49 protein-coding genes and 3 pseudogenes (2 of these 52 running past the window's edge) are annotated in these 57,671 nt (G+C 70.2%); 32 read left to right on the top strand and 20 right to left on the bottom strand.

Annotated elements, in window-relative coordinates; all coding sequences use genetic code 11:
* Positions 1-89: the 3' portion of an SRPBCC family protein gene (locus PV796_RS39670; RefSeq protein WP_274918723.1), read on the top strand. The gene continues 424 nt to the left of window position 1, outside the view; only the last 89 of its 513 coding nucleotides appear in the window; its start codon lies beyond the left edge, outside the window; the stop codon is at positions 87-89.
* On the top strand, positions 89-1,132 hold the full coding sequence (locus tag PV796_RS39665) for an LLM class flavin-dependent oxidoreductase (RefSeq protein ID WP_274918722.1): 1,044 nt from the start codon (positions 89-91) through the stop codon (positions 1,130-1,132). Before PV796_RS39670 ends, PV796_RS39665 begins: the two co-directional genes overlap by 1 nt.
* A gap of 134 nt (positions 1,133-1,266) precedes the next feature.
* On the opposite strand, the gene PV796_RS39660 is transcribed toward PV796_RS39665, so the two are convergent.
* Positions 1,267-2,253 (bottom strand): helix-turn-helix domain-containing protein, encoded by a 987-nt coding sequence (locus PV796_RS39660; RefSeq protein ID WP_274918721.1) that lies wholly within the window; start codon positions 2,251-2,253, stop codon positions 1,267-1,269.
* A gap of 99 nt (positions 2,254-2,352) precedes the next feature.
* Between PV796_RS39660 and PV796_RS39655 the strand changes: the two genes are divergently transcribed.
* A complete protein-coding gene (locus PV796_RS39655; protein ID WP_274918720.1) occupies positions 2,353-3,153 on the top strand; it encodes an alpha/beta fold hydrolase in 801 nt (266 codons plus the stop codon).
* A gap of 27 nt (positions 3,154-3,180) precedes the next feature.
* Here the strand turns inward: PV796_RS39655 and PV796_RS39650 are convergent.
* Positions 3,181-3,501 (bottom strand): annotated as a pseudogene (locus tag PV796_RS39650) (alcohol dehydrogenase catalytic domain-containing protein); the annotation flags it as partial.
* A 277-nt stretch (positions 3,502-3,778) separates the two neighbouring features.
* Positions 3,779-4,900, bottom strand: a complete 1,122-nt coding sequence (locus PV796_RS39645) for a lipid II:glycine glycyltransferase FemX (protein ID WP_274919394.1) — start codon at positions 4,898-4,900, stop codon at positions 3,779-3,781.
* Positions 4,901-5,307: 407 nt separating this feature from the next.
* Here PV796_RS39645 and PV796_RS39640 point away from each other — a divergent pair, with 407 nt between their 5' ends.
* Entirely contained in the window at positions 5,308-5,670 is a 363-nt protein-coding gene (locus PV796_RS39640; protein ID WP_274918719.1) for a VOC family protein, read from the top strand.
* Positions 5,671-6,265: 595 nt separating this feature from the next.
* A complete protein-coding gene (locus PV796_RS39630) occupies positions 6,266-7,096 on the top strand; it encodes an ATP nucleotide 3'-pyrophosphokinase (RefSeq protein WP_274918718.1) in 831 nt (276 codons plus the stop codon).
* Between the two features lie 219 nt (positions 7,097-7,315).
* Here PV796_RS39630 and PV796_RS39625 read toward each other — a convergent pair whose 3' ends face one another.
* On the bottom strand, positions 7,316-8,134 hold the full coding sequence (locus PV796_RS39625) for a GNAT family N-acetyltransferase (RefSeq protein ID WP_274918716.1): 819 nt from the start codon (positions 8,132-8,134) through the stop codon (positions 7,316-7,318).
* 172 nt (positions 8,135-8,306) lie between these two features.
* On the opposite strand from PV796_RS39625, the gene PV796_RS39620 reads away from it, so the two are divergent.
* The 6 genes and pseudogenes from PV796_RS39620 to PV796_RS39595 all read left to right on the top strand — a co-directional run.
* A complete protein-coding gene (locus PV796_RS39620; RefSeq protein ID WP_274918715.1) occupies positions 8,307-9,068 on the top strand; it encodes a phosphotransferase in 762 nt (253 codons plus the stop codon).
* Between the two features lie 271 nt (positions 9,069-9,339).
* Positions 9,340-10,470, top strand: a complete 1,131-nt coding sequence (locus tag PV796_RS39615; protein ID WP_274918714.1) for an FAD-dependent oxidoreductase — start codon at positions 9,340-9,342, stop codon at positions 10,468-10,470.
* A 242-nt stretch (positions 10,471-10,712) separates the two neighbouring features.
* Entirely contained in the window at positions 10,713-11,357 is a 645-nt protein-coding gene (locus PV796_RS39610) for a helix-turn-helix transcriptional regulator (protein WP_274918713.1), read from the top strand.
* A 32-nt stretch (positions 11,358-11,389) separates the two neighbouring features.
* Complete coding sequence (locus tag PV796_RS39605) at positions 11,390-11,863, top strand: DUF3291 domain-containing protein (protein WP_274918712.1); 474 nt, start codon at positions 11,390-11,392, stop codon at positions 11,861-11,863.
* Between the two features lie 184 nt (positions 11,864-12,047).
* Positions 12,048-12,842, top strand: coding sequence for a VC0807 family protein (locus tag PV796_RS39600; protein ID WP_274918711.1), 795 nt, complete (start codon positions 12,048-12,050; stop codon positions 12,840-12,842).
* 284 nt (positions 12,843-13,126) lie between these two features.
* Positions 13,127-14,116, top strand: a pseudogene (locus PV796_RS39595) (PLP-dependent cysteine synthase family protein); the annotation flags it as partial.
* Between the two features lie 265 nt (positions 14,117-14,381).
* On the opposite strand, the pseudogene PV796_RS39590 reads toward PV796_RS39595, so the two are convergent.
* Positions 14,382-14,579 (bottom strand): annotated as a pseudogene (locus tag PV796_RS39590) (hypothetical protein); the annotation flags it as partial.
* A gap of 251 nt (positions 14,580-14,830) precedes the next feature.
* Positions 14,831-15,409, bottom strand: a complete 579-nt coding sequence (locus PV796_RS39585; protein ID WP_446750661.1) for a DUF488 domain-containing protein — start codon at positions 15,407-15,409, stop codon at positions 14,831-14,833.
* 419 nt (positions 15,410-15,828) lie between these two features.
* Between PV796_RS39585 and PV796_RS39580 the strand changes: the two genes are divergently transcribed.
* From PV796_RS39580 to narI, 4 genes are read left to right on the top strand one after another with little or no spacing between them, the layout of a single operon-like run.
* The gene (locus PV796_RS39580) at positions 15,829-19,527 is read left to right on the top strand and encodes a nitrate reductase subunit alpha (protein WP_446750714.1); all 3,699 of its coding nucleotides are present in this window, start codon (positions 15,829-15,831) and stop codon (positions 19,525-19,527) included.
* A gap of 3 nt (positions 19,528-19,530) precedes the next feature.
* Positions 19,531-21,174: a nitrate reductase subunit beta gene (narH, locus tag PV796_RS39575; protein WP_274918708.1), complete on the top strand. Its 1,644-nt coding sequence runs from the start codon at positions 19,531-19,533 to the stop codon at positions 21,172-21,174.
* Complete coding sequence (narJ, locus tag PV796_RS39570; protein ID WP_274918706.1) at positions 21,174-21,767, top strand: nitrate reductase molybdenum cofactor assembly chaperone; 594 nt, start codon at positions 21,174-21,176, stop codon at positions 21,765-21,767. Before narH ends, narJ begins: the two co-directional genes overlap by 1 nt.
* The gene (gene narI / locus PV796_RS39565; protein WP_274918705.1) at positions 21,764-22,513 is read left to right on the top strand and encodes a respiratory nitrate reductase subunit gamma; all 750 of its coding nucleotides are present in this window, start codon (positions 21,764-21,766) and stop codon (positions 22,511-22,513) included. Before narJ ends, narI begins: the two co-directional genes overlap by 4 nt.
* Positions 22,514-22,561: 48 nt before the next feature.
* Here narI and PV796_RS39560 read toward each other — a convergent pair whose 3' ends face one another.
* The 5 genes from PV796_RS39560 to PV796_RS39540 form a co-directional block, all read right to left on the bottom strand.
* Positions 22,562-23,161 carry a MarR family winged helix-turn-helix transcriptional regulator gene (locus PV796_RS39560; RefSeq protein ID WP_376566689.1) on the bottom strand — a complete coding sequence of 200 codons (600 nt, stop codon included), beginning with the start codon at positions 23,159-23,161 and terminating at the stop codon, positions 22,562-22,564.
* A 60-nt stretch (positions 23,162-23,221) separates the two neighbouring features.
* A complete protein-coding gene (locus tag PV796_RS39555; RefSeq protein WP_274918704.1) occupies positions 23,222-23,584 on the bottom strand; it encodes a DUF488 domain-containing protein in 363 nt (120 codons plus the stop codon).
* A 274-nt stretch (positions 23,585-23,858) separates the two neighbouring features.
* Positions 23,859-24,095, bottom strand: a complete 237-nt coding sequence (locus PV796_RS39550) for a DUF2180 family protein (RefSeq protein WP_274918703.1) — start codon at positions 24,093-24,095, stop codon at positions 23,859-23,861.
* Positions 24,096-24,118: 23 nt separating this feature from the next.
* Positions 24,119-24,472: a DUF3040 domain-containing protein gene (locus PV796_RS39545; RefSeq protein ID WP_274918702.1), complete on the bottom strand. Its 354-nt coding sequence runs from the start codon at positions 24,470-24,472 to the stop codon at positions 24,119-24,121.
* Positions 24,473-24,514: 42 nt separating this feature from the next.
* Entirely contained in the window at positions 24,515-24,973 is a 459-nt protein-coding gene (locus PV796_RS39540; RefSeq protein ID WP_274918701.1) for an SPW repeat protein, read from the bottom strand.
* Between the two features lie 171 nt (positions 24,974-25,144).
* Between PV796_RS39540 and PV796_RS39535 the strand changes: the two genes are divergently transcribed.
* Together PV796_RS39535 and PV796_RS39530 are read left to right on the top strand one after the other, a co-directional pair.
* On the top strand, positions 25,145-25,672 hold the full coding sequence (locus PV796_RS39535) for a MarR family winged helix-turn-helix transcriptional regulator (protein WP_274918700.1): 528 nt from the start codon (positions 25,145-25,147) through the stop codon (positions 25,670-25,672).
* Positions 25,673-25,853: 181 nt separating this feature from the next.
* Positions 25,854-26,345 (top strand): DinB family protein, encoded by a 492-nt coding sequence (locus PV796_RS39530; protein ID WP_274918699.1) that lies wholly within the window; start codon positions 25,854-25,856, stop codon positions 26,343-26,345.
* Between the two features lie 54 nt (positions 26,346-26,399).
* On the opposite strand, the gene PV796_RS39525 is transcribed toward PV796_RS39530, so the two are convergent.
* The 3 genes from PV796_RS39525 to PV796_RS39515 form a co-directional block, all read right to left on the bottom strand.
* A complete protein-coding gene (locus tag PV796_RS39525; RefSeq protein WP_446750713.1) occupies positions 26,400-27,233 on the bottom strand; it encodes a heme ABC transporter ATP-binding protein in 834 nt (277 codons plus the stop codon).
* 143 nt (positions 27,234-27,376) lie between these two features.
* Positions 27,377-28,492: a FecCD family ABC transporter permease gene (locus PV796_RS39520; protein ID WP_274918695.1), complete on the bottom strand. Its 1,116-nt coding sequence runs from the start codon at positions 28,490-28,492 to the stop codon at positions 27,377-27,379.
* 1 nt (position 28,493) lies between these two features.
* Positions 28,494-29,567, bottom strand: coding sequence for a heme/hemin ABC transporter substrate-binding protein (locus PV796_RS39515; RefSeq protein WP_274918694.1), 1,074 nt, complete (start codon positions 29,565-29,567; stop codon positions 28,494-28,496).
* 143 nt (positions 29,568-29,710) lie between these two features.
* Here PV796_RS39515 and PV796_RS39510 point away from each other — a divergent pair, with 143 nt between their 5' ends.
* The gene (locus PV796_RS39510; RefSeq protein ID WP_446750712.1) at positions 29,711-31,198 is read left to right on the top strand and encodes an HtaA domain-containing protein; all 1,488 of its coding nucleotides are present in this window, start codon (positions 29,711-29,713) and stop codon (positions 31,196-31,198) included.
* A gap of 60 nt (positions 31,199-31,258) precedes the next feature.
* Positions 31,259-32,872 (top strand): HtaA domain-containing protein, encoded by a 1,614-nt coding sequence (locus PV796_RS39505; protein WP_274918692.1) that lies wholly within the window; start codon positions 31,259-31,261, stop codon positions 32,870-32,872.
* A gap of 57 nt (positions 32,873-32,929) precedes the next feature.
* Here the strand turns inward: PV796_RS39505 and PV796_RS39500 are convergent, their stop codons facing one another.
* From PV796_RS39500 to PV796_RS39490, 3 genes are all read right to left on the bottom strand, one after another.
* Positions 32,930-33,436 (bottom strand): GNAT family N-acetyltransferase, encoded by a 507-nt coding sequence (locus PV796_RS39500; protein ID WP_274918691.1) that lies wholly within the window; start codon positions 33,434-33,436, stop codon positions 32,930-32,932.
* A gap of 150 nt (positions 33,437-33,586) precedes the next feature.
* Complete coding sequence (locus tag PV796_RS39495; protein WP_274918690.1) at positions 33,587-34,552, bottom strand: nitrilase-related carbon-nitrogen hydrolase; 966 nt, start codon at positions 34,550-34,552, stop codon at positions 33,587-33,589.
* 794 nt (positions 34,553-35,346) lie between these two features.
* Positions 35,347-35,889 (bottom strand): DUF2231 domain-containing protein, encoded by a 543-nt coding sequence (locus PV796_RS39490; protein WP_274918688.1) that lies wholly within the window; start codon positions 35,887-35,889, stop codon positions 35,347-35,349.
* 338 nt (positions 35,890-36,227) lie between these two features.
* Here PV796_RS39490 and PV796_RS39485 point away from each other — a divergent pair, with 338 nt between their 5' ends.
* The 3 genes from PV796_RS39485 to PV796_RS39475 all read left to right on the top strand — a co-directional run bounded on the left by PV796_RS39485 (position 36,228) and on the right by PV796_RS39475 (position 39,822).
* Positions 36,228-37,232: a hypothetical protein gene (locus PV796_RS39485; RefSeq protein ID WP_274918687.1), complete on the top strand. Its 1,005-nt coding sequence runs from the start codon at positions 36,228-36,230 to the stop codon at positions 37,230-37,232.
* A gap of 120 nt (positions 37,233-37,352) precedes the next feature.
* Positions 37,353-39,017, top strand: coding sequence for an aklavinone 12-hydroxylase RdmE (gene rdmE, locus PV796_RS39480; RefSeq protein ID WP_274918686.1), 1,665 nt, complete (start codon positions 37,353-37,355; stop codon positions 39,015-39,017).
* 181 nt (positions 39,018-39,198) lie between these two features.
* On the top strand, positions 39,199-39,822 hold the full coding sequence (locus tag PV796_RS39475; protein WP_274918685.1) for a hypothetical protein: 624 nt from the start codon (positions 39,199-39,201) through the stop codon (positions 39,820-39,822).
* A 183-nt stretch (positions 39,823-40,005) separates the two neighbouring features.
* On the opposite strand, the gene PV796_RS39470 is transcribed toward PV796_RS39475, so the two are convergent.
* Complete coding sequence (locus tag PV796_RS39470) at positions 40,006-40,569, bottom strand: RICIN domain-containing protein (RefSeq protein ID WP_274918684.1); 564 nt, start codon at positions 40,567-40,569, stop codon at positions 40,006-40,008.
* A gap of 367 nt (positions 40,570-40,936) precedes the next feature.
* On the opposite strand from PV796_RS39470, the gene PV796_RS39465 reads away from it, so the two are divergent.
* Positions 40,937-41,341, top strand: coding sequence for a VOC family protein (locus PV796_RS39465; RefSeq protein ID WP_274918682.1), 405 nt, complete (start codon positions 40,937-40,939; stop codon positions 41,339-41,341).
* Between the two features lie 186 nt (positions 41,342-41,527).
* Here PV796_RS39465 and PV796_RS39460 read toward each other — a convergent pair whose 3' ends face one another.
* On the bottom strand, positions 41,528-42,520 hold the full coding sequence (locus tag PV796_RS39460) for an Acg family FMN-binding oxidoreductase (RefSeq protein WP_274918680.1): 993 nt from the start codon (positions 42,518-42,520) through the stop codon (positions 41,528-41,530).
* A 349-nt stretch (positions 42,521-42,869) separates the two neighbouring features.
* Here PV796_RS39460 and htpG point away from each other — a divergent pair, with 349 nt between their 5' ends.
* Together htpG and PV796_RS39450 are read left to right on the top strand one after the other, a co-directional pair.
* Entirely contained in the window at positions 42,870-44,807 is a 1,938-nt protein-coding gene (gene htpG / locus PV796_RS39455; protein ID WP_274918679.1) for a molecular chaperone HtpG, read from the top strand.
* Positions 44,808-45,085: 278 nt separating this feature from the next.
* Positions 45,086-45,619, top strand: a complete 534-nt coding sequence (locus PV796_RS39450; protein ID WP_274918678.1) for a hypothetical protein — start codon at positions 45,086-45,088, stop codon at positions 45,617-45,619.
* A 221-nt stretch (positions 45,620-45,840) separates the two neighbouring features.
* Here the strand turns inward: PV796_RS39450 and PV796_RS39445 are convergent, their stop codons facing one another.
* Positions 45,841-47,127 (bottom strand): hypothetical protein, encoded by a 1,287-nt coding sequence (locus PV796_RS39445; protein ID WP_274918677.1) that lies wholly within the window; start codon positions 47,125-47,127, stop codon positions 45,841-45,843.
* A gap of 528 nt (positions 47,128-47,655) precedes the next feature.
* On the opposite strand from PV796_RS39445, the gene PV796_RS39440 reads away from it, so the two are divergent.
* The 7 genes from PV796_RS39440 to PV796_RS39410 all read left to right on the top strand — a co-directional run.
* Positions 47,656-48,585 (top strand): hypothetical protein, encoded by a 930-nt coding sequence (locus tag PV796_RS39440; protein WP_274918676.1) that lies wholly within the window; start codon positions 47,656-47,658, stop codon positions 48,583-48,585.
* Between the two features lie 166 nt (positions 48,586-48,751).
* Positions 48,752-49,120 carry a hypothetical protein gene (locus tag PV796_RS39435; RefSeq protein ID WP_274918675.1) on the top strand — a complete coding sequence of 123 codons (369 nt, stop codon included), beginning with the start codon at positions 48,752-48,754 and terminating at the stop codon, positions 49,118-49,120.
* A 45-nt stretch (positions 49,121-49,165) separates the two neighbouring features.
* The gene (locus PV796_RS39430; protein WP_274918674.1) at positions 49,166-50,488 is read left to right on the top strand and encodes a hypothetical protein; all 1,323 of its coding nucleotides are present in this window, start codon (positions 49,166-49,168) and stop codon (positions 50,486-50,488) included.
* 3 nt (positions 50,489-50,491) lie between these two features.
* Positions 50,492-51,520 carry a polyprenyl synthetase family protein gene (locus PV796_RS39425; protein ID WP_274918673.1) on the top strand — a complete coding sequence of 343 codons (1,029 nt, stop codon included), beginning with the start codon at positions 50,492-50,494 and terminating at the stop codon, positions 51,518-51,520.
* A gap of 71 nt (positions 51,521-51,591) precedes the next feature.
* Positions 51,592-53,256, top strand: a complete 1,665-nt coding sequence (locus PV796_RS39420) for a hypothetical protein (protein ID WP_274918672.1) — start codon at positions 51,592-51,594, stop codon at positions 53,254-53,256.
* Between the two features lie 103 nt (positions 53,257-53,359).
* Positions 53,360-57,016: a hypothetical protein gene (locus PV796_RS39415; protein ID WP_274918671.1), complete on the top strand. Its 3,657-nt coding sequence runs from the start codon at positions 53,360-53,362 to the stop codon at positions 57,014-57,016.
* Positions 57,017-57,111: 95 nt separating this feature from the next.
* Positions 57,112-57,671 carry the 5' portion of a flavin reductase family protein gene (locus PV796_RS39410; RefSeq protein WP_274918670.1) on the top strand. The gene runs 94 nt beyond the window's last position, so the window shows 560 of its 654 coding nt (coding positions 1-560); its start codon is at positions 57,112-57,114; its stop codon lies off the right edge, out of view.

Genomic DNA, 57,671 nt, shown 5'->3' with positions numbered 1-57,671 from the left:
AGATCGTTTTCGTGCGACTGCGGGAGTTCGAGAGCGGAATCAAGGCCAACCTCGCCGCCATCAAGGACCTGGCGGAGGCGGGGAGTTGATGCGTACCGCGACCACCATCGAGGCGTCCAGCGACCCCTGGCGGCAGACCAGCGACTTCGTCGTCGAAGCGGAACGCCTGGGGCTCGACGTCTGTTGGGTGGCCGAGGCGTGGGGAAGCGACGCGCCCTCCCCACTGGGCTACCTCGCGGCCCGCACCAGCACGATCCTGCTCGGCTCGGGCGTGATCCAGCTCGGCACCCGCTCTCCGGTCACCGTCGCGCAGACCGCCATGACGCTCGCCGACATCTCCGAGGGCCGTTTCCTACTGGGGTTGGGAGCATCGGGGCCCCAGGTGATGGAGGGTCTTCACGGGATCCCCTTCGCGCGGCCGCTGGCCAGGATGCGGGAGACCGTCGACGTCCTCCGCGCCGCCTTCACCGGCGAGAAGATCACCTACCACGGCAGCCAGTACCGCATCCCCCTGCCCGACGGCGAGGGGCGTCCCATGCGGCTCAGTGCCCCGGCCGGGTCGGTACCGATCTATCTGGCCGCCCTGTCGCCCAAGATGCTGGAACTGACCGGCGCGGTCGCCGACGGCTGGTTGGGCACCAGCTTCCTGCCCGAAGGCGCCGACGCCTACTTCACCCACCTGGACACCGGACTGGCCCGAGCCGGCCGCCAACGAGCCGACCTGGACATCTGCCAGGGCGCGGAGATCAACATCCTCTCCGAGGGGGAACTGTCGGCCACCCTCGCCACCCGGAAGAAGGAACTCGCCTTCTCCCTGGGCGGCATGGGCTCGGGCACCACCAACTTCTACAACCGCGCCTACAGCCGCCAAGGCTGGGCCGAGACCGCAGCCGAGGTCCTCGCACGGTGGCAGGCCGGAGACCGCGACGGTGCCACGGCCCTGATCACCGACGAGATGGTCCTGGCCACCACGCTGATCGGGACCGAGGAGATGGTCCGCGACCGGCTCAAGGTCTGGCGGGACAGCGGCGTCGACACCATCCGTCTGTACCCTGCGGGCGACACCCTCGAAGCCCGCCTGACCAACCTCGGCCAGGGCATCGCGCTCGTCCGCGCCGTCGACCCGCGCTAACGGTCGAGCTGCCCCCCGTGCGCGATCCACGTCCCCGCCTCGGGCGCGACCTTCGTCTTCGCGACGGACGAGGGGAAGCGCCCGTACTCCGCGCCGTGTCGGTGCACGAGCACCGCCCCCACGCCTACGGCTGGCTAGGCGAGTTGGGTGTCCAGTGCGGTGCGGAGCCAGTCGTCGCAGGCGCCGATGGTGGGTTTCGGGGAGGGGGTGGGGACTTCGGCGGCGAGTTGCCAGTAGCGGTCGATCAGCGGATGGGCGATGTGTGCCAACTGGGTGCTGAGTTGGCGGCGGAAGGCCGGGGTGTCCGGGGTGTTGCGGAGACCGGCGTGGGCGGCGACGAAGCAGTCGAGGGCTTCCCCGGCATGCGGGGCCTGTTGGGTTTGTACGTCTGTTGCGGCCAGTTCGTATGCCTCGCGCAGACCTTCGTAGAGGACGGCCGGGCGGCAGGGGCCGCTTGGAGGGCGGGGGGCGGGGCCGCAGATGTTGATGTCCAGGACATGTGGGTTGGTGACAACGGCGTGGAGACTGGCGAAGGTCAGGACCTGTGGCGGGGTCGGGTCGGCGGGGGGTTGTGGGATGGCCTCGTCGAGGATCGTGGACAGCAGTCGGGCCGGCAGGCGTGGGGGGAGGATGTGGCGCCAAAAACGGGCCAGGGCAGTGGTGTTGGGCGGAGTGGCCATGGCGCCTATCAGTCGAAGACGGTCGGCGCGTTCCGCGGTCGTGCAGTCGTGAAGGAGGTGGAGGGCGGCCTCGCGCCAACGCAGGGCGGTCAATTGCGAGCCCAGTGCGTTCAGTTGGTCGGCGAGGGCGTCCTGAAGCGCAGTGTCGGGATCCGTGCCGGGGTCGTCGCGGGCGAGGACGCGGTCCACTTGTGGAAGGGGGAGGTCGAGGGCGCGCAGCGAGCGGATGAGGCGGAGGCGGTCCAGGGCCTCGGGGCCGTAGCGGCGGTGGCCGCCGGTGCTGCGGGTGGCTTCGGGCAACAGGCCGCGGTCCGAGTAGAAGCGGACGGTCTTGACGGTGACGCCTGCCTGTTGGGCGAGTTCGCCGATGCTCCACGTGCCCTCGGAAGGCACGGAAATGGGCTCGGAGAAGGACGCGGAAGCGGATGCGGGTGCTGTCATGCCTTGAACCTCCCTTAGGGGGAGTTCCTACCGTAACGGCAAGCGCGGCCGGACCAACGGGGGCCGGCCGCGCGAACCGAGGCGTGCGAGGAGGCGTTGATGACGGCGTATGTGCTGGTGCCGGGCGGACATATGGGTGGCTGGCTGTGGAGCGAAGTCGCGGAACGGCTGGGAGGCTTGGGGGAACGGGCGTACGCGGCGACGCTCACGGGGCTGGGAGAGCGTCGTCACCTGGCGGGTCCGGAAACGGACTTGGAGACCCATATCGAGGACCTGGTACAGCTCATCGATCACCTGGAGGAGCCGCAGGTGGTGCTCGTTGCGCACTGTCACGGCAGCTTCCCGGTGTTGGGGGCCGCTGACCGGCGGCCGGAACGGGTTTCCCGGCTGGTGTATGTCAACGCGCCCATGCCCATGGACGGTTACTCGGTACACGGCCTGGTCCGGGACTTCGAGCCCGACCCGGTGGTCCGCGACGGTTGGCGGCGACGGGCCGAGCAGGCCGAGGACGGATGGCGGATTCCCACACCCGTGCTCGACGGCTCCGACCCACAGGCCCAGAACAGGCTCGCCGGCGTCCCCGCGAGCGCGCTGGCCCGACTCGCCCGCCTGGCCGCACCGCAACCACTGGGCCCCCTCACCCAACCACTACGACTGTCAGGAGCCGCCGCGAAACTGCCCATGACCGGCATCTTCGGCACCAGGACCGGAATGAGCGTGGCCACGGTCGAATCCCTGGTACGGAGCGGAGATCCGCGTTTCGCGGTGCTCGCGGAGCCACAGGTGCGGTTCTTCGAACTCGACACCGGGCACTGGCCGATGCTCTCCGTCCCCGACGAACTCGCCGGGATGCTGACCCGGGCTGCTGCGGGCGAGGGGCGGCGGGTGACGGCTGCGTAACGTCGCTCGGCGACCGAGCTGGAGGTACGGGCTTCCCGCGGCGCACACCGCGGGAAGCGTCGCGCCGGTGACGCCGCCCAGCCCGAAGACGCGGTCGCCGATGCTCACCCCCTGCACACCCGCACCGATCTCGTCGACCAGGCCGACGGCCTCACGCCCGGGAATCGCGGGCAGGTCCACGGGCAGCGCCTCCTGTACCACCCCGGAACGCACCTTCCAGTCAACGGGGTTGACACCGGCCGCCGCGACGCGGACGCGGATCTCGCCCGGCCCGGGATGGGGGTCCGGCACCCGCTCGACCACAAGGGTCTCCACACCGCCGTACTCGTGATAGCGAACTGCGCGCATGACGTTCTGCCTTTCCACGCGGCCGGGACCGGCCGTCTCATGGGATCGGTGGGGTGAGTGTTCGGCGAGCACCGACGCCCACTACGCTAGAACCTGACGTTGACGTCAGGTGCAAGTCGGGCGGGCCGCCCGAGCAGAGGAGGACCGGTGCGCATCGGTGAGGTCGCCGACGATGCAAGGGAGTTGGACGCGGCGAGCACATTCACGTACGACTGCGGCGCCAGGGACCGTGCTCGACCAGTAACTCCACTGGGACAGTGCCTGCGCTCTGTCGCAGTCAGCGGCGGGACATGTAAAGGCCAAGAGCCTTGTACAGGATCCTGTTGAGTGGAAAGTCCCACTCACCCAGGTACTCCACGGCCTGGCCTCCGGTGCCGACTTTGAAGCGGAGCAGGCCCAGGAGATGGTTGTTCTCCTCCAAGGTATCGGTGATGCCACGGAAGTCGTAGATGCTCGCGCCCAGTGCGTGAGCATCGGACATCATCCGCCACTGGATCGCGTTGTTCGGCTGGACTTCGCGTTTCCGGCTGGTTGAGGCCCCGTAGGAGTACCAGGCATGCTCGCCAACGGTCAGCATCGTTGCTGCTGCGAGCACTTCACCCTCGTGTTGGGCGAGGTAGAGGCGCATGCGGTTGGGGTCCTCGGACGTCAGCGCTGTCCACATACGCTCGAAGTAGGCCAGGGGGCGGGGAATGAACCGGTCCCGTTCAGCAGTCTCGACGTAGAGGCCGTAGAAGGCGGGCAGGTCCTCGTAGCCGCCCTCGACAACCTTGACGCCGGCCTTCTCGGCCTTCTTGATGTTGCGGCGCCACTGCTGGTTCAGACCACGCTGGATCTCCTCCAACGACCGGCCAACGAACGGGACTTGAAACACATAGCGCGGCTGACCCGCGGCGAACCCACCTTCGCGGTCAGGCTCCGCCTGCCGCCAACCCATCCGGCGCAGCCGATCAGCGACGTCGACAGCCTGCGGCTCGTACGTGGTGGCCTCGACATCGCGCAGCCGCACGGCCTGAGGATCGGCGATCGCGTCCTTGACCGCTTCGGCACTCCAGCGGCGAGCGACGACGGGTGGCCCCATCTTCACCGAGAAGGCCCCCTGCCCTTTGAGATAGGCGAGCATCGGCTCCAGCCATGACCGAAGGTCCCGTGCGTCCCAGTCGATGACCGGCCCTTCGGGCAGATAGGCAAGGTACCGCTTGAGCTTTGGCAATGACCGGAACAACACCAGCCCCGCACCAACGAGGCGGTCATCGCCGTCGAACCAACCCAGGCTCTCCGCCCGCCAGTCGGGCTTCACATCTCCCCAGGCGGGAATCTGCAGGTGACTCACCGAGGGCAGGGCCGTGACGAAGGCCAGATGCTCCTCGCGGGTGATCGCGTTCAGGCGGAATCTCATGTGCAGCGCCTCCTTGTTCGACATAGCACCCTACTGACACCGCCTCGCATGCGCGCTGTGCGCCTAGCCCATCGGACAGACGGACACAGCCACCATTCATTCGCGCAGCAGGCTGCCCCCGGATCCCGCTGCCGCCAAGACCTGTGGTTTCCATGGGCGTTCACCACAGGGCAAGGAATTGCCGACTCGCGCGAGCCGGGGCAACACCAACATCATGGTGCCGGCCGTGGCGAGGAGAGCCCGGTGACGACAGGATGGGCAGGGGTGCCGCTCCGTGCGGGGCGGTTCGTGGTGCACGTCCTGAGAACTCACGTGGCCGGCCCATGCCACGGACGACCGCACCTCACCTCCTGCACGCGCTCCACAGCCATGCATGCCATGACCGTCTACCGACGAGAAGGAGAGTCATGCTCATTGCCGTCGACCACATCCAACTCGCCGCCCCTCCCGGCAGCGAGGACCAATTGCGGAGGTATTACGGGGAGGTGCTCGGCATGGCGGAGATACCCAAACCGCCGGCCCTCGCGGTTCGGGGCGGTTGCTGGTTCCAGGCCGGACCAGTCCAACTCCACCTAGGCATCGAGGCCGACTTCCGGCCCGCGAAGAAGGCCCACCCGGGGCTGCGCGTCACCGGGATCGAGGGATACGCCGCCCACCTGAAGGAACACGGCGCTCAGGTCGTCTGGGACGACAATCTGCCAGGCCACAAGCGCTTCTACTCCGAAGACCCGGTAGGCAACCGGCTCGAATTCCTGGAGCCAGTGCAGTAGGAGGCCACCGGCGCCAGGTGCCGGCAGGCGTTTGCCGGGCAGGGAAGGCGGGCCCGGCACTCGCGGCCGGGCCCGCGCCCCGGATCGCCTTGGCTCAGCCCCGCGCGACCATCAGAGCGGTGGCACAGGTATCCAGCCGGTTCTCCACGGCGCGCGTCGTCAGCGCTGTCCGCCCTGCCTCCCGTCATGGCTGCGCCACCAACTGCTCTTCTTCGGAGAACGCCACCACATCCCGAACCTGCCAGTACAGCCCCGTTGCCGAGGTGGAAGTCCCGGTGCAGGAATCGCCCTTCACAGGGCGGCGCGGGCATGCGGATCACATTGATCGCCGCGGTCCATGCCTCCGCGTCGACGTCCTTAGCCGCTCCCCCCGGAACCGTCCGGGCCTGTTGTGCGGTTGCGCGACGTCCGATTCGGGCCTTCCTGCGCAGCGTTCCGGCCAGGTACTGCCCAATAGCCGTGCAGACGGCTACCGATGCGCCCGTCGCCCGTTGCACTTCTTGTCATACGGCCGCACCGAGCCCGGCGAGCACCCGGCGGGCTGAGTGCGGCAGCCGTAGCGATACGGCCCGGCAGAGAGGAACGTCGCACGCCAATGTCCCACCACCACCCCACCGGCCGCTCCATCACCCGGGCTGCGCTGGCCACCGCCCTCGCCGCCGCCCTGGGAACGGGCGCGGTGCAGACCGCCACCGCCGCCCCGGTCACCCCGTCCCATGCCACCGCGATCGCCCCGTCCGCGCAGGCCCGCGTCACCGCGCCCGACGGCGGCTGGAGTCAGGACGGGCTGCACCTCAACGCCCGTGACAACAAGGAAGTGGACGCCTACCTCGCCCGGGCACGGCGGGCGGAACGGTCCATCAGTCCTCAGGTCCGCACCGTCGCGCTGCTCACCCACGCACAGCTCGTCGGATTCGACCAGCGGCTGAAGTCCCCGGACTCGCTCAAGCGGAAGGTCGCCACCAAGATGAAGGAGGTCCCGGGGCAGAGCGTGGGGACCTCACTCGCCACGCTCAACGACTCGGTCCGTTACACCCTCCAGTGGCCGACCGGGCAGTACACCCATGGCGTCACCGTAGCCGCCGGGCTGCTCTCCTCCTGGGGCAACGACACCAAACGCTGGTCCAACACCTGGGGCCGCCCCCAGGGCTACAAGGCCGTCAACTCCGCCTGGCGTGCGCCACGTTCGGGCCAGGTCTTCGAGGTCCAGTTCCACACCCCGGAAAGCAAGGCCGCCCAGCTCGAAACCCACGAGATCTACGAGGAGCAGCGGCTGCCGGGGACCCCGCCCGAGCGTCGCCGCGAACTCCAGGCGCAGCAGGACGCGATCTTCGCTGCGGTGCCGGTGCCAGCCGGCGCCGTACGCCTCACCGCCCCAACCCAGCGGCACCCCGAACCGCTTCCCCTCCACCCGGCAACCGCATAACCCTCCACCCCGTGGCCCGACGCCGCCCGCCAAGTGGTCCGCCCGGCCTCATGGTTGCGGCGTCCCGGGCAAGGGTCGAGACCGCTCCCCAGAGCAGAGCAACGAACATCCGGTGCGCACCGTCCCGCCGCCTTGCAGCTCCCGCCAGGGGTTGCCGAGGCGGAGCCTCCACGTTCCCGCGTTGAGGTGGCTGCACAGGATCGGCCAACGCTTCTGGTCTCAGGGCCGGTAGACGCACTCCGCCAGCGTCGCGTGCTTCTTCCAGCCCAGCGTTTCGTACAGCGCACGTCCGGCATCGGTCGCGCCAAGAACGCCGAGGACCGCGCCCTGGTCCACGGCGTGGTCGGCGAGCGTACGCATCACGAAGTTGCCCAGCCCGCGCCGCCGATGGGCCTCCTCGGTCACCACCCGGTCCACAACCGTGGCCTCCCCGAGGAGCGCCATCTGCCCCTGAGCCGCCGGCTCGCCCGTCGCGTCCCACACCCGGACGTAGGCGACAGCACCGATGGCCTCCACAGTCACGGTGTACCCCTCAGGTGCGACCGGGTTCGAGGCGACCAGGTCAACCGCCATCAGATGCCCGCTCTCCTCCCAGGCCCACCCTTGCGGTAGCCAGGGCTCGATCTCGGCAGGCTCCGCTGGGATCTTCATCCAGGTGCGCGGCGCCTCCACCGAGGCAGCGGCGCTGCGGACCAACGCCTCGTCAACCTCCGGCAGGACATGGCGTCCCCTTTCAGCGGGGTTGTCGGCCACCTCGATGTAGAAACCCCAGGGCATGTCGACCGGCGGAGGAGTCCGCCGTGAGACAGCCCATCCCGCCACCCAGGTCCTGACTATGTCCGCAACCATCGAACCCTCCCGAAACAGTGGCCGCATCACCAGCCGAGTAAGAGACACTGCCAAGGAGCGCACATTACGCGCGCTTGCGGTGCACGGCATCTGCTTTTGGATGCGGCCTTCGTGCCGCACCTCCCTGAAGGGCGAACACCCTGATCGAGAACCGAACTCGTAGAACTCGTCGTCGTCCTCCTCGAACACGTCGGCTGGGACTTCCCTCAGGAACACGGTTGCCGACACGATCTTCTGCCCGCCCAGCAGCGGTCGTCCGCCGCGAGCCGGAACGCTTCCTCGCTCTCGCGCACCCCGCTGTGTCGGCGCAGCGATGCGACCAGGTCAAGCGGGAAGGCGAAGGCTTCCCGCTCCTGTCGACGTGACGATCGTGCACGATGGAGGAATGTCGGAGTCTTCGTTGTCTGGTGGGTCGGTCAATCGCGTTGTGCGCGTTGGCGGCACCGTGCGCCGGCCCGTGTCGGCGAGCACTGGCTTCGTCGGTGACTTGCTGCGGATGTTTGAGGCCGCGGGGTGGGGTGGGGCGCCGCGATACCACGGTATCGACGAGGAAGGACGCGAGGTTCTGACCTATCTCGAAGGGCATGTGGCCTGGGGTCCGCAGCAGCCTCCGGCCGTGCACTCCGACGAAAGTCTGGTGCGGGTTGCCGAACTCGTGCGGGAGTTCCATGACCTCACGGCAGGCACGGGACTGGCCGGCTCGCATGAGGTCGTGTGTCACAACGACCTTGCGCCCAAGAACACCGTCTATCGGCCTGTTCACGGTGCCTTGCGCCCCGTGGCCTTTATCGACTGGGACTTGGCCGCGCCGGGTGCGCGCATTCATGACGTCGCCCATGCGTGTTGGCAGTATCTCGGACTCGGGCCGGGCGTCGAAGACGCCTCCGAAGCTGCGCGACGGTTGAGGTTGATCGCTGACTCTTATGGGCTGGCCGAACGACGCGCTCTCGTGTCCGTGGTTTTGTGGTGGCAGGACAGGTGTTGGCGCGGTATTGAGGCGGCTGCGGACTCCGGAAACCTCGCGATGGTCCGCCTCAGAGCAGCTGGGGCGGTGGGTGAGGTACAGGCGGCGTATGAATGGGTCAGTGAACACCGGGCCGAGCTGGATCACGCCCTGCGTTGACCGTGAGGCAGACAGCGTCTGCCTCATCCCCGTTTGACGCGCCCCCGGACGCCCCGGCACCCCACCGAGTCGTCCTCATGCGCCCCCGCACCACCGTGGGGCCAGTCAGGTCAGAGGGAAAGGAACAGCGGCAAGAAGTTGCAGGCACGGATCGGAGGGCTGTCGGTCGGGCGTCGGTCCGATGTCGGTGGGGTGTCGGCGGGGGCTGGCACGTTGTCAGGGTTCCTGCCGGGTGCCCGCTCGGTAGGCGTGCGATCTGCAAGGAATCACCATGACCACTCACGTCACGATCATCGGCGCCGGACTCGGCGGACTCACGCTCGCCCGCGTCCTGCACCTCCACGGCATACCGACCACCGTCTACGAGGCGGAGTCCTCCCCCACGGCACGCGCGCAGGGCGGACTGCTCGACATCCATGACTACAACGGTCAACTGGCGCTTCAGGACGCGGATTTGATGGACGAGTTCCGCGGCCTCATCCTGGAGGGCCGCCAGCAGTGCCGGGTCCTCGACCGGGACGGGACCGTGCTGCTCGACGTGGCCGACGACGGCACGGGCGGGCGCCCCGAGGTGCAGCGCGGCGAGCTGCGGCAGATGCTGCTCGACTCGCTCCCGGCCGGCACCGTCCGGTGGGGGCACAAGGTCAGCGGCGTCCGGGCCCTGGGCGGGGGTCGTCACGAGGTGACCTTCGCCGACGGCAGCACCGTCGCCACGAGCCTGCTGGTCGGCGCGGACGGTGCGTGGTCGCGGGTCCGGCCGCTGCTGTCCGATGCGGTACCCGAGTACGTTGGTGTGTCGATCGTCGAGGCCTATCTGTTCGACGGCGACACCCGCCACCCCGCTACCGCCAAGGCAGTTGGCGGCGGGGCCATGTTCGCCCCCGCGTCGGGGAAGTTGCTCGGGGCGCACCGGGAGAGCGGCGAGACGCTCCACTGCTATGTGATGCTCTTCAAGCCACTGGAGTGGTTCGCCGGCATCGACTTCAACGATCCCGCCTCCGCGGCCGCGCGGATTGCGCAGGAGTTCGACGGTTGGGCGCCGGAGCTCACCGCGCTGATCACCAATGGCGACACCGCACCGGTCCTGCGCCCCGCCAACGCCCTGCCGAACGAGCATCGTTGGGATCGGGTGCCGGGGGTGACCCTGCTCGGCGACGCGGCCCATCTCACGGCGTCGAACGGCGAGGGCGCCAACCTCGCCATGCTCGACGGTGCCGAGCTCGGCAAGGCCCTCGCCGCGCACCCCGACGACGTCGAGGCCGCGCTCGGCGAGTACGAGCGGGCCATGTTCCCGCGTAGTGCCGCGGCCGCCACCGAGGGCGCTCTCTTCTACGAGACCGTCTTCGACGACGACGCGCCCCAGCGGCTGATCGAGATGTTCGGCGAGCTCAAGGAGAGGTGACGGGCCGCTCGTCGTGAGGGGCGCCTGCGGGCAGCGGTGCGCCGGCCGGGGTTCTCTGGTACAGGCCGGGCCCGGCGCCGCCTACTGGGGGGCGCGGCGCAGCGGGGCTCTGTTGCCGCGCGTACCGGGCCGAGCCCCGCCAACGGCCCTCCCCACGGCCTTCGTTAGGGGGCCGTGCGGGGAGCCGTGCGGCGAGGGCTCGGCGCTGTTTTGCGTACTCCCATTGGTCATAGACTCGGCGCGTGACCGCTGAAGATTCCGATTCCGCATTCGCGGTGCTGGGTGTGTTGGGTGACCCCGTGCGCCGCCGGCTCTATCGACACGTTGTCGCCGCCGCGGAGGAGGTGGGACGCGAGGCGGCCGCGGAAGCGGTGGGGATTACCCGGTCGTTGGCCGCTTTCCATCTGGACAAGTTGGTCGAGGCGGGGTTGCTGGCCGTGTCGTTCCGGCGGCTGTCCGGGCGCACGGGGCCGGGGGCGGGACGGCCGGCGAAGCTGTATCGGCGTGCCGAGGGTGAGCACGCCGTGTCCGTTCCGCCCCGGTCGTACGACGCGGCCAGCCGACTGCTCGCCGAGGTGGTGGAGAACGCGGGCCTGGACCGGGAGTTGCAGGCGGCGGCGAGGGTGGCGGGCGCGGCGCATCCGGATGCGGCCGCCGATGACCTGGTCGAGGTGTTGCGGGCCCGCGGCTATCAACCCTTCTGGGACGGGGAGACGTTGCGGCTGCGCAACTGCCCCTTCCACGCGCTGGCCGAGGAGTTCCCGGCCTTGGTCTGCGGGATGAATCTCGCGCTGCTGGAGGGCCTGGCGCCGGAGCGGTGGTCGCCGTCGATGGACCCGTGTCCCGGCGGGTGTTGCGTGGCACTTTCTAAAAACAAAAACCATTGACGATAGAAGTCGGGCCGGGCCATGCTGAGCTCATGACTGTCTTTCACCTCGCGCAGGTCAACATCGGCCGGATCGTCGGCCCGCTGGACGGACCGGAGTTGGCCGGCTTCGTCGCTCAACTCCCCGAGATCAACGCACTCGCCGAGTCCAGCCCGGGGTTCGTCTGGCGCATGGTCGACGACGCGGGCGAGGACGCGACCGGGGTCCGCCCCGACGAGGGCGACGACATGCTCCTGATCAACTGCTCGGTCTGGGAGTCGGTCGAAGCCCTGCGGAACTTCACCTACCACACCGACCACCTGCGCGTACTGAGCCGTCGTCGTGAGTGGTTCCACCGCATGACCGACGCGCACCAGGCCCTGTGGTGGATTCCGGTCGGCCACCGCCCGAGCATCGCCGAGGCGATGGAACGGGTCGCGCGGGTGCGCGAACACGGCCCCGGGCCAACGGCGTTCACCTTCCGCGATCCCCACCCGGCACCGGGCGTCGGGGCCGCGCAGCTCTAGCCGAGAGGTCCGACGGGCACTCAGCCGCGCCTCCTCCCCTCGGCGTCAGGCCCGGGCCCGGAACGCCCCTCACGCCTTCGCACGGCTCTGACCAGCAGGTTTCCGTGATAACTCTAGGTAATGACTGCGCATTCCGGATATGCCGCAGCCTGATACCGGAAACACTCATCAAGGGAGCCATCGCGTGAAGACCTCGGCAGCCAAGTCCCCGGGCCCGACACAGAAGTTCCGGGCCCTCGCCCCGATGGCGCTCGATCTGGTCATCCCCATCGCGGGCTTCTACGTCCTGCACCAGTTGGTCGGCCTCGACCAGGTCTGGGCACTGACCCTCGCCGGCGCGGCGGGCGGCCTGTGGGCGCTGATCCACACCATTCGGCGGCGCAAGCTGGACGTCATCGGCCTGCTCGTCGTCCTCGAAATGGCGCTGACCGTCGCCCTGTTGTTCCTCTCCGACGACCCGCGCCTGGTAGCCGCCAAGCCCTCCTTCTACACCCTGCTCGCGGCCGTCTACCTGCTGCTCACCTGCGTCGCCGGACGGCCCCTGGTCTATGTGGCGGCCACCCCGATGGCCACCGACGGCGACCCCGACCGCACCGTCGCCTACGAGCAGGCGTGGGAGCGCTCCCAGCCGTTCCGGACCCGTGAGCGCATGGTGACGGCGGCGTTCGGACTCGCCGCGCTGGTCGATTCCGTACTGCGGGTGTTCGTCGTCTACAGCTTCGATGTCGACAAGTTCAACGAGTCGTTCCTGCTGTCCCAGTTGCCGGGCATCGTGCTGATCGTGGCGGTGCTGCTGTTCACCAAGTCCCAGATCAAGGTACTGCACGGGCTCGTCGACGAGGTCCACGACCAACTGGCCGCCGAGGGCGCCATCGGCCCGCGCCCCGACGCCGACCAGCCCGCCACCGTGGCCGACGAGACGCGCGGGACGAACAAGGCACGCGAGGCGGACGAGGCGTTGAACGGTGCGACGCGATGAGGGGGGCTACCGCTACCACTGGGCCCCGCCTGTCGCCGCGGACCGCCGCACCGACGGTGCGTTCGCTCCTGACTCGCGGTCAACACCGCTCCAGGGCGCGCTACTTGTCATGGGCGCGTAGCCGTACGGGTACGCGATTCAGATGCGGCACGCCGTAACGACGTAGCCGCGTCGCCGCAACCGCGTCGCCGTACCGCGCTGTCGACGCGGCGCGGTTGACGCGTTTCGGGTCCGAGGCCCGGGAGGCCACTCCCGGACCTCGATCTTTCCGGCAGACTGCTGCGATGGACGTCTACGAATCCCTTGTCGACGTGGTCGGCAACACCCCGCTGGTCCGGCTCAACCGGATCACCGCGGGCCTTTCGACCCCGATCTACGCGAAGTTGGAGTACGTCAACCCGGGCGGCAGCGTCAAGGACCGCATCGCGCTGTCCATGGTGCGGGCCGCCGAGGACGCCGGGCTGTTGCGGCCGGGCGGCACCATCGTGGAGACCACCTCGGGCAACACCGGGGTGGGCCTGGCCATGGTGGCGGCACAACGCGGCTACCGCTGCGTCTTCACCCTGCCGAACAAGAGCAGCGCGGAGAAGGTGGCGGTGCTGCGCGCCTACGGTGCCGAAGTGGTGATCTGCCCCGGCGACGTGCCCCGCGAACACCCCGAGCACCCGAGGGCGGCGGCGGAACGGATCGCCCGGACCACTCCCGGCGCGTGGCTGGCCGACCAGTACAACAACCCCGCCAACCCCCGTGCGCATCGGGGCAGTACCGGTCCGGAGCTGTGGCGGCAGACCGAGGGCCGGATCACGCATCTGGTGGCGGGCGTCGGCACCGGCGGCACGATCAGCGGCACCGGTGGCTACCTCAAGGAGGTCAGCGGCGGCCGGGTGCGGGTGATCGGCGCCGACCCGGAGGCATCCGTCTACTCGGGCGGGCCCGGCACCGCGTACGCGGTGGAGAGCATCGGGATGTTCCGCCACCCCGAGACGGTGGACGACTCCTGGCCGCAGTCGTTCCACACCGATGCGGTGGACCACTTCGAACGGATCAGCGACCGCGACTCGCTGCTGACCGCCCGCCGACTGGGCTGCGAGGAGGGGCTGTTGGTGGGCGCCTCGGCGGGCACCGCGGTGGCCGGAGCGCTACGCGTCGCCGCCGAGCTCGGTCCGGACGACCTGGTGGTCGTGGTCATTCCGGACTCCGGCCGCAACTACCTGAGCAAGGTGTTCGACGACGAGTGGCTGCGCGAGCAGGTCGGCGACCATCTTCCGGCCGGCGGAGCGCAATAGGCCGATACGGCAACGACCCAACCGCTACGGCCACTTGGGGCCGTCGGGGACGAAGACCGCACGGCTCCGGGCAGGTCCAACGCGCCGTGGTTCAGCGCCTCGCGGCACACCCCGGCCGCCGGGCCGGAGCGGGAGCGACGGCCGACGAACACCACGGCGCCGGCCGGACGCGCTGAGTGCCTGGCGGAGTTCGGTGACGCTCGGGGCGCCGACCGTGGGCATGCCTTCCAGTGCGAGCGAGGGTCCGGCCGAATCACCGTTGCCGGTGGGCGGAGGACTCCAACAGGTCCCTGAGCCGGGTCAGGTCGGCGGCGACCGTGCCGGCGTCCCGCTCGAAGTCGGCGTCGCTCATGCCCGGTTGGCGTCGGAGGGTGAACACCACCTCGCTGCCGCTCCCGGTGCCGTCGGCGATCGCGCGGAGCGGGCTGTGGACGGTCTCCCCGGTGGACAGTGCCGCTCTTGTTGTCGTTGTCACTCTGACAGTCGTTGTCACTGTCGCTGGTATCGTTCATGGTGAGGACCGTAACGACGTTGCGTCTCCGGCGTCTTGAAGAAATGGGACACGGAACGGCCACCGGTGGACGGGGACTTCGCGCCCGGTTGCCGGCCAATGCGGCCAACGCGCTTGGCCTCGTGCCCCGATCGTCGCCAACACCTATGCCAGTGGGCTGAAAGTGACGGCGACGGTTCCGGCGACGATCATTACCCCTCCCCCGGACCCGGTAGCGGCATCCCGCAGGACGGGCACGCGCTCATCGGCTGGTCCGGGATCCGGTCGCAGTGCGGGCAGACCGTCCTCAGCCAACAGGCGGCGTCGCCGGCGTCCTCGGGTGGGCGGCCTGGGGCGTCGGTCGCCAACTGGTGGGCCAGGACTCTGGCGTGGCTGAGGTGGAGCGGCGTCGCCGCGGTCTGGAGGATCAGCGGTCCGGTGCGGGCGAGTTGGTGGAGGCGGCGCAGGGCGTCGGCGCGCGGCGGGTCCTCGGCGAGTTCCTGGGCGTAACGACGGGCGAAGGCCCGGTAGTTGACCTCGTTGAGGGCGTACCAGCGCCAGAGAGTGGCGGAGGGCGCGACCCTGGCCAGCCAGATGTCGGGGCGCACGATCAGGGGCAGGCGTGCCAGCGTCAGCCTTCGGTCGACCAGTACGCGGGTGCCGGGCCAGGGGCGAGCGGGCCCGTACACCGATTCCGTCCGGACTCCGCGCGGTGTCGCGGCGGCCGTCTGGTCCGCCGATCCCGCTGGCGACGTTCGTGGCGCCCGTGATTCCCGTTCCGTTCCGCTCATCGAACCGCTTCCTCCCCACGCATCGGGCAGCTTCCGCTTCCCTCGCCGAAGGGCTCTCGCCCCGCTCGCCGATCGGCGTCCGTTTCGCGGCCGTTCCGCGGCCGTTCCGGGCACCGAGCGGCCTCCGTTCCCCTCATGGAACACCTCCCCCGCTCCCCGTCGTGTGGGGTACTACGCCTCGTCAGGCCGGTGTTTGTCCGGGGTGACCGGCGAGGCGTCACTCACAGCGAAGTGCATGCCATTGGCAAGTATTGCAAAGCGCAAGAAAAACTACGTATAACTCTCATCAAGCCTGTCGTGATGGCGTGTCAGCAGGGACTCCGCATGGTGAAGCTGGTCCCGGTGGAACGCGACCGCCCGGGTACGGGGCCCCGAGAGGTCGGTGCCGCTCCCCGCATGTGGTGAAAGGAGCGACGGTGGTGGTACGAAGCGGCGCCCGGAAAGAAGCCGAGCGCGTTGCGGCGAAGGCTGCAGATCAGTTGTTGCAAGTGGGTACGGCTCTACGGCGGGCCCCCACCACACCGGACTTGAGGGCGGTGTTCCGGACCGACCAAGGTGTGAACGACGCGCCGTACCGGGAGCGTTGGGCCCACGACCGGGTGGTGCGCTCGACTCACGGGGTGAACTGCACGGGCTCGTGCTCGTGGAAGGTGTACGTCAAGGACGGCGTGATCACCTGGGAGACGCAGGAGACCGACTATCCGTCGGTGGGACCCGACCGTCCGGAGTACGAGCCGCGCGGGTGTCCGCGCGGGGCCTCGTTCTCTTGGTATATCTACTCGCCGACCCGGGTGCGCTACCCGCATGTGCGCGGGGTCCTGTTGGAGCTCTACCGGGAGGCGCGTCAGCGCCTGGGGGACCCGGTGGCGGCCTGGGCGGAGATCACCACCGATCCGGTCAAGCGGCGGCGGTACCAGTCGGCGCGCGGCAAGGGCGGTCTGGTGCGCATCGGTTGGGACGAGGCGCTGGAGCTCGCGGCGGCGGCCCATGTCCACACCATCGCGGCCCACGGGCCGGATCGGATCGCCGGCTTCTCGCCGATCCCGGCGATGTCGATGGCCTCGCATGCGGTCGGTGCGCGGTTCATGTCGTTGATCGGCGCGCCGATGGTGTCGTTCTACGACTGGTACGCGGACCTGCCGATCGCCTCGCCGCAGGTCTTCGGGGACCAGACGGACGTGCCGGAGTCGGGTGACTGGTGGGATGCCGCCTACCTGATGCTGTGGGGTTCGAACGTGCCGGTGACCCGGACCCCGGACGCGCACTGGATGGCCGAGGCGCGCTACCGGGGGCAGAAGGTGGTCGTGGTCTCGCCGGACTACGCGGACGCGACGAAGTTCGCGGACGAGTGGCTGCATCCGCATCCGGGGACGGACGGTGCGCTGGCGATGGCCATGGGGCACGTGGTGCTGCGGGAGTGCTTCGTCGAGCGCCAGGTCCCGTATTTCACCGACTACGTCAGGCAGTTCACGGATCTGCCGTTCCTGGTTGTGCTGGAGGAGCGGGAAGAGGGGTTCGTTCCGGGGAAGTTCCTGACGGCCGCGGATCTGGGGTTGGAGTCGGAGGAGGAGGCGACCGCGGCGTGGAAGCCGGTGTTGCTCGATGCGGTGTCCGACCGGCCGGTGGTGCCGAACGGCACGCTGGGCGACCGCTGGTCCAAGAGCGGCACCGGGCGTTGGAACCTGGATCTGGCCGGGATCGAGCCCGCGTTGACCTTCCACCGGGAGCACGGCACCGGGGTCACGGTGTTGCTGCCGCGGTTCGATGCGCCGGGCACCGTGCGGCGTGGTGTGCCGGTGCGGGAGATCGGCGGGCGTCGGGTGACCACCGTCTTCGATCTGCTGCTGGCCCAGTACGGCGTGGGACGGTCGGGGCTGCCGGGTGACTGGGCGGAGGACTACGAGGACGCCTCCCTCCCCTACACCCCGGCGTGGCAGGAGACGGTCACCTCGGTGCCGGCGCGCGCGGTGGTGCGTGCGGCGCGGGAGTTCGCGCACACGGCGGAGAAGACCCGCGGCCGTTGCATGATCGTCATGGGGGCGGGCACCAACCACTGGTTCCACTCCGACACCATCTACCGCTCGTTCCTCACCCTGCTGCTGCTCACCGGCTGTCAGGGCGTCAATGGCGGTGGTTGGGCGCACTACGTCGGCCAGGAGAAGGTCCGCCCGTATACCGGTTGGCAGCAGTTGCAGTCGGCTGCGGACTGGGTGCGTCCCTCCCGGCAGGTGCCCGGTACGCCGTACTGGTATCTGCACACCGATCAGTGGCGGTACGACGCGCAGGACGCTGACGCGTTGACGGCTCCGACCGGGAAGGGTGCGTTTGCCGGGCGGCACACCGCGGATCTGGTGGCGCAGTCGATGCGGTTGGGTTGGATGCCCTCCGCTCCGGCGTTCACCGCCAATCCGTTGGAGCTCGGTCGGCAGGCGCACGAGTCGGGGCGCGAGCCGGGTGACTGGGCGGCGTCCGAACTCGCGGCCGGGCGGCTGCAGTTCGCCTGTGAGGATCCGGACGATCCGGCGAACTGGCCGCGGGTGGTCACCGTGTGGCGGGCCAATCTGATCGGGTCCTCGGCCAAGGGCAACGAGTTCTTCCTGCGCCACCTGTTGGGGGCGAGCGACAACGCCCGCGCGGAGGAGGCCCCGCCCGGGAGTCGGCCGCGCGACCTTGCCTGGCACGAGGGCGGGCCGCGCGGCAAGGTGGACCTGCTGTTGGCCTTGGACTTCCGGATGACCTCGACCACGTTGATGGCCGATCTCGTCCTGCCGGCGGCGACCTGGTACGAGAAGCACGACCTGTCCAGCACGGACATGCACCCCTATGTGCACGCCTTCTCGCCGGCGATCAACCCGCCCTGGCAGGCCCGCACCGACTTCGAGATCTTCCAGGGACTGGCAGCGAGGTTCAGCGAGTTGGCGGCGGGACGCCTGGACACCGCCTACGACCTGGTGGCCACCGTGCCGCAGCACGACACGCCTGGGGAGACGGCGCAGCCCGGCGGCACGGTGCGTGACTGGCGGGCGCCCGGCGTCCGGCCGGAGCCGGGCCGCAACATGCCCCTGTTCAGCCTGGTCGAGCGGGACTACACCGCGGTCGCGGCCAAGTTGGCGGCGTTCGGTCCACTCGCCGAGCAGCAGGGCATGACGGTCAAGGGGCTCACCGTCCACCCCGGTCCGGAGTCCCGTTGGCTGGCCGAGCGCTGCGGGACCGCCCTGTCCGGCCCGGCGCGCGGTCGGCCGTTGTTGGACACCGACGTGAAGTTCTGCGAGGCGATCCTGGCGCTGTCCGGCACCACCAACGGGCGCCTGGCCGCCGAGGGTTTCGATCAGCTCTCCGAGCGCTGCGGGCCGGTCACCGCGTTCACCGGGCTGGCCGCCTCCGTCCGCGAGCGCCGGGTGGTGTTCTCCGACACCCAGAACCGGCCGGTCCAGGTCGGCACCAGTTTCGAGTGGTCCGGCAAGGAGGCCCCCGACCGGCGCTACGCCCCCTTCACCGTCAACACCGAACACCGCAAGCCCTGGCACACCCTCACCGGGCGGCAGCACTTCTACCTCGACCATGACTGGATGGCCGAGTACGGTGAGCAACTCCCGGTCTACCGGCCCCCGTTGGACCGGGCCGTGGTCCACGGCGGCGATCCGGTCGACGACGACTCCCGCTCGGTGACCGTCCGCTATGTCACTCCGCACTCGAAGTGGTCGATCCACTCCGAGTACCAGGAGAACCTCCTGATGCAGACCCTGGCCCGTGGTGGGCCGGTGATCTGGATGAGCCTGGCCGATGCCGAGGCCATCGGTGCGGCGGACAACGACTGGATCGAGGCGGTCAACCCCAACGGCGTGGTGACCGCGCGGGCGGTGGTCTCGCACCGCATGCCGCCCGGCACGGTCTTCATGTACCACGTGCAGGAGCGCCTGGTGAACGTCCCCCGTTCCCAGGCAACCGGGCGCCGCGGCGGGGTGCACAACGCCCTCACCCGCCTCCTGATCAAGCCCACCCACCTCATCGGCGGCTACGGGCAGTTGTCGTTCGCGCCCAACTACTACGGTCCCACCGGCAACCAGCGGGACGCGGTCACCGTCATCCGTCGTCGCGATCAGCACGTGGAGTACTGAGAGATGCCCCGTCGCAAAGCCACCTCCATCGGACGCTGCATGGCACAGGTCGCGATGGTCATGAACCTCGACAAGTGCATCGGCTGCCACACCTGTTCGGTCACCTGCAAACAGACCTGGACCAATCGGCAGGGCACCGAGTACGCCTGGTTCAACAACGTCGAGACCCGTCCCGGCCAGGGATACCCCCGCGGCCACGAGGACCAGGACAAGTGGAAGGGCGGCTGGCGCCTGGACGGCCGCGGCCGCCTGGTCCCGCGCACCGGCGGCCGCGCCCGTCGCCTGGCCCGCCTGTTCGCCAACCCCGAACTCCCCACCCTCAGCGACTACTACGAGCCCTGGACCTACGACTACGAGACGCTGATCTCGGCGCCGTTGGGCGACGACCTGCCCACCGCCCGGCCCCGCTCGCTGATCGACGGGCGGCCCACCGAGGTGACCTGGGGCCCCAACTGGGACGACGACCTCGGCGGTGGCCCCGACCACCTGGCCGGGGACCCCGTGCTACGCCGGATGAACGAGCAGGTGCAGTGGGAGTACGAGCAGGCGTTCATGTTCTACCTGCCGCGGATCTGCGAGCACTGCCTGAATCCGACGTGCGTGGCGGTCTGCCCCTCCGGCGCGCTCTACAAGCGCATCGAGGACGGCATCGTCCTGGTCGACCAGGACCGGTGCCGCGGCTGGCGGATGTGCGTCAGCGGCTGCCCGTACAAGAAGGTGTACTTCAACCACTCCACCGGCAAGGCGGAGAAGTGCACCCTGTGTTACCCGCGCATCGAGGCCGGTGAGCCGACCGTCTGCTCGGAGACCTGCGTGGGTCGGCTGCGGTATCTCGGCGTCATGCTCTACGACGCCGACAAGGCGGGCGAGGCCGCGGCCGTCCCGGACGAGAAGGACCTGTACGCGGCCCAACTCGACTGCTTCCTCGATCCCGACGACCCAGAAGTGGTCCGCGCCGCCGAGGAGTCGGGCATCCCGCACGACTGGATCCTCGCGGCCCGCCGCTCCCCCGTCCGCGACCTGATCACCCGTTACCGGGTGGCCCTACCGCTGCACCCGGAGTACCGGACGCTGCCCATGGTCTGGTACGTCCCGCCGCTCTCCCCGGTCGTCGAGGCCCTGACCCGCGGCGGTCACGACGGCGAGGACCCGGCGAATCTCTTCGGTGCCATCGACACCCTGCGCATCCCCCTGGACTATCTGGCCGGCCTGTTCACCGCCGGGGACCGGGCACCGGTGGAGGACGCGCTGTGCCGGCTGGCCGCGATGCGCGCGCACATGCGGCGGATCAACCTCGGCGAGGAGCAGGACCCGGCGATCGCGCGCGGCGTCGGCCTGGACGAGCACTCGATCGAGGCGATGTACCGGCTGCTGGCCGTTGCCAAGTACGAGGACCGCTACGTCATTCCCACCAGCTACGCCGTCGGCCGGGACCGGGAGGACGACGCGACCGCGCACGGGTGCAGCCTGGAGGGCCAGGGCGGGCCGGGCATGTACGACCCGGAGGCGTTCCACGCGCCTCCCCTGGCCGGCACCGCGGCGTCCACCGGTCGGCTCCGGGACCGGGTCAACCTGTTCAACTGGAACGGGCGCGGCAGGCCGCAGGGCCTCTTCCCGCCGCGTCAGCAGGGGGAGGGCGGTAGCTGATGAACCGTCACCGCGCCGTCCACCAGGCGACCGCCCTGCTGCTGTCCTATCCCGACCCGGTCTGGGCCGAGCGGCTCCCCCAGGTTGCGGCCGCACTCACCCAACTCAAGGGTTCGGACGTCGAGTTACTGCTCGGCTTCTGCGGCGAGGCGGCGAGCGCCCCGCTGTTGGACCTGGCCTCGCGCTATGTGATCACCTTTGACCGCAGTCGGCGCCGGACCCTGCACCTGTCCCACTACACCGACGGCGACACCCGTCGCCGCGGCGCGTCCCTGGCGGCGCTCAAGTCGCGGTACCGCGCGCACGGTTGGGAACCCGACGACGGCGAGCTGCCCGACTTCCTCCCCGTCGTGTTGGAGTTCGCCGCCCGCTGTCCCCAGGCGGGCATCCCCGTGCTCCATCACTACCGCGGCGCCGTGGACCTGCTCGCCCGGGCCCTGGCGGACTACCGCAGCCCCTACGCCGACGTGCTGCGCGCCCTGCAACACACCCTGCCCGCCGCCGGACCGCAGCCGGCACCCGTACCCAACGAGGCGACCCCCGTGCCTTTCCCGATCCGCGCCACCCCGGGCGACGAAGGAGTCCGCCGGTGACCACCCACCTCCGCATCGCCCTGTGGGGCGTGCTGCCCTACCTCTCCCTGACCATCCTGGTGGCCGGCACCGTCTGGCGCTACCACCACAACCGCTTCGGCTTCACCACCCGCTCCAGTCAACTCCACGAGGCCCGGCTGCTGCGCATCGGCGGTCCGATGTTCCACTACGCGCTGCTCTTCGTCGCCGGCGGACATGTGATGGGGCTCCTGGTGCCCGAATCGCTCACCCAACGGTTTCAGGTGAGCGAGGAGATGTACCACTCGGTGGCCCTCACCATGGGCGGCGCGGCCGGCGTCGGGGCCGCGTGCGGTCTGGGCATCCTGCTGTGGCGGCGGCTGCGGGTGCCGGCGGTGCGCCAGGCGACCAGCCGCAGTGACCGCCTGGTCTACCCACTGCTGACCCTGGTCCTGGTGGCCGGGCTCACCGCCACCGCGTCCTCGGTGGCCAACCCCTACGACTACCGGCTGGGCGTCGCCGTCTGGTTCCGCAGCCTGTTCGAGCTGGCCCCGGACGTCCCGGCGATGGCGCACGCCCCGCTCGTGTACCAGTGCCACGCCCTACTCGCCATGGTCCTGTTCGCCCTGTGGCCGTTCAGTCGGCTCGTGCACGCCTTCACCGCACCCGTCGGCTATCTGATCCGGCCGTACGTCGTCTACCGCTCCCGCGCCCGCACCACCCCCTACCGGCACCCCGCCACCACCCGCCCCGCCGCGCGGCAGGGGCGGGCCGGCGCCCCGCGCTGACCGATACGACGGCCGGCCCCGCCCATCGGCGGGGCCGGTTCGCGCCTCTCACACCAGACCGTCGCGGCCACCCGGGGCGAGCGGGTCCGCCACGATCCCGCCTATCCGCCGTACCTCGTCGAAGGGGTCGACGGCCAACTCGCCGGCGGCCTCGATGAGCGCCCGCAACGCCGGTACCAGCTCGGCCCGTTGCTGGTCCGGCAGCCGGCCGACCAGTGTGCGGACCTCGGCCCTGCGGTGTGCGAGGACCCGTTCGACCATGGTTCGACCCTCCGCGGTGAGCCGCAGCACGACCTCGCGGCGGTTTTCCGGGTTGGGCTTGCGGTCGACCAGTCCGACGGCTTCCAGCTTGTCGACCATCCGCATGGCGGTCGAGGGATTGACGCCCAATGTGGCGGCCATGGCCGCGAGTTTGAGGGGCTCGCAGCTCTCCAGCACGACCAGGGCCCGCAGTTGCGGCAGCGTCATGGCGTCGTCTATCGAGGCCAGGGCGCGCGCCGAGACGGCCATGAGCAGGCGGGACGCCGCCATGACGGCGACCGTGACCTCCTCCGCCTCCTCGTCGAGGCGACCCGTCACGGCCGGCTCGGCGGACGGGTCGACGGGCGGATCGGCGGGCTCGGGTGATGCGGGTGGGTGCGGAGACATGGGGACCGTTATACCGTCCGATGCTCCGCGGTGATCCGCTTTGCAGGGGTTCTCGCTACATCACCGCTTCCCGGCCAGCCATTCTGCGAGCACCGCGGCTTGACTGTGCTCGATGTCCTTGGTGGCGGTCAGCAGCGTGACGGTGTGGTGGGTCGCGAGGTCGCGGAGGTGCACAGCGGCCTGGCGGTGTTGGGAATCGCGCAGTTCGCTGAGGTAGCGGCGGCGGAACTCGGCGAAGCGGTCCGGGTCGTGGCCATACCACTTGCGCAGTTCGGTGGAGGGGGCCACCTCGCGCAGCCACTCGTCGAGGTGCAGGTCCTCCTTGCGCATCCCGCGCGGCCAGACACGGTCGACCAGCACGCGCTTGCCGTCCCGCGCCGTGGTCTCCTCGTAGACCCTGCGGCAGGTGATCTGTGTGGCCATCGGTGTCCTTCCCGGCCGGCCGCCACGGGCCTACCCCCGAAAGGCCAGCGGTGCCTTGCTCTGCGCTGCGACGGCAACTACCGGTGCGAGTTCGGTTGCAACAGCTACGCGGTCTCATTTTATCGGGGATCATCGGGGCCAGCCGGCCCGGCGCCAACCCCCGAACCGTTGCCCGCGCGTGCGCCTGTCTGGCCTGTCGACGCCCGGACGGGGACGCCGGGGGTGACTGGCGTTCGCGACCGGGTGCTTCCGCTCGCCAGTCCCCTCCGCAGCGTCACCGCGCGTTTCTCTTGGTAGCGACCCGAGCGGGGAGCGACTGGGAGGCATGGCAGGTCAGGCAGGTGACTTCGCGGGCCGGTCGGGAGAGCGTCGACTGACCGACGCCGGCCAGCCGGTGACCGGGCTCCAGGGCGACATGGCAGTGTTGCAGACAGACCCCGGCGCCGCAGTGGTGGCAGACGCCGACAGCGTCGGCGAACTCACCGGCCTGCGCGCAGTCGTAGCACTTCATGGAATCACCACTTTCCAGCCGGTTCATCGGGTCGCGTGCCCGCCGCGACGGAGGTCCGGCTCAGCCGGGCGTTCCGCCCTGCGTCGGAACCGGGCGCAGACCCACGGGAGTCCGGAGACCAACACCATGGCCCCGCTCGCCATCAGCAGCCCCGCGTCCCGGGCCACGGCCCCGGCGACGAACAGCGCGCCGCTCACGATGACCGCCAGGTAGGCGATCACCACACCTGTCCGGAGCCGCCGCACGAGTCCGGTGCGCCGTCCCCCGGTCCCGGCACCACCGAAGGTGCCCAGCAGCAGCGCGAGCTCGGGGTCGTCCTCCAGGAAATGCTGCTCGATCTCGGCGAGAGCCCGCCGGTCACGCATGGGTAGAGTCATGGCCACCTCCTTCCGGAGCGGTCGCCATGCGCTGCGCGCCGGCTACTTAGCGGTCGTTGGCCGCTGTTCCGCCGACATCGCCAACCGGGTTGCGGCCAACCCGAGGACGAGCGTCACGGCGCCGAGCAGGACGTTGTTCCAGATCATTCCGGCGGTCGCGTGGTGGCCGGCGGTCACGACCCACGGCGAGATGATCAGCCAGACGCCGATCGCCGCGCAGGTCCATGTCAGCCGGTACATGCGCTCGGGCGCCCGGGTGATCCCCAGGCCGATCACGGCCAGGACGAGGCCGATGATGAGGTTGTTCACGGTCAGTTCCGGGCTTGTCACGCGGAAGTGCACCACCCACGGGGAGATCGCCGCGTAGATACCGGTGAGGAGGACCAGGCCGTCGAGGGCGACTGCCTGGCGTCCGCCGACCAGCTTGGCGTAACGCTCGCGCATCTCGGGGACGTCGGGGTGACTGGTGATGTCCGGGGCGTGATGAGAGAGGTCCGACATTCGAATCGCTTCCCCTCAGATATTTCGAATGACCTCACCATCAGAGTATCATTGCTCAGTGCAATAAAGCGGCCAAAAACGGATAAATAGGCACCCACGACGGCACCCTCCGGCGCCTGTCCACTGCCGGGAAAACTCCGGCACACCCCCACCTGACCATGGCGAAAGACCATGAAGCAGTACACCCCCCGGGACGGCGGAGCGGCGGCCCCGAAGCGCGATGTGCACGAGACCGTCGAAGAGGTCACCGCTGCACTGATGGAAACCTCCCGGCTCTTCGTCGCGATCTCCGCCCGCTCGCTCGCCGCCACCGATCCCACACTCACCCTCCCCCAACTCCGCACCCTGGTCGTCCTGCACAGCCACGGAGCGGGCAAACTGGCCGCGCTGGCGGCCGCGTTGGAGGTCAACGCCTCCACGGCGCTGCGCATGGTCGACAGGCTGCAGGCCGTCGGCCTCGTCGACCGGCAGATCAATCCCGCCAACCGCCGCGAGGTCGTCCTCCGCCTCACCCCGGCCGGCCGGCATCTGGTCGAGAACGTCCTGGCCCACCGCTCGGAGGAGATCGGCACGATCGTCGCCCGCCTCCCCACCGACCAACGCACCGGCCTGATCAAGGCCCTGCGGGCACTGATCGAGGCCGCGGACGAACTGATCTCGGACGCGCAACGCAACGCCCCACTGGTCGTGACGCCCTGACGTGATGACGTGGTGCGATGCCTGGCACTGGGAAACACGGTTGGGCCCGCCCCTCTTGGCTTCTCGCAGCGAAGGTTGCGCATTCTCAGCGACGACCCGTGGCAGCTCGGTACGCTCAGCGAAGCGAAGGTTGGAGGGCGGCCGCGGCCTGGCTGTCCGGGGGAAACGAGGGATGCACACCATGAAAGACCCGACTCGCACCACCGACGGCCCCGAGCGTCAGCTTCTCGAATACCTGCTTGACCATGTTCGGGCCGAACTGATCGACACGGTGCGCGGCCTCTCCGAAGCGGAGGCACGCCGCCGTCGCGTCCCGTCCATGACGACGTCGATCGGGCTGCTCAAACACGCCGCGTTCGCCGAACGGAACTGGTTTCAGCGCGTCTTGGCGGGATTGCCGGACGCTGAATGTGACGGTGCGATGGTGGGCGAGGACAGTTTCGTGGTCGGTGACGACGAGACGGTGGCCGACGTCATCGCCGAGTTCGAGCGCGCCAGCGACCGCGCACGAACGATCGCCGCGGGCATCGACCTCGACGCCACCCGACAGCACCCGGTCGTCGGCACGGTCAGCCTGCGATGGATCTATCTGCTCATGATCCAAGAATTCGCCCGCCACGCCGGCCACAGCGACATCCTGCGTGAGCAGACCGACGCCGCCAGCCGGACGTGAGCCAGGCCGCCAGAGCGACGGCACCACGCGCCGCTCGAAGTTCGCTGAGGATCCCTAACCTTCGCGGCGAGCGGTCATCGATTCCGCGGTACGGCGCTCGCGTACGGGGATGACCAGTGGTTGGCCGGTCCTGGGGTGCTCGACCACCTCCACCGGTTGCCGGTAGATCCGGGACAGCGGGCCGGCCTCGAACACCTCGGCCGGTGGCCCCTGAGCGGCGATCCGGCCGCCGTGCAGCACCGCGGCCCGGTCCGCGTACGCCGAGGCCAGGCCCAAGTCGTGCAGCACCACGACGACCGCGTCCCCGGCCGCCGCCCGCTCCCGGCAGATTCCCAACACCAGTTCCTGGTGGCGCAGATCGAGCGCGGCGGTGGGCTCGTCCAGGAGGAGGAGTGGAGCGCGTTGGGCGAGGACGCGCGCCAACGCCACCCGTGCCCGCTCCCCGCCGGAGAGGGCGGAGAAGGGCCGTTCGGAGAACCGTGCCACCTCGGTGGCCGCCATCGCCGCCGCCACCGCGGGCTCGTCCTCGTCCTCGGCCGGTGTCCCGGCCCAGGGCGCCCGGCCCATCCGTACAACCTCGGCGACGGTGAAGGGGAAGGACAGCGCGGCGGACTGCGGCAACACGGCGCGGCGCAGGGCGAGTTCGGGGGCGGACCAGTCGTCGGCCGGGCGGCCGTCGATGCACACCTCGCCGCCCGCCGTCGGAAGGTCGGCGGCGAGTGCCGCCAACAGGGTGGACTTTCCGGCCCCGTTGGGACCGACCAGTGCCAACACCTCGCCGGCGGCGACCGTCAGATCCACCCCGTCCACCACGGTCCGTCCGCCCAGGCACACGGTCAGCCCGCGGGCCCGGGCGCACTCCTGGCCGGGCTCGGGCCGGGCCGGGATCCGCCGGGACGTCCGGGTGCGCAGCTTGCCGATCACGGCTGGTCTCCTTGATGGCTGGGGCGGGTGGGGATGGGTTGGCATGGGGCCGTGTGGTGTCCGGCAGGGCTCGTGCGGTGCCTGGCTGCCCGCCTGGTCGCCCGGCGTCACGCCCAGCCGCCCTGCCTGCGGCGGGTCCGGCGCAGCAGCCAGAAGAAGAACGGGCTGCCGAACAGCGCGGTGAGCACGCCCAACGGAAGTTCGGCGGGCGCCACGGCCGTACGGGCCGCGAGGTCGGCCACCACCAGGACCAGGGCGCCGCCCAAGGCACTGCCCGGGATGAGGAAGCGGTGGCCCGGGCCCGCGGCCATCCGTAGCAGATGCGGAACGAGTAGCCCGACGAAGGTGATGATCCCGGCCACCGCCACCGCCGCGGCGGTCAGCAGCGCCACCACCAACACCAGGGCGATCCGCAGCCGTTCGACGTCCACGCCCAGATGGCGGGCGGGCCGCTCGCCGAGCGCGAGCAGGTCCAGTTTGCGGGCGTACGGCGGCGCCGCGGCCAGTCCGGCCAGCGCGCACGGCAGCACCGCGAGCACCTTCGGCCAGGTGGCCTGGGAGAGCGAACCGAGCTGCCAGAAGGTGATCTGACTGATCTGGGCGTTGTCCGCCAGGAAGACGAACAGGCCGATCAGGGCGCCGGCGAAGGCGTTCACGGCGATGCCCGTGAGGATCAGCGTGACGACTTCCGTGCGCCCGCCGGAGCGGGAGAGCAGATAGACGAGGGTGACGGTGAGCAGTCCGGCGGCGAACGCGCAGACCGTCACCGTCCAGTTGCCCAGGAACGTCAGGCCGAGCGCGATCGCGCCGACCGCGCCGACGGCCGCGCCCGAGGAGATGCCGATGACGCCCGGTTCGGCGAGCGGGTTGCCGAAGACCCCCTGCATCAGCGCGCCGGCGCAGCCCAGCGACGCCCCGACGAGCAGCCCGAGGACCACGCGCGGCACCCGTACGTTCCACAGCACGCTCTCGCCGACCCGGTCCAACTCCGCACCGCCGAGGTGCAGTCGGTGCAGCACCGACCCGACGACGTCGCCGACCGGGATGTCGTACGCGCCGGTGCCGGCGGAGACCAGGGCGGCCAGCAACAGCGCGGCGGCCAGCCCGAGGGTGAGGAGGAAGGGGGTGCGGCGGCGGCTGGGGCGCGGTGTGGGAGCGGGCTCCCTCTCGTTGGCGGAGCCCACAGTCGGGGTTTCCGTGGTGGTCACGCTCGGCACTGCCATGTCACTTCCCCTTGGCGTGGAACTGGCCGACGAGCGAGGCGAGCACCTGGTCCGTCCGTGGTCCGAAGTTGAGCAGCACACCGTCGTCGACGCTGGCCACCCGGCGGTTCATCCCGGCCGGGGTCTCGGCGACGCCGGGGATCTTCTCCAACCCGTCGATCCCGCCCACGGACTCCAGGCCCTTGGTCATGACGAGGATGACGTCCGGCGCCGCCTTGGCCAACGCCTCGCTGGTGATCGGGGTGAAGTCCTTGGTCAGCCCGGACTCCTTGCCGGCGTCCACTCCCCCGGCCGCCTCGATCAACGAGTCGGCTCCCGAGCCGGCGCCACCCAGGAGGTAGACGGAGGCCGAGCCGCGCAGGTAGAGGAAGGCCACCCGCGGTCGATCCCCACCGTGCGTCTTCTCACCCGGGATCTTCCTCTCAACTGCCGCCAGGCGCTGCTCCGTTCGCTGCTTGAGCGCCGTACCGGCCGGAGTCACGCCGAGGGCCGCGGCCACCGCGTCGATGCGCTTCCCCACGTCGGAGAGGCGCTTGGCCGGTTCGAGGACGACGAGCGGGATGCCCGCGTCGCGGATCTGGCCGAGGGCCTCGGCCGGTCCCGTGGTGGTGTCCGCGAGCACCACATCGGGCTTGAGGGAGAGCACGTTCTCCGCCGAGACGTCGTGCGCGCGGGTGACCACGGGCAGCCGCTCGGCCTGCTCGAAGGTGGTGGTGATGTCGCGCGCCACCACCCTGTCGCCCAGGCCGAGGGAGTAGACGATCTCCGAGAGCGAGCCGGTGAGGGGCACGATCCGGTCGGCCTTACGCACCGTCACTTCGTGGCCGTCGGCGGAACGTGCGGTCGCCGGCAGCGTCGGGGCGGGGGCCGGGCCGGCCAGCGGCTCGACGCGATCGATGGTGGGCCGCGCCGCGGCCGGGGAACTGCCCTGGCCGCTCCCGCCCTTGGCGCTGCCCGCCTTGCCGCCACAGCCGGTGAGCAGTGCGGCGAGGGTCAGCAGGAGTGTGAGTGCGGCGGCCGGTGCACTGCGGGTCCAAAGGCGCCGGCCGTTGGCGGCCCGGAGGGGTGCGGTCACTGTCCCGCCTTTCTGTGGAGGTCGGTTGACGCGGGTGAGGGTCGAGGTGGATTGGCGTTGGTTGGTGCGGGTTGACGCGGGTTGCCTGGAAGAGTTTAGGTTAGCCTTACCTTAGCGACCAGCCCTGAAAGGGGTCCTCGATGCTGCTGCCCCGCAGACCGGCCCGCGGCCATCCCCGCGACCGAGCCCGCGCACGCGGCCGTTTCCGCGCCCATGGCCGCGCACTCGCCCTCGCACTCCTGACGGCACTGCTGGGCGGACTGCTCCCCCTCACCACCGCCACCACCGCATGGGCCGGGCAACGCCCGGTCTCCGGCGGCAGACTGGACTGGGCCGTCAAGTCCTCCTTCCAGGCATACGTCACCGGGCCGATCGCGCAGGGGAGTTGGGGCCTGAGCCAAGGGGCCGCCACGGTCGGCGCCAACCAGTTCCGGTTCCACTCCGCCACCGGCGACTACGACCCCGCCACCGGCGCGCTGACCGCCGGCTTCTCCGGCGCCGTGCGCTTCACCGGACACCGCACACCAGACGGCGGCTTCGAGCTGGACCTGACCATCAGCCGACCCCAGGTCGTCGTCGCCGGCGGCAGCGGCACCCTCTACGCCGACCTGACCAGCAAGGCGAAGGGCACCGGAAAGGTCACCGCGGCCACCCGGGTGCCGCTGGCCTCCTTGAACCTCGGCGGCGTGGACACCCGCGGCGGCGCCAGCCCCATCGCCCTCAACAACGTTCCCGCCACGCTCACTTCACAGGGCGCGCGGGCCTTCGCCGGGTACTACCCGGCCGGCACCGCCCTGGACCCGGTGAGCCTGTCGGCCGACGTCAAGGCAACCGCCGGCGACGGCGGGGCGAAGGGCCGGAGCGGCGACGCGCAGGACAAGGACGGCCGCCGGAGCAACGACAAGCCGGGCGCCTTCACCGACGCCGCCGTCGACTGGGGCGTGCGTCGCACCTTCCGCGAGTACGTCACCGGCGACATCGCCAAGGGCAGGTGGCGACTGTCCGACGGCGCCCAGGACGGCGGCGCGGTCTTCCGCTTCCCCCGCGGCAAGGGCAGCTACGACCCCCAACACGCCATCCTGGACGCCGAGTTCACCGGAGGCGTGCGCTTCACCGGCGCCCACCTCGACCTCGCGCTGAGCCGGTTCGCCGTGAAGGTTGCGGACGGCAGGGGCACGCTCTCCGCAACGGTCACCACCTCCGGCACCACGACGGACCGCACACCGCTGGCCACCTTCGACGCCAAGGACCTCAAGCCCGAGGACGGCCTGGCGGCACTGACCGAAGCACCCACCCGGCTCACCGCGGAAGGCGCCAAGGCGTTCGGCGGGATGTACCAGGCGGGCACGGAGATGGACCCCGTTTCGCTCGCCGTCGCCGTAGACGCCAAGGCCGCGCTCCCCGCCCTCCCCAACCTGGGCAGCGACCCCACACCGCCCACCCACCCGTCGGCCAAACCGGGTCCGCGGCCCAACACCGCCCCCGTCGCAGCGGCAGACGGCTCCACCGCCTTCCCCGTCCTCCCGGTATCCCTCGGAGCCGGCGCGCTCGCCCTGGCGGCCCTCGCCTTCCTGGTACTGCGCGCCCGCCGCCGTACGCCCGGGGCCACCCCGCCCCCGGCCCACGACTGACCCCACCCGCACCCCGGCGCTCAACGCCCCATCCCACCCCACCAAGGAGAACGCCCCACCATGTCCGTCATACGCCGTCCCCTCGTCCTGGCCGCCGCCCTCGTCACCGTCGCCGGCAGCGCGGTCCTGGGCCTGCCGGCCGCCGCCCTCGCCGCGCCCTCTGCCGGCTCCGGCGCCCCCTCGATCGCGCTCAAGGACGGAACCCTCGACTGGGGAGTCAAGGAGTCCTTCCGCAGATACGTCACGGGCCTGGCACTCGGCACGATCACGGCCGCGGACGGCGCCCAACAGGCCGCGGGCAACGGCCCGTTCACCTTCACCGGCGGCACCGGCCACTACGACCTGAGCACCCATGCCGTGGCCACCACCTTCCAGGGCAGCGTCCGCTTCACGTCCAAGCTGCACGGCTTCGACATCCGGCTCGCCGACGTCAAGGTGTCCACCGACGCGGCCACCAAGGGCGTGTCCGGCGCGATCACCGCCGATGTCACCGCGGGCGGGAAGACCCGGGACGACGTCCCGCTGGCCTCGCTCGACCTCTCCAAGGTCAGACCGGAGAGCGGCGCCGGCGGCGCGATGACCTTCGCGAAGATCCCCACCAAGCTGACGGCCCAGGGCGCCGAGGCGTTCAACGGCATGTACCAGGAGGGACAGGAACTGGACCCGGCCACCCTTATCGTGCGCCCGGACGGCGGCGGCCCGGGCAAGCCGGAACAGCCGGGCGAGCCTGAGAAGCCCGGTAAGCCCAACCAGCCCGGCGAGCCCAGCAAGCCGTCCGACGACCGGCGCCCGTCCCCCACCCCGACCGACAAGCCGTCGACCGGGGCCAAGCCCCAGTCCGAGTCCGGGTCCGGGTCCGGGTCCACCGCGCCCCGCAACCCCGGCACGGTCTACGACGGAAACCTCGACTGGGGCGTCAAGAAGAAGTTCCGCGACTACGTCAACGGCCCCATCGCCCACGGCAAGGCCGAACTCTCCGGCGGCACCACCCCCACCGCCTCCGGCTACCGCTTCCCCAAGGGCCACGGCACTCGCGACGCCCAAAAGGCCATGCTGGCCGCGGAGTTCAACGGCGCGGTGCGCTTCACCGGCCACGGCGGCGCACTGGACCTGACGTTCAGTAACCTCCGCATCAAGGCCAGCAACGGCAAGGGCACGCTGATCGCCGACGTCGCCAGCAAGCCGCGCAGCGCCGACGGCAACGCCCCCACCAAGGTCGTCGACACCCCCAACACCGCAATCGCCGACCTGAAGCTGCCGTCCGGCGCACTCACCGCCACTCGCGGCGTGATCACCCTCAAGAACATCCCGGCGACCCTGACCGCCGCCGGCTCCAAGGCGTTCTCCGGCATGTATCCGGCGGGCGAGCCCCTCGACCCGGTCAACGCCTCGCTCGCCGTCGACTCCAACGCCCAACTCCCCTCCCCCGCAACCGGATCCGCCGGAACCACCGATGCCGACGCCTCCCCCGGCCCGGTCTCCGCCGACGGCACCGGCGGCGCACCCGGCGCCGCCAGCTTCACCAGCGGCAACACCGCCGGCGGCACCGCGTCCCTGGCCGCCACCGGCAGCGCCCTGCCCACCGCGCCCCTGCTCGGCACCGCCGCCGCCCTCGTGGTCACCGGCGTCGCCACCGCCTACGCCACCCGCCGCCGCGGCGCCACTGCCCGCTGACCCGACCACCACCCGAGACGACCGACCCCTTGGCACTGAGCCGTAGGCCGTGGTGCTCTACGGCTCAGCACCAAGGTCACGTTGGTACCAACTGCCCGGCTTGCCCCCGAGGTGTGCCGGGTCGGCGGCGCCGATCGGCACGAACCCGGCCTTGCTCAGCACCCGCTGCGACGCGACATTCGCATGGGCAGCGGCCGCCCTGAGCGTGCGCAGCCCATGTCTCGCCCTCGCCAGCCGGCACAAGTCCCCAACGGCGGCGGTCGCCACACCACGCCCCGTGACATGCCGCGCAACCCGGTAGCCAAGCACCGCAGTGCCGCGCTCCCGCTCGATGTCCATCAGGTTGAACCTGCCAACCACCGAGCCGTCCTCCGCAACGAGCACATGGCAGGCACAGACATCCGCCTCCTGCTCGACCAACAACGCATCGAGCCGTTCGGCGAACTCCTCGAAGAAGTCATCACCACGGTCGGAAATCGAGGCGGCGAAGTAGGCGCGGTTCGCCAACTCGAAGGCCAGGAGCGCCGAGGAGTGACCAGCATGCAGCCGCTGCAACTCAGTCATCGCCCGACCCTACCCAGTCCTGCACCCCGAGGCGCACCACGTGTGCGACGGAAGGCCCCGTACAGGGGAGCGCGAGAACAGGCCGAGACCGACGATGGCGCATATGCCCTGGATGGTCCAGAAGCCCCGTCGAGAGCTGGCTCTTGCCGGTCAGCCCTGGATGACGGCGTGGTGAGCGGACTCGTCGACGTGCAGGGTGAAGACGTCGGGGCGGGCATAGTGGCCGGTGGGGTCGAAGTCGAAGCGGGCGCGGGTGAGGTCGTCGAGGTCGAGTTCGGCGGAGAGGATGCCTTCGCCGTCGCGCAGCGGGCCGGCGAGGACCTCGCCGAGTGGGGAGACGATGACGGAACCGCCGCCGATGATGACGGTGTCGGGCGCGTCGCCCTGGGTGGGGTGGAGGTCGGCGGGGAGGCCGTCGCGGCGCAGGTACTGGTTGGCGCTGAGGACGAAGCAGCGGCCTTCCAGGGCGATGTGGCGCATGGTGACCTGCCAGGCATCGCGGTCGTCGACGGTCGGTGCGCACCACAGGTCGACGCCCTTGGCGTACATGGCCGTGCGGAACAGCGGCATGTAGTTCTCCCAGCAGATGGCGGCGCCGAGGCGGGCGGCGCCGGTGTCGACGACCGGGAGGGTGGAGCCGTCGCCCTGGCCCCACAGGTACCGTTCGGCGGCGGTCGGCATGAGCTTGCGGTGCAGGCCCAGGTAGCCGTCGGGGCCGAAGTAGAGGGCGACGCAGTAGAGGGTGCCGCCCTGTCGTTCGACGGCGCCGACGACGGCGTGGCAGTCGAGTTCCCGGGTGAGGCCGGCGAGGTGGTCGGTCTCGGGGCCGGGGACGTTGATGGCGGCGTCGTGGTAGCGGCGGAAGAGCTCGCGGCCGGCCGGGGTGCGCATGCCGACCGTGACGTCGAAGTCCAGACCCTTGGGGTAGCCACCGAGGAACGCCTCGGGGAGGACGATGACTTGCGCGCCGTGGTCGGCGACGGCCTCGCGGATGAGTTCGTCGGCGCGGGCCAGGGCGGCCTGGGTGTCGAAGAGCGGGGCGGCTGCCTGAACGACGGCGGCGGTCACGGTGCGGCGGGGGGCGCGGGCCGCGGCGGCGGCTTGCTGAGTGGCCATGGCACCGAGACTAGGAATCCCCACGCCGTCGGGCAACCAGTCCCCGGTTTTCGTGGCGGTGCGTGACCGCGGCCGCGCCCCCGCTCGTTCGCGCGCCGAGTCCGTTCGGCGACCAGGCCAACTGCCGGCGGTCCGGCCCCCGTTCGCGTGGTGCGGTTGTGGGGGTCGGACGGCCGGGATGTTCCGTCGGCCCTCAGGCGCGGCAGCGCAGCATCTCCAGCGGCGGGTTGGTGAGGAAGCGACCCAGTAGTCCGCGCCGAACTGCGCACGCCGGCGTCGGACACCTCCAGTGGGACCCAGGTAAGCTCGCTGAATCCGGCTGCCCGCAGGCACTTTTCGTGGACCTCGCGGCGCGGGCAGATGGCGACGATCTCGATCGGCGGGTCGAGCAGCGCCGTGGTCCGGGCGCGGGGTCCGGCCTCGTCCTCCTCCCCGGTCAGCTCCGTGTGGAAGCCGTACTTGTGCAGGAGCGGCCCGTCGAAGCGGTAGTCGGGTGTCTGGACGAGCAAGAAGAACCCGGCACCGGGCGCCAGGCTCCAGCCCATGACGGCGATGTTCTCCGCTTAGTTGAGCAGTTGGACCCCCGTGGCGATGTCGAAGTGCCGCCCGAGGGACCGCAGTTCGGCCACGTCGCCCGCTGCGTACTGCACGCCCAGCGGATCCGCCTCCTCCAAATGGGCCTTTCTCCGCGGTCGATCAGCTCGTTCCCGCGGCTGGTGCCCCTCCGCAGGTAGCCCCCTCGACGTGCGAGCCGTTGGCGTTGTGCGCACAAGGGCCGCCCGCCAGCCTCCGCCTCATCCGTGACGCGTGGTGGAGAAGTTGTCGTGCCAGGCTGCCTGGGCTCCCGAGTCCCCGATGCGATAGGTCTGCACCACCGCGCCGGCGCCCACCACCAGCGAAAGGACTACCGCCACCACGCGCAGCGCACCCGGTGCGCGCGTTGTTGACCGTTGCCCTGCGGCCTCGGCCGCCGTGGCGGAAGCATCGGCGTCGCCCGAGAGCGCTGCCCCGGTACGGCGGTGCATCCACCACAGTGCCGCCGCCAGCACGAACAGGCCCGCCACCCAAGGCAGCAGCCCGTCGCCCAACTCGGCGTGCTTGCGTACCAACGGGTCACCGTCGACGTGGTGCTTGAGCCACTCTCCCGCATGGGTGGTGATCGGCACACTGGCCAGGGTCACGACGCCCAACACCGGCAGGGCGGGGCCGAATCGCCGGGCCAGGCCGGGCCACACAGCGCAGAGCACCACTGCCAGCGCCGTCAACGGCACGAGCACCACCACGAGATGCACGAAGAGCACATGCGCGGGTATCCCGTTGATCAATGTCGGCCCCATCGGCACTCCTTGTTTCCGTCGTCGCCTGCGGCCGCAACCTACTACACGCTTGTAGACGCTCGATAGAGGGTCCGGGGCGGGCGCAAGTCCCTGCTCACCCCGCCCGTCGGCATGCGCCACGCTGGTACGGGTGGCCGAACGCCGGTCGGGGCCGGATCCGGCGCGGCGCGCCTTGTCACCGCGTCGAATCGGCCGCCGTGACGCCTCACTCCTTCGTGCGTACGTGTCGCGGTGGTGCGCCGGGCGACGCGCGGCCACTGTCACGATGCATGCGGCGTTCGGCGCCACGGCACGGCGCCGCACCCCCATCCCGTCCGGAGAGAGGCAGAGACCCAGGAATGACGGAATCGGACTCGCGGCAGGCCCCCTTCTTCATCACGACGGATTCGGACTCGCGGCAGGCCCCCTTCTACGTCACCAAGGCCGAAGACCGTCAACTGCGCGTCGCCGCCGACCTGCTGAGTCCCTCCCTCCTCATCGACCAGGCATCGTCGTTCGACGAGTACGTCCGCCAGATGATGGTTCCGCCGGCCGTCATGGACCTGGCCCGCAAGGCCGCCAACATTCGGCTGGCGGCCTGGGAAAGCCAGGCACTGCGCGAGCAGTTCGAGCCGGCCCTCACCGACGACGAACGGCCGCGGCTACTGCGGGAGATCCTGCGCCGCAAGTCCCAGGAAGACCCCAGTCACCCTCCCTACGTGCGGGTGGCGTGCACCGGGCGCGGCAAGTACGACGATCTCGCCGAGCAGTACGGATACGACCCGACCCTTCCCATGGCGGGCGACAGCGGCGACTTCGGCTCGCCGGTGGTCCTGGAACTGTGGCCCGCCGGGCACTACTCCCCGATGCACTCCCACGGCAACACCACCGGCATCATCTACTGCCTGGCCGGCCAACTCGACGTGATGTCCTACCGCGAGCTGGACTGGAACGCCGACAGGCGCGGCCTGGTCACGCTGACGCCGGGCAGGTGTGCCTGGCTCTCCGGTGACACCTACGACGTGCACAAGGTGTTCTGCCCCATGGACGGCGGCCGAGCCGTTCGGCCCGACCAGATCACCAACACCGCCGACTTCGCCGCCAGCTTCCACGTCTACCTCGACGAACACAAGCTGTCGATGGACCACTACGAGCCGTACGACCCGGAGTCCGCCGTGCCGGACAGCGTCGAGGTCTTCTCCTACGTCGATGAGAGCGAACCCCACCTCGTCAAACCGTTCAGGACCTACTCCGACCTGTCGTGGCGCGCCCTGCGCATGGTTCTGGCGAAGACCGCCCTCGACCAGTTCCGCCGCGACCCGAACGGCCCGTTGGCCGCCGAACTCGTCAAGAACCTCTTCTGAAATCTCTTCTGAGTGCACCGTCCGCGGCACGCGCGCGGTCGCCCGAAATCCAGTTGATGGCCGGGTATGTGGCCTGTTAGGCAACGGGGGTACAGCGGTACATGGCGAGAGGGACCAATCATGGGTGACCGGGTGTCAGTTCTGGTCGTCGGCGCTGGACTGGCCGGCCTGTCCAGCGCAATGTTCCTGGCTCAGCGGGGAGTTGATGTGCTGCTGGTGGAGCGGCGCTCCGGCACTTCGCCGTTCCCACGGGCGGTGGGGCAGAACCAGCGCACGATGGAGTTGTTGGGGTTCGGTGGGGTCGCCGACGCGGTGCGGGCGTGTGGGCCCGCGGCGACGGGGTTCCGGGTCCGGATCGCGGCCAGTTTGCGCGGGCCCGCCTTCAAGGAGGCCGTCCACGACGACGTCGTCGCCGATGCGGGTGCCCTGTCCCCGGCGGTGTGGGGCATGGCCGGCCAGGACAAGGCGGAGCCGGTGTTGCGGCAGCGCGCCGAGGAACTCGGTGCCCAACTGCGCTTCGGCATCGAGTTGGTGTCGTTCGCCGAGGACGCGACCGGGTTGACGGCGGTGCTGCGCGAGCGCGGCGGCGAGTTGACGACGGAGGTGCGCGCCGACTATCTCGTCGCGGCGGACGGCGCCCGCAGCGGGGTGCGGGAGGCGCTCGGCGTCAACCGGCACGGTCCGGGCGGCCTCTCGCACAACATCAACATGATCTTCGACGCCGATCTCAGTGAGCTGATCGACCATGAGCGGCCCACGTTGCACATAGTGCGCAACGGCCAGGTCGCCGGCGTGTTCGCCCCCGTCGACACCGTCAACGGGCGGCATCTGTTCAGCACTTCGTACGATCCGGACAAGGGCCAGTCGCCCGCGGACTTCACCCCTGGCCGGTGCACCGAGCTGATCCGGACGCTCACCGAACTGCCTGAACTTGAGGTACGGATCAGGGCCGTGCAGCCGTGGGAGATGGCGGCGGCGGTGGCGGACCGGTTCCGAGTGGGGCGGGTGCTGCTGGCCGGTGACGCGGCGAAGGTGACCCCGCCGATCGGCGGGTTCGGCGGCAACACCGCTATCGGCGACGCCTTCGACCTGGCGTGGAAGCTCGCGGCGGTGCTCGACGGTTCGGCCGGTCCTGGGCTGCTCGACAGCTACGACGCCGAGCGGCGCTCGATCGCCGAGCGGGTCGTGGCCGAGTCGTTGCGGTTGCGGGACACCCGCGAGTTCTCGTCGCCCGGCAAGGACACCGAGCAGGTCCCCGAGCAGGTCTCCGAGCAGCAGAAGGCCATCGAGCTCACGCTCGGGTTCCGCTACCGCTCGGATGCGGTGCTCACCGAGGACGCCGACCCCGCCGACGCGGAGGACCCGTACGAGCCGACCGGACGCCCCGGATTCCGCGCGCCACACGTGTGGTTGCGCAACCGGGACAGCGAGCAGGTCTCCACGGTGGACCTGTTCGGACGCGGCTTCGTGCTGCTGTCCGGTGTGACGGGTGGCTTCTGGACCGATGCGGCCAAGCAGGTCGCCGCGAACCTCGGCGTCGCCGTCCGCACGCACCTGATCGGCATGGAACTGACCGACACCGACGGCCGGTTCCATCCCCGGTACGGGATCGACACTTCTGGAGCCAGCCTGGTCCGGCCGGACGGCGTCGTCGCCTGGCGCAGCGCGGCAGCGCCGGACAACCCGGTGCGGACGCTGTCACACGTGCTCACGGCGGTGTTGGCAAGGGAGTCGGAGGGCGGCGCGTCAGCGCCCCGACGCCCCAAGGCGGTTGCTTCCGAGTAGGGGCGTCGCCGGCTGACCGCCGCCCGGCGTGCGCGCCGGGCGGCGGTCAGCCGGCGGTTTGCGAGCGACTCGTTCTTCGGCCTTGCCTGGGCCGACCATGATGCCCGGTCAGGGGCGGCTCAGGGTGTTGTAGGGGTGATCCCTGATCCGGTGGTGCGGTGCCGGCCGAGAAGATCGACTCATGACGAACCAGCCTCGGGGATCGCACCGAACCGTGTTGACGCAGACCGCTTTCATCGCCGGACCGCTGTGCATGGCCGCGTATGGGGCCATCCGCCTTTCCGATCCGACCCACGGGCCGAATCTTGCCTGGATCAGCGGTCATATCGCCATGGTCGCGGGGGTGTTGCTCTTCGGCGCGGTCTTCCTGGGCCTGACGCGCCTGTCCGAGCCGGCAACCCGTGCACCGCGGCTGAGTGCCCGCGTTGCGGCGTTCCTCGGGCTGGCGGGGATGGTGTCGGTCGCCGCGCAGGGGGTCATCGACATCGTCGTCGGCTTGCGGGCCGACGACCGGGCCGGGATGGAGCGGCTCTTCGAGGGCATACAGAGCCACCCCGGGGTCATGCCCGCGGTGTACACGGTCGGCCCGGCGCTGTTCTACGTCGGCCTGGTGTGGCTGACGATCCAGCTCGCCGTACAGCGCCGCATCCGTGTCTGGCGTCCCGCACTGGTCGTGCTCGGTACGGCGACGATGCTGGCCAGCCTCGATCTCATGCCGCTCGGCGCGCTCCTCTTCTGCGCGGCGCTGTCTTCCTTGGGGCGCGACATAGCGGCTTCCCGCACCGCACGTCTCCGGCCGGCGTAGCCCTGGCATAACCCCGGCGTTTCCACCAGCACGGAGCCGCTCTCGCACGCCTCCCGCTCCTGCCCCCTCTCCCGCTCCTGAGGAAGCGATGCGAGGGGTTCGGGGTGGGCGTCGGCCGCGTCCGAGGGGCGGCGGGTGGCTCGCTCCCCGGACGCGGCGGGTGCGCTCGCGACGCGACGCGGTCTACATGTCGGGGTTGATCGGCGTGTCGCTCGCCGAGGGGTGCCAGTCGAACTGCTGGTAGATGCTGGCGGCCGCGCCCGGCGTGGAGCCCATGAGGTGGTACGAGCCGCGTGGCCCCGGCATGCCCGTTGCGTACAGGCAGGCGTTGGCGGCGTTGCAGAGGCTGCGGTCGTAATTGAGCGTCCAGCGCTGATGCGGGTCGTTGCCGTTGCAGTCGTAGGCGGCGGCGTCCGGGCCGTCGCTCGGCCCGCCGGCGACGTGGGCCCACAGGCACCGGCCGTCGTTGGTGCTGTGGATGAGGCCGTCCTGGCCCCAGAACCAGAACTGGTTCCACGTGCCCATACAGGGCTTGATGACGACCGGCCGCCCGTTGCCGTTCACTTGCCGGTACTCGTCCATGCAGAAGTAGGTGCCGTTGTCGGAGGGCGGCTTGTAGAGGGCCGCGAGGAAGCCGTAGCCGTAGGGCTGGGGCGCGACCGGGTCCGCCTGTGCGGCGGTCGACAGGGTGAAGCCGAGGCCGAGCACGGCCGCCAGTGCGGCGGCAATCCTTCCAATGCGCTTCATCAGTTCAACTTCCTTGTGAGTCTTCACTGTTGAGCCGGAAAGGAGCGCTGCGAACAGTAGCCGAGCGGTTCGGCGCTCCGCCAGGGAATGTCCGGGAATCTCTCGTAAAGGCAGTAAGTTGCGGCAAGTTAACGCCATGTCCGGACTGGGGGTCGTTGTCGTTGGCCTCGTCGAGGGTGCGGCGATGGCGGGCATGTGGCGGCGCGCTGTCGCAGTCAGTGCGCGTGCGCGCTTCTCCCCCTTGCCTCCCTCACCCCTCTGACCTGGGCTCGGCATCAGAGGACAGTGCCTGTCCGGAATTCGCCCTACCGTGGAAATGTCCGCTCGGACGGCAACTCCACACCCGCGCCACAGCAAGGAATCCACCATGACCGGCACCAGTTCCCACAGCCTCAAGCCCTCGGCGGGAAAGATCGTCTGCCATGCGATGTGGGCCCAGGACGGCCGCGAGCTCGCCGAGTTCTACGCCGCTGCCCTCGGTACCGAGGTTTCCCAGACCTTCCCCGGCGAAGACGGCAACGACGCCGCCTTCGCCTTCTACCTCGGCGAGGCGATGTACCTCTTCTACACCTCCGCCTCCTTCGTCGCCCCTAACTGGCCGCAGGACGACCTGCCGTTCCACCTGGACTTGATGTTCGACGACGTAGCGTCGGCGGAGAAACAGCTCCTACAGATGGGGGCGACCAAGCCGGCCCACCAGCCAGGCGGCCGGCGTTGGACCGTCCTCCTCGATCCTTCCGGACAGCCGTTCTGCCTCCACGCCAGCAGCTAGGCCCTGCCTGGCCCTGCCCCCTCGGACGGGTCCCCAGCCCGCCCCCAGACACGCCATGGCGGTTCCGCGCCTCCCCGTGCCTCTCCCGGTCGCGGGCGGGGCACAGACGCGGGGCACACCCTGATCGGTCTGCGCGTCCCAGCAGCCCGCCAGGCCGACGGCCCCGCCCGCCTGGTGTTGCGGCGCTCATGGCGTGATCGTCAGGACCTCGTCCACCGGTCGGCGCGGTGTTCTTGTGCCGTGGGGGCCGTAGCCGAGGCGCAGGATCATCTGGACGTGGCCGGCGCCGGAGCGTGGGTCGCGCAGCAGCCAGCGCAGGTCGGGCCATTCCAGGGGCTGGGTGGCGAAGGAGCTGGCGAGCCCTTGGTGGGTGGCGAGGAGCAGGACGCGTTGGAGTGCCTGGCCCGCGCGCAGCCAGTCGGCCGGGGCGTCGTGGGTGGTGCTGAGGGAGGCCAGTTGCGGGCTCTGCTCGAAGTCGGCGTAGGGGCGTCCGGGGATCGGGCGGCGGCCGGCGAAGTCCCGCAGCGGGGCCGCGCCGCCGCGTTTGGCGGGGCCGAAGGCGCACTCCGGGATCCCGTCCGCCGGCGATGCGGCGGAGGTGTCGCGGGTCCAACCGCGCTGTTCGACCTCGCGGCCGTCGTCCATGCGGTCGTAGCCCTCGGCGTTGAGGATGAGGTCGAGCACGGCCTCGCGGTGCGGGGTGGTCAGGAACGCCAGCCGCGCCCCTTCGCCGGCCGCGGCGCCGGACAGGGTCGCGCGGAGGCCGGCTGGGACGCGTCGTTCGGAGAAGGGGGCGCGGCTGGTGTGGCGGGTGCGGAGTGCGTGGTGGAGCTCGGACAGGCCCGCGTCCCGGGGCTCGTGGAGTTCGTCTAAGCGTAACGAGGCGAGGAGGGTGGGGGTGTTCGGGACTGGCAGCAGCGTGGTGACGGTGCGGTGACCGGCGTGCGCCGCCGCGGCGCGGAGGTTCAACAGGGCCGCGCCGCAGCCGAGATGGAGCGCGCGGTTGGTGGGATCGGCCAGTGGTATCGCGCGGTCCAGGTCGGCGAAGAGCAGCAGGGTGCGCGATGAACGGGAGTATTCGAGGTGCCATGGTTGGGCGTTGTGCATCGAGGGCGCCATGGTGGCGTCGGTCACCAGCGACTTGATGGCGGTGTCGTCGAGGGTGGAGTGGGTGAGCACGGGGTGCCTCCCGGGTGGTTCGGTCCGCGCCGGAGAAGCAGGGCTCGGCACGGCGGTGGTATCGGCAGGGTCCGCTCCAGGGTTGCGGGGCCCGGGCGTTGGCGTCAGGGGTCGTAGGGCCCTGACTGGGGGCTGGGTGGCCCGCGGCTCGGTAGGCCGGACGCGGGCCCGGTACTTGACGGTTTCGGCAGACCGGCCGGCACCGCAACGGGACTTTGAGGGGTTTTGGGGGTTTCGGCGGCCGATCTGAAGCCCAAGGCTCACAGAACGCTCCCGCCGCCCTGACGTGGTGTTTTACAGTGGCTGCCGCCAGTTCCGACAAAACAGGACCTGTGAGGTACGCGCGAACATGCCGACCGAAACCTTTGAGTTTCAGGTAGAGGCCCGTCAGCTGCTGCAGTTGATGATCCACTCGGTCTACTCGAACAAAGACGTCTTCTTGCGGGAGCTCGTCTCCAACGCCTCCGACGCACTGGACAAGCTGCGTCTGGAGAAGTTGAAGGACGATGCGCTCGACGCCGACGTGTCCGATCTGCACGTCGAGATCGACATCGACAAGGACGCCCGCACGCTGACCGTGCGGGACAACGGTGTCGGGATGTCGTACGACGAAGTCGGCCAACTCATCGGCACGATCGCCAACTCGGGCACCGCGAAGTTCCTCCAGGAGCTGCGGGAGGCCAAGGACGCGGCCGGGGAGGAGGGGCTCATCGGCCAGTTCGGCGTCGGGTTCTACTCCGGCTTCATGGTGGCGGACGAGGTCACCCTGGTGACCCGGCGGGCCGGCGAGGGCCAGGGCACCCGTTGGTCGTCGCGGGGCGAGGGCACGTACACCCTGGAGGCGGTCGAGGGCGCGCCGCAGGGCACCTCGGTCACGCTCCACCTCAAGCCGGCCGACCCGGAGAACCAGCTCCACGACTACACCTCCCCGTGGAAGATCAAGGAGATCATCAAGCGCTACTCGGACTTCATCACCTGGCCCATCCGGATGGCGGCCGAGGCTCCCGCCGCGACCGGCGAGGGCGACGAGGACGCCGAGGGCAGTGAGGGCGGCAAGGCGCCCGAACCCGAGACGCTCAACTCCACCAAGGCGCTGTGGGCGCGTTCGCGCGACGAGGTGTCCGAGGACGAGTACCACGAGCTGTACAAGCACATCGGCCATGACTGGCGCGAGCCGCTGGAGACGATCCGACTCCAGGCGGAGGGCACCTTCGAGTACCAGGCCCTGTTGTTCCTGCCGGCGCACGCTCCCCACGACCTGTTCACGCGGGAGTACAAGCGTGGGGTGCAGCTCTACGTCAAGCGCGTGTTCATCATGGACGACTGCGAGGCGCTGCTGCCGCCGTACCTCCGCTTCGTCAAGGGCGTCGTCGACGCGGCGGACCTCTCGCTCAACGTCTCCCGCGAGATCCTCCAGCAGGACCGTCAGATCGAGCGGATGCGGCGCCGGTTGACGAAGAAGGTGCTGTCCACCGTCAAGGAGATGATGGGCAAGGACCAGGAGCGGTACGCCACGTTCTGGCGGGAGTTCGGCGCGGTCCTGAAGGAGGGGCTGGTCACCGAGCCGGAGAACCAGGAGGCCATCCTCGCCGTCGCGTCGTTCGCGAGCACGCACGACGACACCGAGCCGACCACGCTCAAGCAGTACGTGGAGCGGATGAAGGACGGTCAGGACGTCATCTACTACCTGACCGGCGAGTCCCGGCAGGCCATCGAGAACTCCCCGCACATGGAGGCGTTCCGGGACCGGGGCATCGAGGTGCTGCTGCTCACCGACCCGGTGGACGAGGTGTGGGTCGACGCCATCGGCGAGTTCGAGGGCAAGTCGCTGCGGTCCGTCGCCAAGGGGCAGCTCGACCTCGATGGGGAGGACGAGAAGACCTCCGGCGAGGAGCGGGAGAAGCAGGCCGATGAGTACGCCGGGCTGCTCGGCTGGATGAAGGAGCAGTTGGACGAGGACATCAAGGACGTGCGCCTGTCCTCCCGCCTCACCGTCTCCCCGGCCTGCGTCGTCTCCGACGCGAACGACCCGACGGCGGCGCTGGAGAACATGTACCGCGCGATGGGCCAGGAAGTGCCGCGCGCCAAGCGGATCCTGGAGCTCAACCCGGCTCACGCGCTGGTGAAGGGCCTCAACGAGGCGTACAAGGAGCGCGAGGACCGCACGGCGCTGACCGAGACCGCCGAGCTGCTGCACGGCCTGGCGCTGCTCGCCGAGGGCGGCCAGCCGAAGGAACCTGCGCGGTTCGTCAAGCTGATGGCGGAGCGTCTGGAGCGCGCGCTGTAGCTCGTAGGCCGGCTTCGTCGGGAGCCGGCGGCCTGTCTCAGGGGCAGCCTCAGGGTCGCCCCTGGGGTGCTGGGCGGGCCGCCGGCTCGAAGTCCTGTGAAGGACCTGCGCGTGGACGTCTTGCGCACGCCGGGGTGCACCTCGCCGACGATGAAAGATCGCGAGCGGAAACGAAAACCTACGGAAACTTTCCGCCCTCTTCCGACGTTACGGTGGACGACCTGATCGTTTGGTGTGGGAGATGACGGCCGTGCCGTCATGGGGGAAGTGAGCAACCAATGGCCATGGTGGGCCTGTTCTGGATCGCCGAGGGCGATGTGTACGTGGGCGCGAAGCCGTTCGGTGCGACTCGCGGCGTGCGCCTGACCTCCGAGGGCGTGGTGGCCCTCGGTGAAGGCCAGTCCGGTCTCTACCTGTGGGAGGACGTGCACGCGCTGACGGTGGCGGACGCCCCCGTGAGGTCCCTGCTGCGGCGGGTCGGCGCGGTCACGAACGTCGCTCTGCACATGGCGATGAACGCGGCCGCCATGGACACGGTCCCGGACCGGGCGACCGATACCCCTCCGACGTTGATGGTGGGCGTGGAAACACCGGACGGCGCGCACGAGTTGACGGCCTACGTAGCCGCGGCCAACGGCTACTCCCAGACAGAGATCGACCTCTCCCGAGCCCTCCTGTCCCGTCTCACTGAGGGCGCCGCGACGATGGCCACGACGCTCGCGGCGATGGCGGAGTGGGGCCGTGCCTGGGAGGACGGATCGTCGCGGAGCGCGGAGCGGGAGAGGCTGTTGCGCGAGTGGGTGGACCGGTAGGACTCCGTTGGGCCGTTGTGGGCCGCCCAGGTCCCGCGGCCGGAGCCGGGTTGGTGCGACACCGCCATGACGCGCTCCCCCGCGCGCAGCCCGCTGCCCCGCCGTCGACGACGATGCCGGCCAAGTCCCAACCGAGTTGCAGCGACAGGGGAGGCGTCCCCTCGCCAGTGGCTGCCTCGCGCGCCTTGTCGATGGGCCCCACGGCCCCGCACCGGCTCTCGCTACCGCTTGCTGAGGGAGACGTCGCCTTGGAGGGACAGGTCGTCGCCGAAGCGACCGAGGGTCAGGCCGGTCGGGGTCACGTCGAGGTGGATCGGGTCCACGTCGATGGGGATGGCGGGGAGGCTGCCCAAGGTGAACTCGATGCCCTGGAGCGCGTCGCCGACGAGCCGTCCGAGGGTGGACGAGAGGGCGTTGGCCACCCAGGAGGCGATGACGCTGACGATGTCGCCGTGCGGATAGATCTTGAGGTCGAAGGAACTCACGCTGTCCGTCTTGGCCTTGAGCGTGGTCCCGTCCATCGTCAGAGTGAGCGTGACGGTGGGGTCGGGCTCCAGTCCCAGGTCGTAGAACGCGTCCGTGGAGCCGCCCCAGAACCAGTTGATGCCGGCGCTGCCGCTTCCGGTGACGGCGGCGTGCACCCGCACGGTGGGGATCTCGGTGTCCAGGATCTCGCACTGCACGTGGTGAACGGCGATCGTGGCCTTGTAGTAGCCGGTGCCGACCCCGAAGTTCTTGGAGTCGTCGGCGGGAAAGGTCTGCCCTTCGAGGTGTGCGGTGGCGGCCTCGGCGATCCGCCGGACGGTGTCCTCACCGAGCAGGGCGAAGAACGGACTGGTCGGCCAGGCGTCCGGGAACGGTGGCTGGGGGAGGCCGTGCTCGACCAGGTTCATGGCGGCCACGGCCCGCTGCGGCTGGATGACGGGGACCGGCACCGACAGGTCCAGCAGCGGGATGTCCGGCTTGGGCAGTTGGATGCCCGAGAGGACCTGCCGGGACTGGTCCAGGACGGCGGGCAGCACCACGTTGTCCAGGATGACCTTCTGCACGTGGCCGGTGTCGCTGGCCGTGGCCTTGATGGGGTCCAGGGTGAGCAGGCCGGAGGCGGACGTGCTGACCTGGACGTCCACGGTCACGGTGGCGTCCGCTTCCACCGGGTCCCCGCCGCCGGTGTCGACGGTGATGTGGACCTGGTGCAGGATGGCGTGGAAGGTGCTCCCGTCCAGCGAGGTGCGCAGGGCGGCCGCGTACTCCGCCACCTCGGCCTGGGTGAACCGTCCGGCGCCGCCCTCGGTGAAGCGCGCGCGTAACTCCTCCTCGGAGTACGTGGGCGGGGTGAGGTCGAAGACGGGGGCGGTCTTGACGTCCCAGGTCACCGTCACGGGAGTGCCTCCCGCGTCGTACGGCTGGGAGCCGGTGAAGTACCGGGGATACAGCTGGGAGTACACCTCCTCGGCCACCCTGTTGACGATGCCGACGTCTGCTCCGACCGCAAGGTCGTAACTCATGCCGTGACTCCCTCTGCCTGTGGAGATGGGGGTGGACGGTGGGGATGGGATGCCCACTTGGAGATGGGGACGGTGATGGGGTTGGGGTTGGGGCTGAGGTTGGGGTTCTCTCCCGGGGACGGGGATGGGGTTCTGGCCCGAGGCCAGACAGCCTCATCCCACGGACCCCACCTCCGGTGACGCCCCGTCGCCGGCGACGGCCTCACATCATCGATCCGGTGCCACCGATCCGGCAAGACGGTCTCATATACGCACCGGCGAACGCCTCCGGATGCGTCGACGGGGCCGGTAACACCCCTGGTTTTTCTACGAGTTAGCCAGATCCGTCGATCGAATGCCTGTCCCAGGCATGGTGCGGGCCGAGGCCGACGCGGCTGGTCACGGCGCGTAACCGACGGTAGGGGATCGGCCCTTCGCCGCAACCCGCCCGCGCGGAGGGCGGCTTGTTCGGAATCGCCGGGGCGTTGCTTTGCGACAGCGCACGGGAAGCTGTGGTCCGGCCGCCCCGTGGTGCCCTTGGATGGCGGGGTGAACGACTCACCTTTCGATCTCGCGGTCGGAGTCGGCGCCGACGCCATCAACTCCGGTCTCCAGGCGGCCTATCAGCAACATCGTGACGCGTTCCGGGGCAGCGCGGAGAAGACCGTCGAGGGGACGGACTACACCTTCGGTTGGGACTTCCTCGTCGCCCCCTCTCTCGTCCTTGCCCCACCGGACGAGGAACTCTGGGGGAAGATGGTCAAGGCTGACGATGTCAGCGTCCTCCCGGAGTCCGGCGTGCTCCAGTTCGTCGCCGAACGGTTGCAGGTGGACTGCAAGGTGGGGGGCGCGCCACTCCCCCAGGTCTCCGGCAAGGTCTCGGTGGCCCTCCAACTCAAGCTGGACGACGGCGGCATCACGGTCGTCCCCCTGGGCGCCTGGCTGGAGGACTGGCCGGCCAACCCGACCACCATCATCATCAAGAACCTCGTCGTCCCCACCCTCCTCGACCAGGGTGCGACCCTGCTCAAAGGGCTGAAGATCCCGGCTCAGAGCCTCTTCGGCCAGACCGTCACCCTGAACCTCGTGCGCGCGGACGTCCTCCCCACCCATCTGGTGCTCGCGTCGACCGCCCAGGTGGGGAAGCCGCCGACGCTGCGCGCCGATCCCGTCGACTGGCCCACGGACAAGCAGGTGTTCACCCTGGTCAGCAAGGGCCTGCTGACCACGCTCCTGACGGCCACGGTCAGGCAGTACGAGAACCACCAACTGGCCAAGGACGACCGGACCATCCGCTTCGTCGCCTCGGCCCGGTGGGACGCGACCTTCCGGCGGGCCAAGGACCTGACGGTCGGCGCCGACCCGACCACCGCCTCGGCCGGGGTCGACATCGACTGGCACGCCGAACTCGACCTCGTTCCCATCTCCCCGGACGGCAGCGGCGGTTGCGCCCTGTCCAAGGCGGGGCACGAGTCCTGACCGGTGCGCGCCCTCGTCACCGGGCTCGTCGCCTCACCTCACTCGGTCACCCGCCCGGTCATTCCCCCGGCCGTTCTCAGTCGGGCGGTCGATCGATCAGCCAGTCGGCCACCCAGTCGATGGCTTCGCCCCGTCACTTGGCCAACCACTCAGGAGAAGCACCTGCATGTCCGCCCCCATCGAGTTCGACGTCAGCTACGACCCGCCTTCGCCCGTGGTCACGGTCCAGGCAACCGGCCTCACGGACGCCGCCCTCACCGTGAAGGTGACGGACCTCGAACTGAACAGCGTCATCTTCCATCCGCAAACGGCGCTCTCCGACGTACTGGCGGGCCTGGTCAACGGCCTGGCCCTGGCGGCCCCAGGCATCGTCAAGGACAAGGTCAAGGGCCTGACCCCGGACATCCCTCTCGACCAGCCGATCGGCTGTGACATCCCGATCGGCGAGGCGACGGTTCATGTCCGCCTGACATCACCGGAGTTGGGCGCCCACGACGACATGCTCCTGATCAGCGGGACCGCAGACGTCTCCTGACCCGCCCGCGCCATCCACCGGCCCGACTCACCGCAGGAGACGACCGTGAGCTCCCCGCACCCCGAAGCCCAACCCCTGTATCTCGCCGACACCCCCGGCTATCCGCTCGCCCGCACCGTGCGGATGCCAGACACCGTCGACTACCCCACCGGCTCCCTCAGCATCCGTTTCGGCGCGCTCCAAGTCCAGGCCGAGGGGCGGCCGGAGGCCGTCGACGGGCGGCAGGGCACGTACCGCATACCGGCGCTCGTCCTCACCGGCCGGTACGCGCTCGACGCCCGTCCCGACGAGATCCGCGACCTCGACACCGCCGGCAACCTGCGCCCGCTCTCCGAGGAGGCCAGGCGGCCGACCCTCCCCGCCGCCAGTCGCGCGCCCGCCCCGCACGACCCGCCGGACCCGGACACCCTTGGCAAGTGGCGCGACCGAGCCGACCGGCACCGCGACCAACTGATGCGGAGCGAGAACGGGCAGCAGTTGCTCATCCAGTACGGACAGCACAACGAGAGTTACTACGCCGCGTTCGACGATCCGGACGACACCTACGGGCTCCGGCAGGTGTGGAGCGAGGGCGGCGTCACCCGACGGGCCTCGGAGCACACCTACACCGCGACGGACCCGGGGGCGTCGCTCAACGCCCAGCCCGCGATCAATGACTGGCGTGATCCGGACACCGACGTTACGTACAACAAGCACGCGTTCAGGCAGCAGAACAACATCGCCACCACCCTCACCTTCATGGCGGAGGACGCGACGGATCCCGACCAGCGGCAGAAGTACACCGATGCCGCCAAGGCAGCGCAGAACTTCGCCAAGACGGTCCAGAGCGACGCGGGCCAAACGGAGGTGGCCGGCCCCCCGATGTCCCAGCAGGACGTCTACGCGGCCATTGACCGGCACTCCGGCGAGCTACCGACCACCTCGGACGAGGAGCTCGCCCGCTACACCGCGTTGGCGCAGGGCACCTACGCCCTGGCCGCGGAGGACGAACCCGAGGACTGGCTGCCGCTCTCCGGCGAACAGCGCTCCGGCATCCGCGAGTTCGGCAAGGGCGTCTACCGCCGCAAGGCACATCGGCAACCGCCGGCGACCGACACGCTCCACGTCGGCGACTGCTCCGCACGCCTCGCCGACGTGCGCATCACCGTGGACCCCGACCGCCCCAACGCCACCGTGACGCTGCCTGAACTCACCCTGCACATCGACGACGAGAACTGGCAGGGGCCGGTCGGCGAGGTGGCGCGGGAGCGGCTCCGGACGATGGGGTTCGTCCAGGAGTTGCTCCGCGACGCGCTGGCGGAGACCGTGCGGCACGCGGCCCTCACCGGCATCGCGGGCTACGCGCTGCCCCGAGACGGGCGGTCCTGACCGGTGCTCACCCTCGACCCGAGCGCTCCCGTCGAGAGTGCCAGTCCCGACATCTGGGCCGAACTCCTGGCCGACGACCTACCGCACTTCGAGACGATCCTCGACGAGGCGCTCGCCCCGCAGCAGGACTACCTCAGCGTCACCGAGCACGCCCTCTACCGGCAGGGGAAACGGCTCCGGCCGGCCGTCCTGCTGCTCGCCGCCCGCACGGTCTTCGGCTCCGCGCCGCTCCCCCGCAAGGTGCTGCAAGGGGCCGTCTCCCTGGAAATGCTGCATGTGGCGACGTTGATCCACGACGACGTCATCGACGACTCGGCGCTTCGGCGCGGGCTGCCGTCGGTCAATGCCGCGCGGGGCAGGGAGGCCGCCGTGCTCGTCGGCGACCTCCAGTTCGTGCAGGCCATCCGCGGGTTCGTGCGGACCATCGACCGGGACCGGGACATGGCGCTGATCGAGCTGGTCCTGGACACCGCGTTCCAGATCGGCTGCGGTGAACTGGACGAGTTGCAGACCGACTTGAGCCAGGAACCGGCACGCCTGGTGCAGCACTACTGGCGGACCGCCGACCGCAAGACCGCCGTCCTCTTCGGCCTGGCCGCGGAGGCCGGTGTCACGCTCGCCGGCGGGCGCACCAGTGATGCCCGCCGCGCCGGCTTCGTCGGGCGCCGGCTCGGGCGGGCCCTCCAGGTCATGGACGACCTCTTCGACCTGGCCCAGGACGAGTTCGGCTCCGGTAAACCGCAGGGCATGGACCTGCTGCGCCGCCGCGCCTCGCTCCCCCTGGTGTACGCGATGGAGGAGTTGGGGCCGCGGCACCGGGTGAGCCGCGTGATGCGCGGGGAGCCCCTGGACGCCGCGGGCCTGGAGCGCTGCGTCGCCGAGGTGCGGGGCACCACCGGCTTCGCCCGCGCCTACGCCGACGCGCGCGCTCAGGCACTGGAGGCGATCGAGCTACTGCGCCCCTTCCCGGCGAACCGCTACCGCCATGCCCTGGAGGACCTGGCGCTGCACATCGTCGACCGGAGGCCCTGACCGGGCTGCGGCCCCGCCCCCGTGCGGGCACCCCACCATCACCGTGTACCGCCCCGAGGAGGAACACCGCCATGACCGCAGCCCTGGTCAACTTCGTCTACGCCACCATGGAGAAGCGGATCAACAACCCGGACAGCCCGTACTGGTTGCCGAAGGTCCTGGAGAAGATCCAGACACCGGATGGGCACACGCTGTCGCCGTTGACGGTGGACGAGTGGACGCTCGGGTCGCTCCCGGAGGGGGAGATCGCCGGCACCATCGCCGATGCCTGGTGGCTGTTCGTGCGGAGGGCCTTCAAGAAGGCGAAGGACGCCGGTGTCCCCGATCTGCCGCCCAACCTCAACGCGTTCATCAGCCAACCGGACCGTGCGGACCAGTACCCCGCACTGACGTTGACCGGCCTGACCATCAGCGGTCTGCCGAACGCGTCCATAGCCGACCTGACGGGTCTCACCCCCACCGAGAACGGCTATCGCGGCACCGTACGGGTCACGGCGGCCGCCTACGACTCGCACGGCTATCAGCCGCAGATCACGATCGACGGGGACTACCAGCTCGTCCAGCACGTCGTCGTGATCGACGCCCCTCGGACGGCCGACCTCAAGCCACCGACGAGCGTCGCGCTCAAGGGCCTGGACGCCTATGGGGTGGAGTGGCCGTCCCAGGCGATCGACGGGCGCGGGAAGTTCCTGTTCGCCGTCAGGAACCTCGCGTTCGATGTGCAGGTGAGCATCGAGGCGTCCGGTACCGGGGCCGGGCGCACGGCGCAGGCGACCGTGGAGCACGTCACCGTTGCCACCCGGCCGGAGTTCACGCTCGATCCGGATCACCTGACGATCGAGGGTGACACGGTCACCGAGGACACCAAGAAGGTATGGATGACCTCGGCGGTCATGGCCTTCAACAGTCCCGACGCGGCCAAGGCGCTCACCGACAGGCTCGGTGACGCCCTGAACGCGGAGGACTTCCGCACCCAGTTCTCCGGCGCGGTGACCGACCAGCTCGCCAAGGCGCTCGACGGCGCCCTCGGCGCCGGCCCGCTCCCGGCCGACGGCATCCAACCCCCGCCGGGCGACGGCCCGTTGGGGGTCTACCTCTTCGACCGGGTGCGGGCCTCGCTCAACGACACGGGCTCCGGCTTCTACCCGCCGACCGTGGTCCGCTCGTCCACCGATCCGGTGCTCGACCCGCTGTCGATCGACTCCATCGACCTCGGAGAGCAGCAACTGCTCGGCCAACCCGTCCACTTCACCCTCAACGACGTCACGATCGGCGGTATCGCGGACGTGCTCATCCCCACCGAGGACGCCTCGTTGGTGGCCGAGGGCGTCGACGCGACCCCGCGGTTCGGCCGCGTCTCCGGGACACCGATCACCATCGCCGCCGCGGTCGTGGTGACCTTCGTGAAGAGCGGGGACGAGATCGACGGCACCATGAACACCACCGTGCAACAGCCCTCCGTGGCCCTCGGGTTGTCCTTCGACGGACCCGATGCCGACCACCTCACCATCGGCCTGCACTCGCTCGCCGTCGACGTCGATCCGAACAACCTCGACATCAAGGTGCACGTCGACGGCCTGCCCGATGACGCGCTGCACACGATCCTCAACGCCTCACAGGTCAAGGACGCCTTCATCAAGGGCGTCCAGGACGGCGCCGACCAGCGCAGGGACGACATCGCCAAGGCCCTGACGGACAACGCCCGCAAGGTGATCGCCGAGAAGTTGACGGGCTGACCGTCGCGCGGGAGCGGGCCCGGACGCCAGCCGTCCCGCGCGACCGCTCCCGCACACCCGCTGCCGTACGACCGCCCGTCCCCGCCCGCCCGGAAGGCCCCGCATGCAGTTCACCGATCTCCAAGCACTGCTCGACCGGCACACCACCGGCGGCACCCTCACCCTCGCGGGCTCCGACTTCGGCCACGGCCCGGCCGCCGCGCTGGTCAACACCTGGCTCGACGACAAGACCCTCACGCTCGGCACGCTCCACCGCACGGACCACCCGGACACGAACACCATCGTCGTCGACGGCGAACTGGGCGCGCTGGGCATCACCGACGCCCAGGTCACCGGCATCGAATTCGGCCTCGACCCGGTCGATCAGGACCCCACCCTCTTCATCCCCCTGCCGACACCGGCGAGTTGGACCATCGCCACCTCGTTCCCGGACACCGAGGGCAGCGACCTCTCCGGCCTCACCTTCGGTGACCGCCGGCCCGAGCTCCTGCTCACCTCGGTGCCCCGCCCCGCCCGCGACGGTCGCCCCGTCCTCGACCGGGGCCTCACGTTCCACGCCCCCGAGGTCCAGGACCCGACGCCCCTCGGCCCCCTGGTCGCACTGGTCCGTCGCCCGCCCGCGTCCCTCTCGCTGACCGGTCTCGTCCAGCGCCGCTCCGTCGGCGAGACGGTCGTGACGGACGTCGCGCTGCGCTCTATTCCTGAGCCGCCGCAGGGGTTCGGCGGCGACTTCTTCCTGTGGGCTGGCTCCCGCGGCGACGCCCCGCCGCTGACCTACGGGCTCCGCCTGGCCGCCGACCTCGTGCTGGCGCACGGCGTCGGCGCGACCATCAGCGCCCCGGTCCCCGCGCCCGGGAACGAGATCGCGCTCACCGTGGACGCGCTGCCGGGCGACGTCGGCACGGACGCCCTCGCGGAGTGGTACGGCACCGGCCTAGCCGTACAGCAACTCACCACGGCCGGCTTCCCTCTCGGGGACGCCGTCCGGCTCACCGGACTCAGCGCCACCATCGACGTGACGAAGATCGGCACGGGTCCGGACAAGGGATTGGTCAAGGCCCTGACCGCGATCGCCGTCAAGGTCGCCGCGCAGCCCGCGGTCTCCTGGCCGATCGTCGGCGACGACCTCGCCGTGACCGGCGTCGGCGCCCACCTCACCGTCACCACACCGCTCCAAAAGAGCCGCTCCGCCACCGTCACCGGATACGGGGACTTCACGGTGGCGGGCGCGGTCGCCCTGCACGCCTCCGCGGCCATCCCGCCCGGCCGCTTCGAACTCGCGCTGGACGACGAGACGCCGGCGCAACTCAAGGACGTCCTGCGGCACTTCGTACCGGGCACCGACCTCAGCGGCGTACCCGATCTGACGCTGAGGAAGTTCCACGGCACGGCCACCCCGACGCAGGGCGAGTACGGGCTGTCGGCCGCCGTCACCACGGACTGGCACCTCGACCTCGGCGCGTCCCGTCTCCAACTGACCGAGACCTCACTTGAGTTGGACCGCAAGAGGGAGGAGGGGGAGAAAGGAGAGAAGGAGGTCGTCAAGCGCCGGGGGGTCTGGAAGACCTGGCGCAGCCCTCAGCCCGGGGCGGCGGAGTCGCAGTCCCTCAGCACCACCGGCACCCTCGCCGCGAAGGCAACGCTCGGTCCGGCCTCCGGCGGCAACGACGGCATCCTCTTCGACGCCGCCTGGCACCTGCCCGGCACCTTCGAGATCGGCGGCACATTCCCCAAGATCGACCTCACCGCCCTCATCGACGCGCTCGCCTGCCGCGCCGACGTGCCGTTGCCAGACGGCCTGCCCGCGGTCGAGTTGAGCGACTCGACGGTGCGGCTGCGCCTCGGCGGGGCCGGGGTGGGAGAGGTCGCCGACGGCCAGGGCTACGAGCTGGCGGTCGCCAGCACGGTCGCGTTCGCCGGGGCCCACGCCCTGACCCTGGTCGGGAAGGCGGCCAAGGGGGACTCCGGCACCCTGTTCGCCGCCGCGTTCTGGCAGCAGGACTGGGCCTGGTCACCGCGGCAGATTCCGGGCTGGTCCGAGGCCCTGGGCATCCTCGGCGACATCACCTTCGCCAAGTCCGGCCTGGCGGTCTGCTCCGCCGACGGTGTGGCCCTGGACGCCGCCTCTCCCCCGGACACGCTCCCCGGCACCCTGGACAAGGGCCTCACCTTCTTCACCGAGATCGGCTTCACCGGGCCGCTGGATCCGCTCAGGGCCCTGTTCGACGGCGTCGCCACCGGCGTCCACCTCCAGGCGGTCCTGACCTCGCCGGTGAAGAACTCGGTGTTCAAGGCATCCATCGCCGAACAGAAGCTACGCCCCGGCTTCGGCGGCCTGGAAGTGGAGATCAAACCGGCCCTCCCCAGCATCACCCTGTCGACCTCCTGGAACCTCACCGTGCCGGCGATGGGTTCGGCGCCGGAGACCCTGCTCCAGTTCGTGGCCGGCGGAACGGTCTCCCGGGCGGGCTTCTCGCTCTCCCTCACGCTCAAGCCCGCCGCCCCCGCCCTCGGCACGATCGCCGGCCAACTCGCCCCGGGGCGGTACGCCTTCGCGCTGGAGAAGCCGGGCCGTACGGCCCTCCCGGCGGTCCCGCTGACCGACCCCGACGGACGGATCGTGCACGACGCGACCCGCCGCCCGACCCCCGAGGTCGGCGCCCCGCAGCCCGGACCCGCCTGGAAGAACGCCTTCGGCATCGAGGGCTTCGACGTCGAGGCGTTCTGGGCCCAGATCGGCGGTGGGACGAGTGGGCTCACCCTGGGCATGGGTGGCTCCATCCGGGTCGGCGAGGTCCATCTGGAGCTAGACATCGTCGGCGGCCTCGAACCGGAGCCCTTCGTCACGGTGTTCCGCTTCGCCCTCACCACCGCCGACAAGGGCAAGGGCGTCTCCGTCCGGGACATCCTGGCCGTCGTCGTCACTCCCCCGCCCGCACTCGACTTCCTCAAGACGATCGTGCTGCACGAGCTGACGTTCTGCGCCGTGACGGCCCCCGGTGGGTGGGACAGCCCGCTGGGCGAGCACTGGGAGCAGGGCTACTACGGCAGGGGCGACATCGACTTCTTCGGCAACAACTGGCGCTTCGAGGTCGGCGTGGGCAACGACGGCATCTACGCGAGCAGTGTGGTCGCCCAACCCCTCGCCCTCGGCGGGGTGTTCACCTTCTCCAACCACGACGGTTCCAAGGGCCCTCAGTACCTCCTCGACACCCGGGGCATCAAGGAAGGCCACCTGCCGGAGAAGATCTTCTACCTCTCCGGCAAGATCGACCTCCTGGGAATCACCTCCGCCGCCGTCGAGGCCGAACTCGGCGCCAAGGGCTTCGCGTTCACCCTCGACGCGCACCTCCTGGACATCCTGACCAGCGAGCTGCGCTGCACCCTGAACACCGACGGCGGCCTGCACGCCAGCGCGAACGTCGGCCTGGACTTCAGGGTCGACATCCCCCGGGGCGTCCTCCTCGGCGGCATCCCCATCCCCGGCGGCACCCTGGTCGACATCCAGGCACACGGCGGCTTCGACCTGACGATCGACGGCAGCGGTGCACAGCTGCACCTGGAGGCCGGCTGCGACGCCTACCTCGCCGGCGTCCACCTGGTCACCTTCGACCTCAACATCGACTTCGGCATCCGGTCGTGGGACGGCATCGTCGGCTATCTCCAGGACCACCCGGAGGAGCTCTTCGCGGCCCTGGGCTCGGGCATCTGGGACGCGATGAAGGACTGCGCGACGACCAGGGCGGCGGAACTCACCTGAGGGGACGCCCAGTTGCCGCGTCCGGTCACCGCCGCCCGTCCTACGCCCTCAACCCTACGGCGGGCACCGAATGATCTTCGTCCTACGGTCGGCCCATGAACACCGCAACGCCCAGTGGCCTGTGCAATGACACCTCAACCGACCACGTGACCATCGCGCCGAGCATCCTGTACTTCGGGACGCCGGTCGTGTTGCTGTCGACGGAGAACGAGAACGGCACCTTCAACCTCGCGCCGATGTCCTCGGCCTGGGCACTGGGCCACGTCATCGTCCTGGGAGTGGGCGCCGACGCACAGACCGCGCACAATCTCCGCAACCGCCCCGATCTGGTGGTCAACTTGCCCGCGCCCGCTCAGTGGCCGTCGGTGGAACGCCTGGCGCCGCTGACCGGGCGCACTCCCCTACCCGCTCGCAAGCGCGACGCCTTCCGCTTCGAGCCGGACAAGTTCGCCGCGGCGGGCCTGCTCCCCGAACCCTCCGAGTTGGTCCGGCCGCCCCGAGTGGCCGAGTGCCCCCTTCAGATGGAGGCCCGCGCCGCCCGCGTCCAAGCCGACGCCTCCGGAACGTTCCTCATCGTCGAAGCCCAGGTACTGAAGGTCCACGCGGACCCGCGGATCGTCATCCCCGGCTCCCAGCACGTCGACCCCGCCGCGTG

Source organism: Streptomyces sp. WZ-12 (assembly GCF_028898845.1).
GTDB lineage: Bacteria > Actinomycetota > Actinomycetes > Streptomycetales > Streptomycetaceae > Streptomyces.
The sequence above is the reverse complement of the archived record's forward strand: the minus strand, read 5'-3'. Positions and strand labels throughout refer to the sequence as shown.

Coding starts and splice junctions, on each gene's coding strand:
- PV796_RS39665 (WP_274918722.1), top strand. CDS start 89: ATGCGTACCGCGACCACCATCGAGGCGTCCAGCGACCCCTGGCGGCAG.
- PV796_RS39660 (WP_274918721.1), bottom strand. CDS start 2,253: ATGACAGCACCCGCATCCGCTTCCGCGTCCTTCTCCGAGCCCATTTCC.
- PV796_RS39655 (WP_274918720.1), top strand. CDS start 2,353: ATGACGGCGTATGTGCTGGTGCCGGGCGGACATATGGGTGGCTGGCTG.
- PV796_RS39645 (WP_274919394.1), bottom strand. CDS start 4,900: ATGAGATTCCGCCTGAACGCGATCACCCGCGAGGAGCATCTGGCCTTC.
- PV796_RS39640 (WP_274918719.1), top strand. CDS start 5,308: ATGCTCATTGCCGTCGACCACATCCAACTCGCCGCCCCTCCCGGCAGC.
- PV796_RS39630 (WP_274918718.1), top strand. CDS start 6,266: ATGTCCCACCACCACCCCACCGGCCGCTCCATCACCCGGGCTGCGCTG.
- PV796_RS39615 (WP_274918714.1), top strand. CDS start 9,340: ATGACCACTCACGTCACGATCATCGGCGCCGGACTCGGCGGACTCACG.
- PV796_RS39605 (WP_274918712.1), top strand. CDS start 11,390: ATGACTGTCTTTCACCTCGCGCAGGTCAACATCGGCCGGATCGTCGGC.
- PV796_RS39585 (WP_446750661.1), bottom strand. CDS start 15,409: ATGAGCGGAACGGAACGGGAATCACGGGCGCCACGAACGTCGCCAGCG.
- narH (WP_274918708.1), top strand. CDS start 19,531: ATGCCCCGTCGCAAAGCCACCTCCATCGGACGCTGCATGGCACAGGTC.
- narJ (WP_274918706.1), top strand. CDS start 21,174: ATGAACCGTCACCGCGCCGTCCACCAGGCGACCGCCCTGCTGCTGTCC.
- PV796_RS39560 (WP_376566689.1), bottom strand. CDS start 23,161: ATGTCTCCGCACCCACCCGCATCACCCGAGCCCGCCGATCCGCCCGTC.
- PV796_RS39555 (WP_274918704.1), bottom strand. CDS start 23,584: ATGGCCACACAGATCACCTGCCGCAGGGTCTACGAGGAGACCACGGCG.
- PV796_RS39550 (WP_274918703.1), bottom strand. CDS start 24,095: ATGAAGTGCTACGACTGCGCGCAGGCCGGTGAGTTCGCCGACGCTGTC.
- PV796_RS39545 (WP_274918702.1), bottom strand. CDS start 24,472: ATGACTCTACCCATGCGTGACCGGCGGGCTCTCGCCGAGATCGAGCAG.
- PV796_RS39540 (WP_274918701.1), bottom strand. CDS start 24,973: ATGTCGGACCTCTCTCATCACGCCCCGGACATCACCAGTCACCCCGAC.
- PV796_RS39535 (WP_274918700.1), top strand. CDS start 25,145: ATGAAGCAGTACACCCCCCGGGACGGCGGAGCGGCGGCCCCGAAGCGC.
- PV796_RS39530 (WP_274918699.1), top strand. CDS start 25,854: ATGAAAGACCCGACTCGCACCACCGACGGCCCCGAGCGTCAGCTTCTC.
- PV796_RS39520 (WP_274918695.1), bottom strand. CDS start 28,492: ATGGCAGTGCCGAGCGTGACCACCACGGAAACCCCGACTGTGGGCTCC.
- PV796_RS39505 (WP_274918692.1), top strand. CDS start 31,259: ATGTCCGTCATACGCCGTCCCCTCGTCCTGGCCGCCGCCCTCGTCACC.
- PV796_RS39500 (WP_274918691.1), bottom strand. CDS start 33,436: ATGACTGAGTTGCAGCGGCTGCATGCTGGTCACTCCTCGGCGCTCCTG.
- PV796_RS39495 (WP_274918690.1), bottom strand. CDS start 34,552: ATGGCCACTCAGCAAGCCGCCGCCGCGGCCCGCGCCCCCCGCCGCACC.
- PV796_RS39490 (WP_274918688.1), bottom strand. CDS start 35,889: ATGGGGCCGACATTGATCAACGGGATACCCGCGCATGTGCTCTTCGTG.
- PV796_RS39485 (WP_274918687.1), top strand. CDS start 36,228: ATGACGGAATCGGACTCGCGGCAGGCCCCCTTCTTCATCACGACGGAT.
- rdmE (WP_274918686.1), top strand. CDS start 37,353: ATGGGTGACCGGGTGTCAGTTCTGGTCGTCGGCGCTGGACTGGCCGGC.
- PV796_RS39475 (WP_274918685.1), top strand. CDS start 39,199: ATGACGAACCAGCCTCGGGGATCGCACCGAACCGTGTTGACGCAGACC.
- PV796_RS39470 (WP_274918684.1), bottom strand. CDS start 40,569: ATGAAGCGCATTGGAAGGATTGCCGCCGCACTGGCGGCCGTGCTCGGC.
- PV796_RS39465 (WP_274918682.1), top strand. CDS start 40,937: ATGACCGGCACCAGTTCCCACAGCCTCAAGCCCTCGGCGGGAAAGATC.
- htpG (WP_274918679.1), top strand. CDS start 42,870: ATGCCGACCGAAACCTTTGAGTTTCAGGTAGAGGCCCGTCAGCTGCTG.
- PV796_RS39450 (WP_274918678.1), top strand. CDS start 45,086: ATGGCCATGGTGGGCCTGTTCTGGATCGCCGAGGGCGATGTGTACGTG.
- PV796_RS39445 (WP_274918677.1), bottom strand. CDS start 47,127: ATGAGTTACGACCTTGCGGTCGGAGCAGACGTCGGCATCGTCAACAGG.
- PV796_RS39435 (WP_274918675.1), top strand. CDS start 48,752: ATGTCCGCCCCCATCGAGTTCGACGTCAGCTACGACCCGCCTTCGCCC.
- PV796_RS39420 (WP_274918672.1), top strand. CDS start 51,592: ATGACCGCAGCCCTGGTCAACTTCGTCTACGCCACCATGGAGAAGCGG.
- PV796_RS39415 (WP_274918671.1), top strand. CDS start 53,360: ATGCAGTTCACCGATCTCCAAGCACTGCTCGACCGGCACACCACCGGC.